Annotated in this window: 44 protein-coding genes and 4 pseudogenes (1 of these 48 only partly in view); 11 read left to right on the top strand and 37 right to left on the bottom strand. The window is 53.9% G+C overall.

What is annotated here, in order from left to right:
• Positions 1 to 82 precede the first annotated feature (82 nt).
• The 6 genes and pseudogenes from IPK01_03645 to IPK01_03620 form a co-directional block, all read right to left on the bottom strand.
• On the bottom strand, positions 83 to 1,978 hold the full coding sequence (locus IPK01_03645; protein ID MBK7932588.1) for a PQQ-binding-like beta-propeller repeat protein: 1,896 nt from the start codon (positions 1,976 to 1,978) through the stop codon (positions 83 to 85).
• A gap of 39 nt (positions 1,979 to 2,017) precedes the next feature.
• Positions 2,018 to 3,127 carry a hypothetical protein gene (locus IPK01_03640; GenBank protein ID MBK7932587.1) on the bottom strand — a complete coding sequence of 370 codons (1,110 nt, stop codon included), beginning with the start codon at positions 3,125 to 3,127 and terminating at the stop codon, positions 2,018 to 2,020.
• Positions 3,128 to 3,364: 237 nt separating this feature from the next.
• Positions 3,365 to 4,081, bottom strand: coding sequence for a hypothetical protein (locus IPK01_03635; protein ID MBK7932586.1), 717 nt, complete (start codon positions 4,079 to 4,081; stop codon positions 3,365 to 3,367).
• A 65-nt stretch (positions 4,082 to 4,146) separates the two neighbouring features.
• Positions 4,147 to 5,160, bottom strand: coding sequence for a hypothetical protein (locus IPK01_03630; GenBank protein MBK7932585.1), 1,014 nt, complete (start codon positions 5,158 to 5,160; stop codon positions 4,147 to 4,149).
• Positions 5,161 to 5,257: 97 nt separating this feature from the next.
• Complete coding sequence (bshA, locus tag IPK01_03625) at positions 5,258 to 6,400, bottom strand: N-acetyl-alpha-D-glucosaminyl L-malate synthase BshA (protein ID MBK7932584.1); 1,143 nt, start codon at positions 6,398 to 6,400, stop codon at positions 5,258 to 5,260.
• 48 nt (positions 6,401 to 6,448) lie between these two features.
• Positions 6,449 to 7,763 (bottom strand): annotated as a pseudogene (locus tag IPK01_03620) (PQQ-dependent sugar dehydrogenase).
• Between the two features lie 39 nt (positions 7,764 to 7,802).
• On the opposite strand from IPK01_03620, the gene IPK01_03615 reads away from it, so the two are divergent.
• The 3 genes from IPK01_03615 (at position 7,803) to IPK01_03605 (ending at position 9,372) form a co-directional block, all read left to right on the top strand.
• Positions 7,803 to 8,672, top strand: coding sequence for a polyphosphate kinase 2 family protein (locus IPK01_03615; protein ID MBK7932583.1), 870 nt, complete (start codon positions 7,803 to 7,805; stop codon positions 8,670 to 8,672).
• Positions 8,673 to 8,785: 113 nt separating this feature from the next.
• Positions 8,786 to 9,148: a zinc ribbon domain-containing protein gene (locus tag IPK01_03610; GenBank protein MBK7932582.1), complete on the top strand. Its 363-nt coding sequence runs from the start codon at positions 8,786 to 8,788 to the stop codon at positions 9,146 to 9,148.
• A 5-nt stretch (positions 9,149 to 9,153) separates the two neighbouring features.
• The gene (locus tag IPK01_03605) at positions 9,154 to 9,372 is read left to right on the top strand and encodes a hypothetical protein (GenBank protein MBK7932581.1); all 219 of its coding nucleotides are present in this window, start codon (positions 9,154 to 9,156) and stop codon (positions 9,370 to 9,372) included.
• 28 nt (positions 9,373 to 9,400) lie between these two features.
• Here IPK01_03605 and IPK01_03600 read toward each other — a convergent pair whose 3' ends face one another.
• From IPK01_03600 to IPK01_03535, 14 genes and pseudogenes are all read right to left on the bottom strand, one after another.
• The gene (locus tag IPK01_03600) at positions 9,401 to 10,399 is read right to left on the bottom strand and encodes a PQQ-dependent sugar dehydrogenase (protein MBK7932580.1); all 999 of its coding nucleotides are present in this window, start codon (positions 10,397 to 10,399) and stop codon (positions 9,401 to 9,403) included.
• Positions 10,400 to 10,590: 191 nt separating this feature from the next.
• Positions 10,591 to 12,541: pseudogene (locus IPK01_03595) on the bottom strand (ABC-F family ATP-binding cassette domain-containing protein).
• Positions 12,542 to 12,551: 10 nt separating this feature from the next.
• Entirely contained in the window at positions 12,552 to 15,644 is a 3,093-nt protein-coding gene (locus tag IPK01_03590) for a VWA domain-containing protein (GenBank protein ID MBK7932579.1), read from the bottom strand.
• A gap of 17 nt (positions 15,645 to 15,661) precedes the next feature.
• Complete coding sequence (locus IPK01_03585; protein ID MBK7932578.1) at positions 15,662 to 17,167, bottom strand: FHA domain-containing protein; 1,506 nt, start codon at positions 17,165 to 17,167, stop codon at positions 15,662 to 15,664.
• On the bottom strand, positions 17,167 to 17,388 hold the full coding sequence (locus IPK01_03580; protein MBK7932577.1) for a hypothetical protein: 222 nt from the start codon (positions 17,386 to 17,388) through the stop codon (positions 17,167 to 17,169). The genes IPK01_03585 and IPK01_03580 overlap by 1 nt, the downstream gene beginning before the upstream one ends.
• Complete coding sequence (lpxA, locus tag IPK01_03575) at positions 17,388 to 18,167, bottom strand: acyl-ACP--UDP-N-acetylglucosamine O-acyltransferase (GenBank protein MBK7932576.1); 780 nt, start codon at positions 18,165 to 18,167, stop codon at positions 17,388 to 17,390. Before lpxA ends, IPK01_03580 begins: the two co-directional genes overlap by 1 nt.
• Positions 18,168 to 18,174: 7 nt before the next feature.
• The gene (locus IPK01_03570; protein MBK7932575.1) at positions 18,175 to 18,477 is read right to left on the bottom strand and encodes a hypothetical protein; all 303 of its coding nucleotides are present in this window, start codon (positions 18,475 to 18,477) and stop codon (positions 18,175 to 18,177) included.
• Positions 18,478 to 18,481: 4 nt separating this feature from the next.
• Positions 18,482 to 18,928, bottom strand: coding sequence for a 3-hydroxyacyl-ACP dehydratase FabZ (fabZ, locus tag IPK01_03565; GenBank protein ID MBK7932574.1), 447 nt, complete (start codon positions 18,926 to 18,928; stop codon positions 18,482 to 18,484).
• Positions 18,929 to 19,023: 95 nt separating this feature from the next.
• A complete protein-coding gene (locus IPK01_03560; protein ID MBK7932573.1) occupies positions 19,024 to 19,620 on the bottom strand; it encodes an OmpH family outer membrane protein in 597 nt (198 codons plus the stop codon).
• A gap of 156 nt (positions 19,621 to 19,776) precedes the next feature.
• The gene (gene bamA, locus IPK01_03555) at positions 19,777 to 22,866 is read right to left on the bottom strand and encodes an outer membrane protein assembly factor BamA (GenBank protein MBK7932572.1); all 3,090 of its coding nucleotides are present in this window, start codon (positions 22,864 to 22,866) and stop codon (positions 19,777 to 19,779) included.
• 410 nt (positions 22,867 to 23,276) lie between these two features.
• Positions 23,277 to 26,843: a VCBS repeat-containing protein gene (locus IPK01_03550; protein MBK7932571.1), complete on the bottom strand. Its 3,567-nt coding sequence runs from the start codon at positions 26,841 to 26,843 to the stop codon at positions 23,277 to 23,279.
• Positions 26,844 to 27,547: 704 nt separating this feature from the next.
• Entirely contained in the window at positions 27,548 to 28,348 is an 801-nt protein-coding gene (gene sdhB / locus IPK01_03545; GenBank protein ID MBK7932570.1) for a succinate dehydrogenase iron-sulfur subunit, read from the bottom strand.
• Entirely contained in the window at positions 28,348 to 30,138 is a 1,791-nt protein-coding gene (sdhA, locus tag IPK01_03540; GenBank protein ID MBK7932569.1) for a succinate dehydrogenase flavoprotein subunit, read from the bottom strand. Before sdhA ends, sdhB begins: the two co-directional genes overlap by 1 nt.
• Before the next feature lie 72 nt (positions 30,139 to 30,210).
• Positions 30,211 to 30,927, bottom strand: coding sequence for a hypothetical protein (locus IPK01_03535; GenBank protein MBK7932568.1), 717 nt, complete (start codon positions 30,925 to 30,927; stop codon positions 30,211 to 30,213).
• A gap of 181 nt (positions 30,928 to 31,108) precedes the next feature.
• On the opposite strand from IPK01_03535, the gene IPK01_03530 reads away from it, so the two are divergent.
• Positions 31,109 to 31,993, top strand: coding sequence for a LysR family transcriptional regulator (locus IPK01_03530; protein MBK7932567.1), 885 nt, complete (start codon positions 31,109 to 31,111; stop codon positions 31,991 to 31,993).
• Here IPK01_03530 and IPK01_03525 read toward each other — a convergent pair.
• The 4 genes from IPK01_03525 to IPK01_03510 form a co-directional block, all read right to left on the bottom strand.
• Positions 31,990 to 33,279 carry an HD domain-containing protein gene (locus tag IPK01_03525; GenBank protein ID MBK7932566.1) on the bottom strand — a complete coding sequence of 430 codons (1,290 nt, stop codon included), beginning with the start codon at positions 33,277 to 33,279 and terminating at the stop codon, positions 31,990 to 31,992. The two genes, IPK01_03530 and IPK01_03525, sit on opposite strands and share 4 nt — an antisense overlap.
• A 24-nt stretch (positions 33,280 to 33,303) precedes the next feature.
• Complete coding sequence (locus IPK01_03520) at positions 33,304 to 33,624, bottom strand: STAS domain-containing protein (GenBank protein MBK7932565.1); 321 nt, start codon at positions 33,622 to 33,624, stop codon at positions 33,304 to 33,306.
• A 118-nt stretch (positions 33,625 to 33,742) separates the two neighbouring features.
• Positions 33,743 to 35,920, bottom strand: coding sequence for an ATP-binding protein (locus tag IPK01_03515; protein MBK7932564.1), 2,178 nt, complete (start codon positions 35,918 to 35,920; stop codon positions 33,743 to 33,745).
• Positions 35,921 to 35,928: 8 nt separating this feature from the next.
• Positions 35,929 to 38,079: a diguanylate cyclase gene (locus IPK01_03510; protein MBK7932563.1), complete on the bottom strand. Its 2,151-nt coding sequence runs from the start codon at positions 38,077 to 38,079 to the stop codon at positions 35,929 to 35,931.
• A gap of 325 nt (positions 38,080 to 38,404) precedes the next feature.
• Between IPK01_03510 and IPK01_03505 the strand changes: the two genes are divergently transcribed.
• Entirely contained in the window at positions 38,405 to 38,899 is a 495-nt protein-coding gene (locus IPK01_03505) for a PA2169 family four-helix-bundle protein (GenBank protein ID MBK7932562.1), read from the top strand.
• A 63-nt stretch (positions 38,900 to 38,962) separates the two neighbouring features.
• Here the strand turns inward: IPK01_03505 and IPK01_03500 are convergent, their stop codons facing one another.
• The 13 genes and pseudogenes from IPK01_03500 to folD form a co-directional block, all read right to left on the bottom strand.
• Complete coding sequence (locus tag IPK01_03500) at positions 38,963 to 39,940, bottom strand: ATP-binding cassette domain-containing protein (GenBank protein MBK7932561.1); 978 nt, start codon at positions 39,938 to 39,940, stop codon at positions 38,963 to 38,965.
• Between the two features lie 18 nt (positions 39,941 to 39,958).
• A pseudogene (locus IPK01_03495) lies at positions 39,959 to 40,210 on the bottom strand (ABC transporter ATP-binding protein).
• A 13-nt stretch (positions 40,211 to 40,223) separates the two neighbouring features.
• Positions 40,224 to 40,874 carry a hypothetical protein gene (locus tag IPK01_03490; GenBank protein ID MBK7932560.1) on the bottom strand — a complete coding sequence of 217 codons (651 nt, stop codon included), beginning with the start codon at positions 40,872 to 40,874 and terminating at the stop codon, positions 40,224 to 40,226.
• 4 nt (positions 40,875 to 40,878) lie between these two features.
• Positions 40,879 to 41,904: an ABC transporter ATP-binding protein gene (locus IPK01_03485; GenBank protein MBK7932559.1), complete on the bottom strand. Its 1,026-nt coding sequence runs from the start codon at positions 41,902 to 41,904 to the stop codon at positions 40,879 to 40,881.
• Between the two features lie 38 nt (positions 41,905 to 41,942).
• On the bottom strand, positions 41,943 to 42,905 hold the full coding sequence (locus tag IPK01_03480; protein ID MBK7932558.1) for a tetratricopeptide repeat protein: 963 nt from the start codon (positions 42,903 to 42,905) through the stop codon (positions 41,943 to 41,945).
• Between the two features lie 41 nt (positions 42,906 to 42,946).
• Positions 42,947 to 43,909: an ABC transporter permease gene (locus tag IPK01_03475; GenBank protein ID MBK7932557.1), complete on the bottom strand. Its 963-nt coding sequence runs from the start codon at positions 43,907 to 43,909 to the stop codon at positions 42,947 to 42,949.
• Positions 43,902 to 44,817 (bottom strand): annotated as a pseudogene (locus IPK01_03470) (ABC transporter permease). Before IPK01_03470 ends, IPK01_03475 begins: the two are co-directional and overlap by 8 nt.
• A 10-nt stretch (positions 44,818 to 44,827) precedes the next feature.
• The gene (locus IPK01_03465; GenBank protein MBK7932556.1) at positions 44,828 to 46,210 is read right to left on the bottom strand and encodes a peptide ABC transporter substrate-binding protein; all 1,383 of its coding nucleotides are present in this window, start codon (positions 46,208 to 46,210) and stop codon (positions 44,828 to 44,830) included.
• Positions 46,207 to 46,863, bottom strand: coding sequence for a hypothetical protein (locus IPK01_03460; GenBank protein ID MBK7932555.1), 657 nt, complete (start codon positions 46,861 to 46,863; stop codon positions 46,207 to 46,209). Before IPK01_03460 ends, IPK01_03465 begins: the two co-directional genes overlap by 4 nt.
• Positions 46,864 to 46,974: 111 nt before the next feature.
• Complete coding sequence (locus IPK01_03455; GenBank protein ID MBK7932554.1) at positions 46,975 to 48,885, bottom strand: peptide ABC transporter substrate-binding protein; 1,911 nt, start codon at positions 48,883 to 48,885, stop codon at positions 46,975 to 46,977.
• Positions 48,886 to 49,494, bottom strand: coding sequence for a dephospho-CoA kinase (locus IPK01_03450; protein ID MBK7932553.1), 609 nt, complete (start codon positions 49,492 to 49,494; stop codon positions 48,886 to 48,888).
• Positions 49,494 to 49,799 (bottom strand): nucleoside triphosphate pyrophosphohydrolase family protein, encoded by a 306-nt coding sequence (locus tag IPK01_03445; protein ID MBK7932552.1) that lies wholly within the window; start codon positions 49,797 to 49,799, stop codon positions 49,494 to 49,496. The genes IPK01_03450 and IPK01_03445 overlap by 1 nt, the downstream gene beginning before the upstream one ends.
• Positions 49,800 to 49,822: 23 nt before the next feature.
• Positions 49,823 to 50,752, bottom strand: a complete 930-nt coding sequence (gene folD, locus IPK01_03440) for a bifunctional methylenetetrahydrofolate dehydrogenase/methenyltetrahydrofolate cyclohydrolase FolD (GenBank protein ID MBK7932551.1) — start codon at positions 50,750 to 50,752, stop codon at positions 49,823 to 49,825.
• Positions 50,753 to 50,799: 47 nt separating this feature from the next.
• On the opposite strand from folD, the gene IPK01_03435 reads away from it, so the two are divergent.
• The 6 genes from IPK01_03435 to IPK01_03410 all read left to right on the top strand — a co-directional run.
• Complete coding sequence (locus IPK01_03435) at positions 50,800 to 53,226, top strand: transglycosylase SLT domain-containing protein (protein ID MBK7932550.1); 2,427 nt, start codon at positions 50,800 to 50,802, stop codon at positions 53,224 to 53,226.
• 32 nt (positions 53,227 to 53,258) lie between these two features.
• Positions 53,259 to 54,161 carry an SCO family protein gene (locus tag IPK01_03430; protein ID MBK7932549.1) on the top strand — a complete coding sequence of 301 codons (903 nt, stop codon included), beginning with the start codon at positions 53,259 to 53,261 and terminating at the stop codon, positions 54,159 to 54,161.
• Positions 54,162 to 54,240: 79 nt separating this feature from the next.
• Complete coding sequence (locus IPK01_03425) at positions 54,241 to 56,379, top strand: S9 family peptidase (GenBank protein ID MBK7932548.1); 2,139 nt, start codon at positions 54,241 to 54,243, stop codon at positions 56,377 to 56,379.
• A gap of 40 nt (positions 56,380 to 56,419) precedes the next feature.
• Positions 56,420 to 56,656, top strand: coding sequence for an addiction module protein (locus IPK01_03420; protein MBK7932547.1), 237 nt, complete (start codon positions 56,420 to 56,422; stop codon positions 56,654 to 56,656).
• The gene (locus IPK01_03415) at positions 56,653 to 56,946 is read left to right on the top strand and encodes a type II toxin-antitoxin system RelE/ParE family toxin (GenBank protein MBK7932546.1); all 294 of its coding nucleotides are present in this window, start codon (positions 56,653 to 56,655) and stop codon (positions 56,944 to 56,946) included. The genes IPK01_03420 and IPK01_03415 overlap by 4 nt, the downstream gene beginning before the upstream one ends.
• Before the next feature lie 42 nt (positions 56,947 to 56,988).
• On the top strand, positions 56,989 to 57,671 hold the 5' portion of the coding sequence (locus tag IPK01_03410; GenBank protein ID MBK7932545.1) for a hypothetical protein. The gene runs 376 nt beyond the window's last position; only the first 683 of its 1,059 coding nucleotides appear in the window; it begins with the start codon at positions 56,989 to 56,991; its stop codon lies beyond the right edge, outside the window.

Genomic DNA, 57,671 nt, shown 5'->3' with positions numbered 1-57,671 from the left:
AACCACAGATTATCACGGATCAGCACAGATAGATCAGCAGAAAAGATCTGCGCCTATCTGTGTTCATCTGTGGCTAATTTTCTTACCGTCCCACAATATCGAACGCCTGTAATCTACTGCCGTTTGCCGAATAGAGCAAACCGCTTGTCTCGTCCGTAACGAACTGCGGATCTGGGTCTGAGACTAGTGCGTATCTCGAATCGCGTCCGTTGTGGATGTTGACGCCGACGAGGCCTTTGCGGTCGTATGGTTTGGCTAGGTCGGTGTAGAAATACATGTGGTTCGAGCGAAGTTCGGCGAGGCGTTTGCGGCGGAGCAGATAGTCGCTCAATCGCTCGATCTGGCGGATCGGATCGATGCGGTCGAAAATGCTCTCTTTGATCTCGGCCCGCGAAGGCGTCACTCGATCGATAGCCCGGCCGATTATCTTACCGCGAAGGTCGGTCGCATTCGGTATCGATATCTGCAGGCCCGAAAACCGGCTGATCAGATCAGGTGCACGGCCGATCGAGCCGTATGCGTAGATGCGTTTCGTAATATAGTTTTGTGCCGAGTTGCTTGCTAGTGTCGAGAGATCGAACGAACCAAACCGAGTTTTCAGCCCCGACCAACGAAACGAATTTGCCGCCGACAAAAGATTCATACCGCCGCGAACCAACCCAAGCGCCGATGTCGCCAGCCCGCCGTAACGAAAATATATCGCCGCCGCCCGGAGAGCGATCCCGGCGACGATCTTAAATACGCCGCGTGCCGGAGGTTTGTGGCGAACGCGCCAGAGGTCCGAACCCTTGCTCTCGCCAAACCGCATCGCCGCGATCTCATCACGGCCGCCGATCACCGCCTGGCCGCTTTCGTTTATCAGCACGAACTGAGCTTTTTCGACCTTGTGCTCCCGTTTCGAACGTGCTTTTCCATCTCGAGCGTCGATGGTGATGAGATCGTCCTTGTCGGCGATCAGGATCGTGTTCGCGTCCGCGAACATAAAATTGGTCAGGCCCTTGTCGGTGCCCTTGTAACGCCAGATCGTCTTGCCGGTTTTTGTATCGATCGCCGAGACGCCGAATGGCCCTTTTTGCTGTGATTCGCCGTCCTTGAGCCTTGTGAACTGGCCGCCGGTGCGGACGTAAAGAACGTTGCCGACGCGTGCCATCTCGGCACAGATGCCGAGGTCGTCGGCCTTCCAATCCACGTTTCCTGTGCGGCGATCGACCGCACGAACGCGGCCGCGGCCTGAGACATAGACATGCGTGTCGTCAAATATCGGATCGGCCTCGGTCAGGGCCAGGCCGTCTTCGTTTATCTTGAATTTCTCGCGTTCCTTCTCTTTGCCGGTGCGGGCGTCGTAGCTTGTGGCGCCTTCGTAAAAGAGAAACAGCCGCCCGTCGAGCAGCAGCGGTGCGCGGTAATTGTCGAGCGTAAAATCGATCTCGCCGAGCTCCTCGCCAAACCGCGATGGCATCATCTCGATCTCGCCATCGAGATCGCGCTTCCATAGCTCGTCTCCGGTCGAGAGCTGCATTACGTGAACGACCGGTTTTCGCTTAAAATCGTCGCCCGCCTTGCCCATCGTGCCTTTGACCATTACGACCGTGATCAGATCAAGCGTTGGATCGACCGCGAGCTGCATTACGTCGCCCTTGACCTTGTCGCTTTGCCAGATCGTCGAGCCCGTCAGCAGATCGACCGCCTCGAGCCGCGACTTGCTGCCGAGGTCGCGTGAGAACAAGATCAGATCGGTGTCAGGCACCGGCGTGACGGCGGTTTCCTCGATCTTGCCCGTATCACGCCGCCAGATCCGTTCGCCGGTTTTCCCGTCGATCGCGTACAAACTTCGCTCCGTCCCGGCGAGCATCACGCCAAAATCGGTCGTCTGGTAAAAGCGAATTTTCGAATCGAGATTTGATTGCCAGACCGTCTGAGCCGGAGAAATGGCCGCAAAAAGGCACAGAAGGCACAAAAGTAAAACAGCAGCTTTCATGCTGCTATTTTAACGCTTTAATTGTGAATCTGAAAGAACTTACTGTATGCGATACGCCTTTGCCTTCCACACAACGACGACCGTGCCGCCGAGGCTTTCAGCGATGCGTTTGATGCTGCCGTCGAGGTCTTTGTACGCGTCGGAGCCGCGAGTGACGCGGATCATCGGCTGGCCGTTGAAGCTGGTGTCGTACCAGACGCCGCCGCGATTGTCGAAGTTCTTGCCGCCGACCGAGCGGATCGGCGTTTGAGTATAGATGTTCGAATTCGATTGCTGCTGCGTCATGCTCGGGCCAACGTTACGGGTTGGGCCGGTACCGGATTTTTTCGGGGCAGACAATATGCCATCGCGCACACCTCGTTCGTCCGCCGTCTTGCTGCGGTCGATGGCGACTGCGTCGTCGTCCTTTAGCTTGACTTCATTCCGTTCTTCGCGAGTAACGGCCGGCTGGCCGCCGGTGATCGACGGAGCGGGTTCGGTCACAGCAGATTTGGATGCGGCGATCTCTTTGTCCGCAGGTGCTCCGTAAGTGTCGCTCGTGTCGGGCTTCTTGGCTTCGGGCTGATCGGTGCGTCCGGTAACGCCTTCGGGTGCGGCTGTCGCGGGTTGAGTCTTTGCAACATCGGAATTTGCCGGTGCAGTTACTGAAGGGGCCGGGACGGCAGAGTTTGACTGGGTCGTGTTAGCTTGATTTGGAGCCGCCGCCGCGGGTTCGCTTGCCGCCGGCCTCGCTTTATTGGCCATCGCAACGTCGCTCTGATTCGCAGCGTTACGGTTCTGGATCGCCAGATAACCAATGATCCCGCTAAATGCGACGACCAATGCACCCATCGCAAGCGCCAGATTTGGCGTGCGGAAAAGCTTGCTGTACCAGGGAATCGCGGCCTCCACGATCGGCGCGACAACGCTTGCCGCTTCGGTTGTTTCCGCCTCGCCGTTCATCGACATCGCAAACGCAAGCTGTTTGCGGCACCGGTCGCAGTCGGCAAAATGCTCCATATTGAGCAATTTGGCCTTCGGCGGCAGGGCGTTTTCGACAAACGCCGCGATCGTGTCGGCATCGAGGTGAGCGGTCGTCACAGACACACCGCTGCCGCCTCGCGCTCGTCGCAAGATCGCATCCATTTCTTTGTCGAATTCAAGTTCCATCAAATTTTTCAGCCACAGAGGAAATTAACAGGGATTTCGGGGATAAACCGGGATTCAGGAAAAATCAAAAATATCCTGTCCATCCCTTTCATCCCTGTTAATTTCAAATATCTCTGTGGCTACAGGCTTTCGTAACCCAACAGTAGAACGCATCAGACCATCATTTCTTGCACCATGGCAAGTATCAGCAACACTGCGAACATCGTTTCGAGATTAATGCCGAGGCTCGCGGCGGTTTCAGACAGGTGGCGTTTGACCTCGGTCTCGGTCCAGCCGTGCCTGTTTTTCAACTCTTTTTCCACGCCTTTGCGGATCTCGGTCTGCACACGTGTCAGCTTTCGGCTCGCTGTAGCTTCGTGGTAGCCGAAGGTCGCGGTGCGAACCAAAATGATTGCCATCGCCATTCGCGGCCTCATTCGCTAGATTTTCGAACTCTCGATCCTCTTCGATCTGGACGAATTTCGAAGTTTTGCGAAACTGATCGACCGCAAGCTGCGATACCACTGCACGCAGCCACCCGGCGAGCGAGCCTCGCCCCGAATAGTACGCCAGCTTGCTCTTCTTATTGCCGTCGGCATCCACACGCAACCCGTAAAGCTCAGCCCAAATGGAGCTTGCCAAGTCCTCGGCGTCCTCATTATTTGACGAGATCTTACGGGCCGCCGATTTTACGGTCGAATCAAAATTCGCGACCAGATCTTCCCAAGCCTTTTCATCGCCCCGCTCGCACGCAACTATCAAACACAGATCATCAGCCCGAATATCATGCACGAACTCCTCAATATCCGTCGGAGCCAGATCCGTCGCGTCGTTCAACAGATATTTGCGAAGCGTCGCCTCGACTCGCGAGGCGATGTCTGCGCCCGTCAACCCGCGCGCGTTCTCCGCACGAGAGATCAGATGCTCTATCGCTTCACCAACCGTATTTTTGTGCTTCTCGGCGATCGGACTCATTCAAAAGTTGACAGAATTTTAGCACTCTTTTGATGAAAGTTTTAGCTATTGGCGTTGTTTGGTGCTTATTTGAGGTGCTTCCGCAAAAACGAGACTATCTTATATCCGTCGTAATAGACCCACGGTTTAACGCCGAGGGTGTAGTGGCCGCAGGGAATCGTTACTGCGCTGTGTTTGATCTTGTGCGCGCGCAGAGCTTTGATGGTGTCGCGTGAGAGGTCAACGGGGAAGCTGAGGTCGTAGAGGGTGTAGATGTATCGCTGGGGACGGGGCGGCAGACTCGCGAGGCGGTCCATGTAAGCCATGGGCGAGATGGGCAGCCAGTATTCGCGGAGTTCGTCGAGCGTGACGTTGCCGTCCATGCTCTCTTTGACGTGATAGGTCGAAAGGCCGTGCCAGACGACATCCGCCGGATAGCCCGAGACGTGATTAAAGACCGCCGTGTCGATCTGCATATCGTGCGTAAACGCAAAAAAACCGACGCACGAACCGATGCTCGTCCCCACGATCCCGATCTTCTCGTAACCTTGCTCTTTTAACCATTTCACCGCCGAACGCGTATCGACCACAGCCTGCTGCAGCGATTGCAGCGTCCGTCCGACGTTCGGGGCCACCAGATATTCGGCACGCTCAAGCTCAGGCGGCATACGCTCTTCGTGATACGGCAGCGTCAAACGCAACGCTGACATTCCGACCATATTGAACATCTTGCACAGGTCAAAATATGTCCCGGCCTTCGCGTTCCAATGCGGCAGCACTAAAACGGCGGACTTCTTGTTCGTTTCGTGCGGGAAATATTTGGCGTAAACCGTATTGTTCTCCGGTGAAACCGTCGTGATGCCGCTGGTCCAGGTTAGAATGTCGCCGTCCAGTTTGAAATCTGAAATTTCCGGCGAGAAAAAGAAATCTTCGCTATGCTCAAGCGTATTCCGCGAAAAATCGCTAAACAATTTCCTCGGATCGTCGCCGTTCGCTTTGTCCGTTATATACTCAGTGCCCCAGTCGAACGGATGCGCGACGCGATTGTCATCGAGCATAGCGAAATGCCGTTCCTTGTTGTGCATGTAGCGTTTGAGCATAGCTTAGGAAAATTTAACCACAGATAAATACAGATAAGCACAGATCAGAAGTTGATCTTATTCGCGTTTATCTGTATTTATCTGTGGTTTCGTGTCTTCATGCGGCGGCGGCTTTCGCCTTTTTTACGATCTTTTCGTAAAAAGCGATGTACTGCGGGATGATCTTTTCGGTCGAATAGCGTGATATCGCGAGTTCGCGGCCCCGTTCGCCGAATGCCCGACGCATATCTTCGTCATTGAGCAGTTTGAGCGTATCTACACTCATCTTCTCGACATCGCCGACATCACTCAAAAAACCGGTCTCGCCGTCATTGACGACCTCGGGAATACCGCCGATACGTGTTGCGATCACCGGAACTTCGCACGCTTGTGCTTCGAGAGCGGCAAGGCCGAATGATTCGAGTTCCGACGGCAGCAGGAACACATCCGCGACGCCGAGATAGTCGGCGATGTTCGCCTGTTTGCCGACGTAAACTACGTTGCCGTTCATCCCGAATTGCTCTCCGCGATATCGCACCGCGGACAGCTCCGGGCCGTCGCCGACGAGTATGAGCTTCGCATTCTGGCCCTCAGCCCTTACTTTCGCCAGTATCTCAACACAATCATTTGGGCGCTTGACGTGGCGGAAATTCGATACGTGGACCAGAAGACGCTCGCCGTTTGGTGCAAGTTCCGCTCGAAGCGGAGCTTCGGGCGTCCGGAAATAGTGCTTTCCGCAAATGAAATTCGGGATGACCTCGATCTCGTCAAAATCAAAGGTTTCGATCGTCGCCTGTTTTAAGAATTTGGAAACGGCCGTCACTCCGTCCGATTGCTGCAGGCCGTATCGCGTGATCGGCAAATAGCTGCGGTCGGCTCCGACAAGCGTGATGTCCGTGCCGTGAAGCGTTGTAATCACGGGCACATAACGCTTTTGCTTGATCGATTCGCGCGCCAATATCGCCGAGATCGAATGCGGTATCGCGTAATGAACGTGGAGCAGATCGAGCTTTTCGGCACGGGCGACGGTCGCCATCTTGGTCGCCAGTGCGAGGTCGTACGGCTGATGCTCGAAAAGCGGATACGACATCATCTCGACCTCGTGAAAATGTATTCGCTCGTTCAGCTCCGTAAGCCGAGTCGGCAAAAACGACGAGATAAAATGAACATTATGCCCGCGTTCCGCGAGGTCGCGGCCGAGTTCCGAGCCGACTATTCCGCTGCCGCCGTATGTTGGATAAACTGTGATGCCGATATTCATGCGAATCCCTTAGCGAAAACTTCATTGTAACATATATCGTTACAAAAGCTAGGAGAAACTCCGCAAGAGAGTACCTGCGAGCACTATCAAGACCGACAGGCAAGCCTTTGGCTGCGCAGTTTCCGGAGTTTCGTCGGTCAGCTTGGCCGTGGGCTCATCGGCCGGCGGTTCGGTCTCGGCGATCGTTGTCGTAGTACCTTTCTTGCGGATCAGGTAGACGACGCCGGTGAAATCGTCGGTCAGCAGGAACGAATTGGCGTCGAGCTTCATGATGTCGCACGGGCGGCCCCAGACGGTCGAGCCCTGGAGAAATCCGCTGAGGAAATCCTGCAGCTTTTCGCCCTTTCGCATGATGACGACCTTGTATCCGTGGCCGATCTTCTTATTTGTCGAGCCGTGAAGCGAGACGAGGAACGCATTTTTGATCGTTTCGTCCGCATCAGCATCGTCAAAATAATCAAAGCCAAGTGCCGATGAACGAGCCGGGAAATAAGCATACGGAGCTGTCACATTCGCGCACTGTCCGGGCCGTTTGAATTTCGGGTCGGCGAATATCTTGCCTTCGGACGAGTGGCAATAGGGCCAGCCGTAATCGGCACCTTCCTTGAGTGCGTAGAATGTTTCGTCAGGTTTTTGCAGCCCGAGATGGTCCGAGCCCTGATTGGTCGCAAACACAAATTTGCCGATCGCCCGCAGGCCGACGGCATTACGCAGGCCTTTTGCAAACTCCTTTTGATCGGTGCCGTCGGGGTTCATCGAGATGATGCTGGCTCGCACCTTTTCCTTTTCGACGCAAGCGTTGCAGCTCGAACCGACCGAGACGTACAGCTTGTTGTCCGGCGAAAACGAGATCGTCCGCGTCAGGTGCCAGCCGCCGTATTTGTAACTGAGGCCGTAGTCGGGAAATGTGGCGAGCACCTGCGGCTTGGTGTCGGTCGGTTTGGTTTCGCCGCGTAAATTTGCGGCGTGTCAGTTGATGAGTCTCGGCTAGATAGAACCATTCCTGGCCGTCCGAGTCTTTGTAAAATTGGACGCTGTTCGGATTTCGCAGATTCTGCATGTAGGGAACGGCACGCGTGAATTTGCCGGTCTTGCCGTTCCAGCCGTCGAGAATGTAAACCGTCCCGCGGCTGCCGTCGGCGAGGTTGTACATATCGGTCACGAAAATGCGGCCGTCCGGTGCCTTCGCGAAAAAGCGGACGCGTTTGAGGCCTTCGAGAGCCGGGATCATCTCCCAGCCTTCGGCAAGTTTGAGCGTGAACGTCTTGCCGTTCTTGAGCGAGATCCGCGTCGGCTCGAGTTTTGGCTGAGCAAAAACCGCGGATGTGAGCAAAGCAGCGAATAAAAAGGTTAGTATTTTCATTGGATTCGTGATATTCGTGTTATTCGTGGCAAAAACAATATGAAAACCGAAAAATTCCTTGCTGTCGAAGGCAAAAAAGTAAAACTCAAGGATCACCCGACCGATTTCACCGACGGATTCACCGACAAGAAAGAGGCCGCACTCGATCTTGAGAAAAATGTCGCAGCCCTTGCCGAACTGCAGGACAAGCTATATGCACAGAATGTTCACTCACTTCTCATAATTTTTCAAGCTATGGACGCCGCCGGCAAAGATAGCGCGATAAAACATGTGATGAGCGGTGTAAATCCTCAGGGCTGTCAGGTGACCGCATTTAAGGCACCGTCCGCCGAAGAGCTCGATCACGATTATCTATGGCGATGCCAAAAAGCACTACCCGAACGCGGCCGCATCGGCATTTTTAACCGTTCGCACTACGAAGAAGTACTCGTCGTCCGCGTTCATCCCGGCATTTTGCAGGGACAGCAACTGCCCGACGCGATCAAAAGCGACAAGAACATTTGGAAAAAGCGGTTCGAACACATTCGCGATTGGGAAAATCACCTTGCTGAAAACGGGACGCACGTGATCAAGTTTTTCCTGAACGTCTCAAAGGACGAGCAGAAAAAACGCTTTCTCGAACGCATCGATCAGCCCGAAAAGAATTGGAAATTCTCCGCCGGCGACGCCAAAGAACGCGCCGTCTGGGACGATTACATGAAAGCCTACGAGGACGCCATCTCAGCCACCTCGACGAAAAAGTCGCCCTGGTACATCATTCCGGCCGACAAAAAATGGTTCACGCGGCTGGCCGTTTCTGAGATCATCGTCAAAAGGCTGGAGTCGATGGGCCTGGCATACCCAACAGTAACTGAGGCTCGAATGGCAGAGCTGGTCGAGTCAAAGGCGATCTTGGAAGCTGAGAAATAGGCCGCATCTCCGCGTCTTCGCTCAGCGAACGCTGCGTTAGAAATTCAATTAACGCAGAGAACACGGAACCAAACCGCGAGAAAATTCGTTTTCTTGATCTAGAACGTAACTTTATGTTTTGCCCCGATTGCGGAATTGAAGAGAGACAGGCGAACCAGTTTTGTCGTGCATGCGGCACCGACCTGCGGCGTGTGCGTGTAGCGGTCTCATCGCCCGACAGCATAACGGCATCGGCGGTGTCGGCACGGGACGAGATCGGCCGTGCAATTGCGGACAAGATACGCGAAACGCAGGGAGCCTACGAACTAAAAAAAGTCGCCGAAGATGTTCTGCCCGAGATCGAAAAATTCCTCGAGTCGCCCGAAGAGAAACGGATGCGTCGGATGCGCGTAGGAATGCTGTTGTCATGCATCGGGCTCGGGGCCGCTATCGGCATTACGCTGGTTAAGTTGGGCTATGAAAGACAGACGGCGTGATGTTTATGGCCGCACTCGGCCTTGTCACATTCTTTCATCGGCCTCGGCTTTATCTTGAACGGCGTCTTCCTGACCGTCCCAAAAAGGGCCTCGCCGACCGCTCATCCGACGCCGACAGCCAACGCCGACTCGACGGCATAACCGGACACTACAAACGACCTAAAACTGCCCGAACCCGCGAGCTTGTTTTCATCTGTGACCGAGAATACGACAAAGCACCTTAAAGAGAAACAGCCCGTCGTCCGCGACTGATCAGTTTACCGGTACGATCCGCAGAATACGGTCGTCGTCTTTGGCAGGCGTTGCTCGGCCGTCGCGGTTTGAGGTGGAGAAATAGATGTAGCCGTCGGGGCCCTCGGACATTTCGCGGATTCGGCCGACGTTGCCTTCGATGAGGTTTTCCTGAGCGGCGACCTTGCGTCCGTCGAGCGTGACGCGGATGATCTTGGCTCCGCGAAGGCAGCTAAAAAAGAAATCGCCCTTCATCGTCGGGAACGCCGATCCGTTGTAGAACATTGCGCTCGCGGGTGCACACGCGGGCGAATATTCGAGCAGCGGCGAGATCATTCCGTCTCGTTTTTCGGTGTGATGTATCTCGGACCAACCGAGGTTTTGGCCGCGTTCGACAATGTTGACCTCGTCACCGCCCGAGCCTTTGCCCTCAAAAAAGCTCGGCCCGTGCTCGGTCTGAAACATCAATCCAGATCCCGGCTGCCAAGCCAACCCCTGAGCATTACGATGTCCGTACGACCAGATCTCGGTCCTCGCCCCCGCGGTGCCGACGAACGGATTGTCCTTCGGTATCGTACCGTCGTCATTGAGCCGCAGCGTTTTGCCGGCAAGCGAATCCAGTTTCTGAGCGAGATTCCAATCGGTCGAATCGCCGGTCGTGACATACAATTTCCCGTCCGGCCCAAACCGGCAACGCATTCCCGCATGATTCGGGGCTCCGGGAATGTTCTCGATGATGACAGTCGGCTCATTGAATTTGCCGTCCGCGTATCTGTAACGCATCACCTTAACGCGTTTGCCGTCTTTGTTGTAGGAATAGGCGAGATAGACAAAGCTGTTCTTCGCAAAATCAGGATGCAGCGAGATATCCATCAAACCGCTCTCGCTCGAGGGTTCGACATCGGGAACAGTGAAAACGGGTTCGGTCTTCAGTTTGCCATTCTCAATGATACGCACACGCCCCGGCCGCTCGGTAAACAACAGATCCTTATTCGGCAGCCACGCAAATCCCCACGGCACTTCGAGGCCCGTCGCGACTGTTTCCAGCTTGAACCGGACGTCTTTGGTCTTCGTCTCAAAGGTCTGCCCGTCGGCAAAACCGGTCGGAGCGGCACAGCTTGCCGCGGAAAGGATTGAACGACGACGAAGAATTCAGTAAGAACTAGCTTCATGATCTGATATTACCAGTTTCGATATCGTGAACAAGAAAATTATCGCGATGCCGAAGCCTTGTTTGCCTCTTCGGCCCGTTCGGCAAGTTCGGCCCAGCGTTCCATATCAATTTCTAGTTGCTCGTTCAGCTTTTGTTGTTCGACAAATAGCTCGTGAACCTTTCCGGCGTCGCTGGCGGCGAGGGCGAGTTCTTTGTCGATCTCGGGCAGGCGTTTTTCGGTTTCTTCGATGCGTTTTTCGAGAGCTTCGAATTCGCGTGTTTCGTTGAACGTGAGTTTTTTGGGCTTTCCCGTTCCGGTGGAGTCGTCTTTTGTGTGAGCCGGAACCCGGTCGCTATCGCTCGCGGTTCTGACAGGAACCGCAGTCGCTTGCTCCTTGAGCCTGGCATCATCGCGTTCTTTTGCTTCGAGATATGCGGAATAGTCGCCGGCGTATTCACGGACGTGGCCGCCGGGTTCGAAGCGGAAAACGTTTTCGATCGTGCGATCAAGAAAGTATCGGTCATGGCTGACGACGATAAGGGCACCGGCGAAATCGTCGAGGTATTCTTCGAGAGCGACGAGCGTCGGGATGTCGAGGTCGTTGGTCGGCTCATCGAGCAGCAGTACATTTGGCGATCCCATTAGAATTCGGAGCAGGTATAAACGCCGTCGTTCGCCGCCCGACAGATTTCCGATGACGGCGTATTGAGCGGCCGGCTCGAACAGAAACCGTTCAAGCATCTTGCCCGCCGTGATCTGCACGCCTTCGTTTGTCGTGACGTATTCGGCGACATTGCGGATGTAATCGATCACGCGTTCGTCATCATTGAGTGCTCGGCTTTCCTGATCGTAATATCCAATGTGAACCGTTTGCCCGATGTCGATCTCGCCGCTCGTCGGTGCGACGCGGCCGGTGATCATATCGAGCAAAGTCGTTTTTCCGCTGCCATTCGCACCGATTATGCCGATTCGGTCATCGCGTTTTAGAAGATACGTAAATCCGTCGATGAGCTTTGTATCGCCGTACGATTTGGAAAGGTTGTTGATCTCAACGACCTTTGAACCAAGCCGTTTCGAACCGATCGCGATATCGACCTCGCCTTTCGCTTGCTCTTTCGGGAATCGCCATCAGCGTGTGGGCGGCCTCGATGCGGTGTTTTGATTTGCGCGTTCGAGCCTTGGCACCGCGTCGGAGCCAGGCGAGTTCCTTTTTGATAAGCTGCTCTCGTTTATGCCCTTCGACGGCGAGAAGCTCGTCCTGCTCGGCCTTCTTTTCCAGATAGTAAGCGTAGTTACCGCTGAAATTCTGAACAGTTGCTCGATCTACCTCGAAGATGCGATCCGTCACGCGATCGAGAAAATAGCGGTCGTGCGTGACGAGCAAAAGAGCACCTGTATATCGCCGCAGATAATCCTCAAGCCACTCGATCGTGTCGGCGTCGAGGTGATTGGTCGGCTCGTCGAGGATGAGGATGTCCGGGTTGAAGATCAGTTCGTGAGCGAGGGCGACACGCTTTCGCTGGCCGCCCGAGAGCGTGCCCATCTTTGCCGAAGTGTCCGTGATCTCGAGCCGAGTCAGCACGGCACGGGCATTTGCCTCAATGTCCCAACCGCCGTTCATTTCGAGTTCGTGCTGGAGAGCTGACATTCGCTGCAGCGTCGCGGCGTCTGATTTTCCGGCGGCGACGTCGTGGCAAACGTCCTCATAATCGCGGATCGTCTGCATCACACCGCTGCTCGACGCAAATATCGTCTCGAGCACGGTCAGGTTCTCGTCATAAGGCGGATTCTGCGAAAGATAAGCGAGCGTCTGCCCTTTCGCCCGCACAACACGCCCCGTATCAGGCTCCTCAACGCCCGCAATGATCCGCAAAAGCGTCGTCTTGCCCGAGCCGTTGGCACCGATAATGCCGATCTTGTCACGGTCCTCGAGACCGAGTGTTACATTCTCAAACAGCGGCTTAAAACCGTAGTTCTTAGAGATATTTTCGAGCGAGACGATGTTAATATATTGGTTCTTAGCTCGTCAATCTCCGGTAGATATTAGGCATCCGCTCGGGCAGACTCAGCACGTCATCGATGATCGTGTAGCCGACGTTGCCGTAGAGGTCTTTTAGTTCGGCTTCGGATTCGCGGTCGATGGTGATGCAGAATGGGGTGATGCCGGTGGTCTTGGCCTCGGTCAGGGCTTCGCGAACGTCCTCGCGGGCGTAGCGGGCGTCGCCGTAATCGTGATCGTACGGGCGGCCGTCGGTGAGGATGATGAGCAGCTTGGTTCGAGCCTCCTGCCGCAGCAATTTATGCGAAGCGTGGCGGATCGCGGCACCGAGGCGCGTGTTGTTTTGAAACGTGATGCCGCCGATGCGTTTTTCGATCACTTCGGAATATTTCTCGGCGAAATCCTTAACGACATAAAATTTCACGTTACGGCGGCCTTCGCTCGTGAAACCATAGATCGAATAGACATCGCCGACGGCCTCGAGGGCTTCGCTCATGAGGACAAGGCCTTCTTTTTCGATCTCGATAATGCGGCGGCCGGGATGTGTGTAAGGCTGAAGCGGATTTCGTGTGATCGTGCGTGCGGTCGACGACGATTGATCGAGTAAGATCAAAACGGCAACGTCACGCTGACGCCGCAGTTTTTTTGTATAGATATTCTCGGACTGCAAACCGTCCGCCCGGCGGTCGACGACGAAATCGACGAGGGCGTTGAGGTCGTAATCTTCGCCGTCGATCTCGCGGTTGACCCGCGTCAGGTTTTCGGGTTTCATCAATTGAAACTGATGCCTGATCGACGAGATCACGCCGCGATAGCGCGAACGGGTAAGCTCAACAAAGTTCCGGTCGCCCTGTTTAACCTTTTTCTCGATGACACGGCTCCAGCCGACGCGATAGTCGTTTAGATCACGGTCCCATTCGTCATAGGCAAATGCAACATCGTCCACTTCAAGTGCTTGCTCGGGAATATCGCTCTGCGACCACGCCTCCGAACCCTGCAGATCGTCGGGCTCGCCTTCGTCGTCGAGGCTGTTCCAGGCGTTGAAAAGGTCGCGGATGTCCTCGGTATTTTTCTGCCGCTCGCGCTTAACCTGATCTTCGGTCACGGCCTCGGCCGCGTCTTTGTCGTCGTAGGCAAACTCGCTCTTGTCCTCGGTGTTGTCCGACTCGGCTTCCTGCGAGTCTTCGGGCGTGATGTTTTGGAACAGCGTGTAAACGCGCGAGGTGGCCATCAGCGAATCGGCGACGGTTGCGTCATTCATCTGAAGATGCTTTTCCATCACCGATTCGATCTCGCTGACTATTTGGCCGTAGAATCGTTTAGCATCATCGGTCGCGCCGCCGCAGAGCGTGATCTGGAACAACAGCTCGAACGGCACCTGATGCATCGGCAGGTCGAAAATATACGGACGGTTCGCGTTAAGATGCGATTGCATCAGATCGAGGTCTTTGCGCAATCCCCGATATGTGTGCCGGAGCCGGGTGTCGATGCGTGCATTCTCCATCGTCGCAAAGATCTTCCGAGCAAGACGCGGTTCGGGAAAGGCAGTCAGGACTGTGCGATAGTCCGAATTCTTTGGCAGCTTTGGCGAACGCTTTTTCTCTGTGACGCCATCCGGCAAAGCCTTTTCGCCCTTTTGAACATCCTCGATATAACCCGCAAGTGAGAAAGCATCAAGCTGATCGGCCGTCGCGCTATATAGATCGATGAGGTCGGCGTAGGCCGCTTTGAGCCCCAATGTGTCCTGCTCGAATGTGCCGAATTCGATCTGCCCGGCACCGTGGGCGGCGAGGACCTTGTAGAGGCGAAAATCCATCTCGTCGTCGTCAAATTCGGCAACAGCGGACGGCAGATAGATGGTTTTTCCATCACCGATCCGCGATTCCTGTCCGCCTGCAGAAATTGGAGCGACCTCGATCTCTTTGCCGGTGAGGGCTTCGATGTACATCCGCAAAACGGTTTGGATCCGCTCGAGCGGCAATCCCAAACGCGTTTCCTGCAAACGCTCGTTCGAGTCTCGGGTTTCGAGTGCAAAATAGCTGCGGCGGGCCTTGGTCGAATCGTGTTCGCGTTCACGAATACCGTTCTCGACCCATTCCTCGAACTGAGCGATCGAAACGGTCTTGAGCGCCGTCGCACTCGAACGAAACGCTGCCAGAGCACTCTCGGCATCCGTCTCAGCTATCTTCGCCGTAAGCTGCAGAACGCGCTGAATATCTTCGGGCTTCGCCTTTTTCTTTTTCGTGAACGAGCCGAAAAATTTTGGCGTGGTCCGAAGGAACGAGATGAGCACAGCATTTCCGTGCTTTGCGATCGAGCGTGCAAGCAGATGCCAATCGTCGAACGCCTTTGGTGTTGACGCCAATACTTCGCTGCCGGCGCTAACGAAATGCAGCGTCACGCTGCCGCCGAATTCGAGGAATTCGCTCGCTCGATCCATTAGCAGGACGGCTTCATCGGCCGATATCTTTTCTAGTGCGGACGGCAGGTTTGCCCACAAATCAGCTGTCATTCCGCCGGTTCGTTCGGCAAATTGAGCGGCGAGAGCGAGGATCGCGGCGGAAACTTTATCCTTTTCGTTCTCAAACTTCGCCAAAGCGTGGGCAACCTCGGGCGTATTCCGCAGAAACTCGGAGCTGTGTTTGGCGCTACGCTGCGCGATCTCGACCGCGAGCAGGAGAATTTCTGACAGCAGTTTGTCGTCGCCTATCTCGCCGGCGAGATCGGGAATTAACTGGAATGTTTCAAGCGAGATAGAACTCGACAGGACGAGTTGACGGGTGCAGACCTGAAAAACCGCCGATCGAGCAGGCTCGGGAACTTTCTTGAGCCCGGAAACGCCGTCCGTAAAGAACTTGGCACCGATATCGGCATTGCCCATCGCAAGCCGTCGGCCCATTTCGCCCCAATGACGCAGGTCGTCAGCCGACAATATTTTCGCAGCTTTCGGGACGGCTTCGACAAACTCGCGGCTGACCCGCAAAGATACACCGGCGAGTGCGGCACTTATCTCAAGGGCAGCTCGCTTTTTTTCGACGCTTAATTGGCCCAGCCTGCGGGCTAGTCCGGTGATCGTGGGTTTTTGCGACGCCTCTGTCTCGTTCTCCGCCATCTATACAGACCATTCTACTACTTTGGCGGCAGTCCGTCCGAATAGATGAACACGTGCCAGCAGGCATTTTCGCCATACTCGATGAGAGCATCGAGTTTGTTCTCATTTTCCATCTGGGCGAGCTTGGCCATTACGTAATTTTGCTCTTCGGCGGTCATGTGCTTGCGGGCGAGGTCAAATGCGCAGCCCGAGGTGTGCGGCGGCAGGGCATTTTCGTCACGGACCTTGAACGAATTAGCATTGGTCGCATTGAGGCCGATCTGGTAATCCATCGATCGCGTGAGCGACGTGACGCGCAGCGGCCGGTTGTATTTGGCGTAATAATGCTCGGCGAGTTCGAGCAGAATGGGCTTTGCTCTCGCATTGAACATACGCAGCAGACGAACGCGAATTTGCTTTCGATGGCTCGGATCGTTCAGATCGTATTTCTGCCCGGCAAGGTTGCCGGCGAGTGTAGACAAGAGTGTGTGCTTCGGATTGCCGGGCGTTAGTTCGGTGCGCACGTTGGGAAATGCGAACGACATGAACACACCGTCACCCGCACTGCCGCCGACGCTGAGATAATAGCTCTTGGCCGCCATTGGCATTTCGATCAATTCCTTTTTTAGTCTCTTTTCGGCGAGGTCGCCGAAATCCAACGGCTGGCGATAGCCGTTCGCTTTCATTTCCGCGAGCTTTCTTTTTTGTTTGATCACACCGTCGCCGAATAGTTCTTTCGGGACATTGAGACCGGCGGGGCGAATGCCCGTCTCGCCGTTTCGCGGTTCGAGTGATTTTGCCTGGCGATCAGCAAGAAAAGCGGCCGTGACATTCAGATCAGCCTCGTCGGTGTTGGCAGATTCGACCTTTACATCGCCAACGGTCGCTGCATCTACTTCCTTTTCTTCTACTTCCCACGAGGCGATAAGGTCGTCGAGGTCCTCTTCGTTCTCGCCGCCGAGCGGATCGATGACACGCATCGGAATGACCTTTGCCGACATCAGCGGCGGCGGCTGTTTTCCATTACTTGCGACCGTCGCTGAATTGTCATATCGCGAAGCAATGAGTATCGCGACGAGAGCCATAAAAATTATGGCGAATGTCATGATCCCCGCGGCTATGACAAGTGTCGGAGGTTTTGTATTCGGAGCGGGAACTGCGGTGTATGGAGTTTGAGTTTCCTGTTTCGGTTGATGCACTGTTTCCGGCACTCGCACACTCTCTACCGGTCGTGTTTCTGTCTTTTCGCCGACGAACTCGACCCTGATCTTTGTCGAACTTCCGATCTTCAGCTCGTCGCCATTACGAAGGATTCGAGGCGGGCCGCTGATCTGATCGCCGTTCAGGAATGTGCCGTTGGTCGAGCCTTCGTCAACAACGAGGATGTCGTCGCCGTCGCGAAAGAATGTCGTATTTTTGCGTGAAAGGCCGCTGTCGGCGAGAACAAGTTGGGAAATATCGGTTCGGCCGATGGTCAATTCTTCATCGAGCGAAACGGTTTGTTCGCCGTCGGGAGTCTCGATGTGCAGTTTGACCTGATCCATTAGTGGTGATGGTCTTCGTCAGTGACCTCTTTGATCTTCGACAGATCTATCAATTTGGAAAAATCGTCAAAGTGAAACATCGACTCGTCATGACAGTGTTCGCAAAAGAAGGTCACGTCTTCGCCGAGGTACATATCTTTCAGATGATAGGCAATAAAACAGCCGTAACACCGCTGAATTCTCTTACCAAATACGACGGCGAGGTCTTTCGTCTCGTTCATTATTTAACAACACCGCGTTTTGAGCTTTCGATAAAAGCGGTCAACATGTCCACTTCTTTACAACCGGCGATCTCAGCCTTGATCCGTTCGACGGCCTGGCTGGTGTTGAGTTTCGCCGACAGCAGGAGGCGAAAGGCGTGGTTGAGTTTTTCGATCGTGTCCTTCGAATAGCCGCGGCGTTTAACGCCTAAACGATTCAGGCCATAGCATTTGGCGTGATTTCCCTGAATGATCGCAAAGGGCATCGCGTCCTTAACGACGACCGAATAACCGCCGATGAACGCCTCATATCCAACGCGGCAGAATTGATGTACGCCCGAATAGGCACCGACGCTTGCCTTATCGGCGATCTCGACATGACCGGCGAGCGTAGCTGCGTTTGCCATGATGATCTCGCTGCCGAGTTGGCAGTCGTGAGCGACGTGTGCCTGTGCCATCAGCAGATTGCCGTCGCCGATGCGTGTAACGCCGCCGCCGCCGCCGGTGCCGCGGTGGATGGTGACAAATTCGCGGATATGATTGCGTTTGCCGATCTCGGTCGAGGTCGGCTCGCCGTTGTATTTGAGGTCCTGCGGAGCGAGGCCGATCGACACGAAAGGGAAGACGTGCGTTTCGTCGCCGATCGAAGTGTGGCCATCGACGACCACATTCGAATCCAACGTCACGCCGTTGCCGAGAGTGACTTCGTCGCCGATCGTACAAAACGGCCCGACGTGGCAGCCATCGCCTATGACCGCTCCGGGCGCAACGATGGCGGTTTCGTGAATAAATGATGACATAGACGCTCTAGTCATTATCGGTGCTGCTGTCGGCGGGATCTTCGACAGCTTCGCTTTCAACGGCCATGCCGGGTTTGGAATTTCGAACTATCAGCCAGGTAAAGATTATCGCAGCCGGGATCGACGCAAAGATACCTATCACCCCGCCGCCGATCGTCGCCACTAAAATGCCGATGATCCCCGTCCGAAGCTGTTTATAAAAATATCCTAACAACAACGGGATCAGACCGAGGACAAAACCAATCCCGGCATTGATGATCGCGGCATATACAATGGCTTGGGGCGTCGACAATTGGATAGGATCAACCATATGTTTATTCCTCCGGACGGTCTGCTATTACTGACATGATTATCGCCTCGGCGGTGATGTTGCCGTCGACCATCGCGACTCCACGCATCTTCTGCATGCGGCTGCCGATCCGCAGGGCGGTGACTTCGAGCGTGAGTGTATCTCCGGGCACGACGGGGCGGCGAAACTTAGCTTCCTGAATGCCGCTGAAGAACGGTATCTTGCTGTCGCGGTTCTCGAATTCACGAAGAGCGAGGATCGCACCGACCTGTGCCAATGCTTCGATCTGCAAAACTCCGGGCATTACCGGAGCCTGCGGGAAATGACCGGCGAAGAAATGCTCGTTGACCGTCACTTGCTTAATGCCGACGATTCGGATCCGCGGCTCAAGCTCGATGATCTTATCGACCAGCAAAAACGGATAACGATGCGGCAATATCTGCTGGATCGCGACTGAATCGTATATTGGCATAATTTCGTCGGCTACAAAACATATTAGCCAAAAGCCGGTAAAATGCAATTTCACCGGCCAATGGCTAGGTAGTTAAGAACTATTTCCGGCTGCTCTTATCTAGGAGTCGTCGCCGTAGCTGCGGTCGCCGGGCGAGCGTTGTAAAAGGTAATAAATTCTTTCGTCACATCGACCTTGCCCGGTATGAAAGCAAGCAGTATCTGCTGCTGGTCAAGCTTTGATGCATCGAGGATCAGATCATAGCCCTTTGACGTGGCAAATTCCTGCATTGCCTTGCCGATGTCCGTAAGGATCGGGCCCATTACTTGCGGTTGACGTTTTTCAAAACGCACCTTGCCGTCTTCCTGCTTACGCTTGATCTGCAGTTCGAGCATCTGATATTCATCAGCCTTAGCCTGTGCAGTGCTTTGATTGACGGGCACAGTACCGGCAGCGATCTGGTCTTGCAAGGTCTTGAGCTCTTTACCAAGCGTTTGATACTTGGTGATCATTGTCTGCAGTTCGGCGTCGAGCGGCTTGAATTCGTTCTCAAGAGCCGTCATGGCATTGGTGTATTTAACGATGCCTTCTTTGCCGTCAAACGCTGCGGTATTGATGACCACAACTTTCATCGACGCGGTCTGTGCCGAAACGGAAACACTCGATATGGCCGCCAGAATTGCGAATACGGCAATTAAACTAAATCTTTTCATTACGTGAATTACTCCTTAAACTTCTATAAAGGCCGAATACGCCGATATTATTATAATTGTTTGAAACTCTAAGTATTAAAACGGTTGCTTATCGTTTCGAAAAACAAACGGCAATAATATATTTTCAATATTTCAAAGTCAAAACTGACCGCTGCTTTAGAATGTGCGTCCGACCGTAAACCTAAACCCGTTTCTCTTGCCCGGCAAGAAAATGCCGGGAAGTTCGGACGTATAGCCCAATTTTGCATTTGGATTGTAATAATAGATCAATCGGAAAGGCACATTGACGATCGGTACCTGAACGCGAAGCTCTATACCGACACTCGCCTTAAAATCCTTAATGCTCGAAAATGCGCTGTCATTGACCTTGAGCAGTGAGTTCTGCTGAACCTCGCCTCGCAAATACAGCTGCTGGATCTGCGGCGAGAGGGTTGTCGGGCAGCCAAAACGGTTGCCGCTGCAAAACTCGCTGATGTAATCGGTCTTGGTCATCACACGCCCGCGATAATACAAGATACTGCCGAAGCTGCTCTCGAGCACAGGTGTATTTATCAATGCAAGTGCGGTCAAACGTCCGGCACCGAGAAATGTGTCGTCCTGCAAAAACTCACTGTTTATCGTCTGAGTGCCGGTCTTACGAAGGTTAAAGACCGAACCTACATCCGCAAAGAGAGCCATCGTCGCCGGCCCGAACAGCGGAATTCGGTATTCGAGGTTTCCGAGTATTTGTGTGTCGCCGCCGATGAACCGGTAGTTTCGTGAAAACAGTGCGGGGTTTGCACCAGCCGCACCGGTGAGCTGGCCGATCGTAGCGATCTCATCGCGGTCACGGTTGGTCAGGCCATGATTGACATTTGCCGTTCCCGCCGCGTTTGTTGCAACAACAACGGCTCGACTCGTGACGTACGTATCAAACGGAGCAACCGGTCCGATCGAACGCGAGTTGTATCCGCGGATATCATTTTCACTGCCAAGGTAATATCTTTCGTAAGCCGGAACTCCGCCGACGAATGAGATCGAATTGGCATTTTGGATCTTGTCCGTGATCGCCCACGATCCGATCGTTCCCGCCATGATCCTGAAAGCAAGAACATCCGGGTTTTTCGATTTCTTTTTACGGATCGGGATGAATTTTGAATACGACAGGTTCGGTTGGTACGTACGTACGTCTCCGCCAAGTCCGGCAAAGCCAAGTGAGACTGACAGTGAACTGCCGCTAAGCGTATCGATGCCGTTCTTTGCCGGCTGACGCGTGTCATATACAAATGACGCGGTGATCTTGCTCGTCAGGATGTTCGGCTGACGATAAATGACCGGAATGCGTGTCGAGGGATCAGCAAGGGCATTCACGGCCGGATCGGTGATGTTTGTCAATGATGCCTGATATGTAAGGCCGACACGCGAAAACTGGGTAAAACGCCGCTTTTTGAAGAACAACTCGGACAACGGTGCCGTCGCAAACACATTTGCACCGTAAGTGCTCTGTGTGAACAGATTGCTCGAGTCGGTCGTTATCGCCGCATTGGGGTCATAGAGCGAATTAAGAAGGTCGGTATTTTGCGTCAGGAACGTTCCTTCGCCGAAGAACTTATAACGGCTCGCAAAGATCGAAACACCGACCGAGATCGGACGATTGCGGAAATAAGGCTCCTGATATGAAAGCTGCAAGGTCTGCTGCCGGTTTCCGACGCCGACGTTGAACGACAGGATCTCACCGCGGCCGGCAAGGTTGTTGGTCGAATACTCAAGCCCGAAGAATGAGCCGCCGACGCCCGAGATGCCGCCGTTGAACGAGATCTGCTGTCGGCCCTTTTCCTTTACCTTGACGATCAGATCGACGTTGCCCTGTTCTTCGTCGGTTCGGATCTCGACATCCTGGTCCTTATCGACCGGATCGAAATACTGAGTCTGGTTGATGCGGGCGACCGATATCTCGAGATAATTCTGATTGTAGATGTCGCCTTCGTTGATCAGGAATTCACGACGCAAAACTCGGTCACGGGTAAACGTGTTTCCGGTAAATTCGAGCCTGCGAAGCGAGAACTGCTTTCCTTCGTCGATCCTGATGATGATATCGACAATGCCCTCAGACGCGTTCGTCGGGTTGTCCTTGAAATCAGGTTCGAACTCGGCATTGTACTGTACGAATCCTTGTCCGCCGTAGACCTTTTTGAGGTCCTCATAGACGGCATCCTGCAGTCGTTTACCGTCAGCGATCTCGCCTTTTTTCAGTCCGACGTATCCCAGGATCTGCTGTTCAGAAAAGATCGAGTTCCCCTCTACCTTCAATTCACCGACACGGAAAATACGGCCCTCGGTAACTGGTACGATGATCTTGAGTGTGTCGTCCTTAGATGTGACAAGCGGGATCGGGAAGTTCTTGAGGATGGGAAATCCGGTACGTTTGTAACCGAGGCCGACTACCTGCGGCTCACCGATACGGGCCTGAAAATAGCCCTTCGAGAACATATACGAACGTACATTTTTCTGCAGGTCGTATTGCAGTTTCTTGAGATCCAGGATATCCATACCCTGGAATCGCACTATGATACCGGTCTCTTTTACCAACTCGAGGGCTTTTCGCAGTTCGCCGTCCTTAAATTTCTCGTTACCCTCGAAATCGATCTCAACGATGCGCGAACGGTAACCTTGCTCTATGTTGAATGTGAGGGCGATCGACGTAGCCGAGACCTCGTCTTCCTGAACGGTTACCTTCGCATTCGGAAAACCTTTCGACGCGAGCATCTCGCGTAAAACGCGTGTCGCGTTACGGGCCTTGACCGGATCGTAAACCGATTCTTTCGAAATGCCGACCCGTTTTTCGCGAAATTCCTTGAGAACGTCCGATTCCTGCAGAGCCTTCATTCCCTTGAACTGCAGATCACGGATGATCGCGAGTTCGCGGACCTCGAAAATAACGTTGACGCCTCCGCGGACGCCTTCTTCGGTCAAAACGCGGGTTGCGGTCTTATCAAAAAAGTTGAGCGAGAGCAGTTCCTTGAGGTCGCGTTCGAGTGCCGCCGGATCGTATGTATCGCCCGGACGTGTCTTGATATAATAGAGCAGATCTTCGTCGCGAAGACGGCGATTACCCTGGATATCCACACTTTCGACTACTTGCTGAGACTTCTTGAAGCTTTCGCCTTTCGCCGTGTTTTTCGCAGTGCTGTCTGTATTGGCTGCGGCCGGAATGGCCATGGCGATCAATGCCAGACAGACAAAGCCTATTGCGCGAAGATTATGCATAAAACCGATTATCCTTGTTATGAGTGCAAATTAAAGAGCTTCGAAAAGCTCTGATATGCCTGAACGTCTTGTTCGAATAGCCAAAAGATCTGGAACAAAACCGGCATTTCAATGTCGGATTTTACGCTATCTATGATTCGCGCCTAACTCCACAGGTTGCCCTCTCACTACCAACTAAACAAACTACGGATTATACAGCGAAAACGCGCAAAAATAAAAGCCGAAACGCCAAAGTCCCGCGCCCAACCGCCCATAAAACGGCGCGCTCGCGTCAATACCTGGAATCCTCCGTACGTAAGCGGCCGGCCCAAACGAACCGGCAAATTAGCCGCAGATCACGTGGACAACACAGATAGAAAATATTTCTGATCTGTGCTATCCGCGTGACCTGCGGCGAATCTTCTTCCGCTTTACCTCACGAACGCACTCGGCAGCGGCACATCGCCTGTTGCCCCGAACTGCTGGATCAGCGTTCCGGCGGTCGAGCGTTGGATGAACCACGTTGAGTTCGAAGGCCTAAAGACGCCCGCGTCCGTCTTGCCGTCGCCGTCGTAATCTCCCGCCACGGGCACGTCGCCCGTCGTGCCGAACGGGAACGCGAAGTACGATAGATCCTCGCTCCGCAGCACATTCCAGAATCCTGTCGAAGGCCGCCAAAATGCGATATCAGCTTTGCCGTCACCCGTGAAATCGCCGGGAACGGCCTTGTCGGTGGACGAACCGAACTGCAATGCGACCACCGCCGCATCCGACGAACGCCTCACCCACCACTCGGCCCCGTTCACACCGACGGGCCTGAAAATGGCAACGTCAGCCTTTCCGTCGCCGTCATAGTCGGCAACCGCCGTCTTATCGCCGGCCGACCCGAACCCGAAAATATCCGTCCCGCCCGTCGACTTATTAATGAACCAAGTCGATGAACTCTCACGAAACACAGCCGGATCCGCCTTCCCATCCCCATCAAAATCCGCCGGCACAGGCACATCCCCCGTCGCCCCAAACGGAAACGCATAAAACGAAAAGTCTTCCGACCGCAAAACAAACCACTGCCCCGTCTCAGGCCGCCAAAACGCCACATCCGTCTTCCCGTCGCCAGTAAAATCAACCGGAGCCAGTCTGTCCGTCGCCGCCCCAAACTGCAACGCCGAATTCCCGCCGGTCGAAGACCTCAACCACCACCACTCGCCCGGCCCGGGACGGTAAATGCCGAGATCTGTCTTGCGATCCCCGTCGAAATCCATGAACGTGCTGACGCAGACGGCCGTAACACTCGCTCCGAAACCGCCGATCGCCACCTTCCCGCCGCTCTCCGACGGTCCCGGACGCAAGATCGCGACGTCCGACATCCCATCACCTTCAAAATCAAACGCCGTTCGATTCGCAAGAGATGTGTCCCCGACGTGTCGCCAAACAACGATATCGTTGCGTGTCCCACTCAAGTGTGAACCGGCAGTCACGATGTTGCCGTCGGCCTGCAGAGTGAGTGCATGTGACTGCTGATGCGAACCGCCAATATCGTTGGTCGCTATCCCGTCAACAGAAAATGTCGAGTCTATGGTTCCGTTATTGTTATAGCGAACAACAAGAGAGTCGCTTTGTGTTGCTGTACTCACCGACGTTCCCGCGGCGACGATCTTGCCGTTAGACTGAACGGCAAGGCTCGCCAGATCGCTCGAGACACTGTTCTGAATCTGAAGAGAAACAACACCATCTTCGTCAAACGAGCCATCAAGTGAACCGTTCGAGGTGTAACGAAGTAGAACGCCTTTTTTGGACGAACAACCGAAGTTGTCGCACTTTGTACCAGATGCAACGATCTTCCCGTCGGACTGTAATTTTATGTCTGAGATCGCTTCGGTGAAGCCGCTTAGTGGTGTGATCACCTTGCCGCCAATCCCGAAACCACAGTCTAGGGCGCCATTGGCGGTGAAACGTAGAACCGCAACGTCGGCATTTGAGTTCACGCCAAAGTTTGTAGCTCCGCCGATAAGAATGCGGCCATCGAGCTGCAATGCAATGGCGAAAGGCACGTCGTTCCCGGTGCCAACATCGGTTCTGGCCACGCCATTCACACCGAAACTGGTATCGTGAGAGCCGTCCGCATTCAGGCGGTACACCGCGAACTCGGCCGTCTGGTTCGAAAGGTTTGGTGCCGTAGCCGCCACGAGTATCTTCCCGTCAGGCTGCAGCACAATATCTTGGGCCGGTCCACCGCCGTCCGTTGAACTGATGGCAGCGTAGCCGTTGTTAGCCCCTCCAAAAGACGTATCGGGCGAACCGTTTGAATTCAATCTAGCGACAAATAAACCGACAATTTCGAAGCCTTCGTAAGTTCCGGCGACTAGGATCTTTCCATCAGGTTGGAGAATGACGGAATTCACTTCCGTAACGTCCGTGTTGGGAACCCTAACACCCGCTATCCCGGGAGCGGTTGGTGAGGAGCCGAATGTCGGATCCAAAGCGCCTTCAGGAGTGTAGCGAATGATGAGGCCAAAGGTGGTCAAAGAGCTGGCTATCCTATTTGCTCCGACAACGATCTTGCCGTCGGATTGGACCGTAACGCTTCGCACACTAGCGTCCCCGCCCGCCTCGTTAAACGGATTTGTGATGATATATCCGAATGTGCCGAAATCGGCCGACGGAATGCCGTCACTGCCGAATCGAGCGATCACGATGTCTTCATCTGACGTGCCGCCTCTTCCTGCGTGGCCGGCAAGTACTATATTGCCATTCGGTTCAACCAGAACACCGCGCGCGACCGACTGGCCACCGCCTTGATAGATCGTCATGAAAATCTTGCCGTCGCCGCTAAAGGTCGTATCCAGAATGCCATCGTTGTTGTAACGCAGGACGGCTATCTCCAAACCGCTGTAACCCGCGGCAATGATCTTTCCGTCCGGCTGGACGGCCACGCCCCATCCCTGCTCATTGCCATTGCCGCTGGTTGGCGTTACGACCCGGCCGTCACCGCTGAAGGCAAGATCGGGCGATCCGTCGCCGTTATAGCGAGCAACAGCAAAACCTCTTGGACCGCCTTCCACACCGTGTCCAACCGCGGTGATTCTGCCGCTTGCTTCGACCGCTATCGCGTTGATCGACTCGTTACTATTGTTTCCACCAAACGTTGTCCGAACCTTACCGCCAATGCCAAATGAGGTGTCCAGTGCACCGTCAGGGTTCAACCGAACAACCGCCCAATCGCGACCAGTAAACGTAAAATCACTCTGCCCCCCGACTACGATCTTGCCGTCAAGCTGAAGTGCTATTGAAGTGGCGAGATCATCAGTGGCAAATCCAGTATTGCCAATCTCAACTGAAACCTTGCCATCGCTATCGAATGTAGTATCGAAAGAACCGTTTTCATTCAGCCTTACAATCGAAAAATCAGTACTGGAGAGGTTCGGCGCGATGTTTCCCGCCGTTACGATCTTTCCATCAGGCTGAATCGCACCTGCGAACGGCGTCCCGGCTGTGCTGTTGGTCAGAATGCCATCACCATCGAACGAAGTGTCGAGAGAGCCATTAGGATTTAGGCGCACTACAGTGAATATCGCACTTGTAGAGGAGGTGACAATCACGATTTTGCCATCGTTCTGAATTGCCACCGCTCGCGCCCCGTCGCTGGCGGTTCCGATATACAATGTTACGACGCCGTCGCCGTCAAAGGAACCGTCGAGCGAACCGTCCGGGTTGTAGCGGACGATCGCCAACCCGTTTATGTTGTTCCGTCCAGCCGCAACTATTTTGCCGTCGCTCTGTCGCGCTATCGCGTGAGCCCTGTCGCCCCCGGGGCTAAGGTTCGTGGTTGTAAACCCGACTGGTCCAAACGCAGGATCGAGATCGCCCGGTAAAGCGAAATGAACTGTCCAGTCGATGTTCGGATCGTAAAACCCCTGTGCTTGGAAGTGTGGATTACTTGAAACAAAGAGCGTTAAGGCGAACAGGACTATTACCTTAAGCGTGGAAGGAAAACGCATAATGGTTATTACCTCGTAAATCACATCGCTTTTAGGTCCAGCTGCGACAAAGTTTGCGGTGCTCTGAATACCCTATCATCTTCCCACAATTCCCTCAATCAACCACTAAGTAACAAAGGAGAAAACGGGCAAACCCCAACCGTCTCCGACCCCGGCGCGCGTTGTATCATGACGCAAAGGGATCGATCGCGGTGATCGGCGATGTCGAAATGATCGTTTTGGTTGTTATCATCCGCGGGCGGCGGGCCGGTTGGGATGTCTGGGCTGATCTTATGCGGATGAGGTGAGGTTTGAGAGCCGGATCTTGTCGATCTCATCGGCTCAGTCAAATGCGTCGTTTTGATCGTTCTCGTCGGAAGGCAGAGAAAGGCACTTGTCGCTCGAAATGGGCTCTGCCAAGTCCAGCGACAGTCTTGATTCGTCCAAAAACGGATTGTCGCTGGGGGTCTTTTTTATTGTCGCTGACCCTGTTTTTTACTGTCGCAAGCCCCCTAAAACACTGTCGCTGGCCCCCTTAAAAACTGTGGCAGAACGCGTTTTTTCGACATTTTCATCAATTTTGTTGATCAAATTGTGGTACGTACCACAATTTGAACTTGAGGTGAAAAATACACATTTGGTTCACCCCCCAAAACGCGCATTTTGGGCAGGAGCGTTTGGAAATATGATAATTTTTGGACGAGTAGATCTTGGCCTGGCGGTTCTTACTTTTTCAACCAGCCGAACAGGGCATTCACTGTTACGTCGCGGTTGGTTTCGTAGATCGCCTTGGTCAGAGGCACGGACATCGGGCAGGCCTGAATGCAGTTCTGTGCGTTGCCGCAATTTGCGATGCCGTCGTCGCCGAGCAAGCCGTTGAGGCGGTCGTCGATATTTGCCTTTCCCGTCGGATGCATATTGAACAAACGGGCCTGAGCGATCGCCTGCGGGCCAATATAGTTGTCGTCGCCATACTGAGGACATGCCTCGAGACAGCAGCCGCAGGTCATACAGCGCGACAGAGCGTAACGCTCCTGCGCGAGTTCGTTGGTGACATGCGGCCCCGGGCCGAGGTCGTATGTGCCGTCGAGTTCGATCCAGGCATCGACCTTTTTGAGATGCTCGAACATTTTCGAGCGATCGACCTTGAGGTCGCGGACGTTAGGGAATTTGGACATCGGAGCAAGCGTCACGGTATGGCCGCATGTCGCGAGCAGCAGATCGTCGATCAACGCCGAGCACGATTGACGCACGCGGCCGTTGATGACCATCGTGCAAATGCCGCAGACCTGTTCGAGACATGACATATCCCAAACCGGCGGCGTGGTCTGTTTGCCCTCGATCGTGACCGGATTTTTACGTATCTCCATCAGCGCCGAGATGACGTTCAGATTCCGCCGGTATTGCAGCTCAAACGTCTCCCAGGTGGCCGGTGCACTTTCTTTCTCACGCCGCTGGATCTTGAATTTGATCGTCGCGGGCGGCGTTTCGAGGCGTTTCTTTTCGATGTGTGCGTGTGTGGTCATTATCCTTTCTTTTTGGCGGACGAATAATCTCTCTTTCTAGGCTCGACCAGCGAAATATCGATCGCTTCGTAACTGAGCACCGGAGCCTCGGCCGAGTATTCGGCGATCGTCGTTTTCATGAAATTTTCATCATCACGTTCCGGAAAATCGGGCTTGTAATGCGCTCCGCGAGATTCGTTCCTATTTAAAGCTCCGAGCGTTATGACACGGGCGAGTTCGAACATATTCGAAAGCTGACGTGCGTGGGGCACAGCCTGTGTCGCCCAAAGGTTCGAATCGTTGATCGAAATGTTCTTGTATCGCTCCTGCAATTCCCGGATCTTGTCGTCAGTAGCCTGCAGCCGGTCGTTGTAACGGACGACCGTTACATTGTCGGTCATTACTTTGCCGAGTTCCTCGTGCAGTTTGTACTGGTTTTCGCCGCCTTCGCTGTGAATGATCGAATCGTTGATCTCCTGCTGGCGGGCGAGTTCGGCAGCGTGAACGCCGTTCGATTCGGACGAACCCCGATCGACATTCTTAGCGTATTCCATCGCTGACGGTGCCGCGACAAAACCACCGTAAACACACGACAGCAGTGAATTTGCACCCAAGCGATTGGCTCCGTGGATCGAGTAATCGCACTCGCCGGCGGCAAATAATCCGGGGATATTTGTCCGCTGTTCAAAATCGACCCAAAGCCCGCCCATCGAATAATGAACGCCCGGGAAGATACGCATCGGCACAAACCGCGGATCGTCGCCGACGAACATCTCGTAGATCTCGAGGATCGCACCGAGCTTTTCAGTAAGCACTTCGGCCGGAATATGCGTCAGATCGAGATAGACCTGATTTTCGCCGCCGACACCGCTGCCTTCGAGGCAGACCTGAAAGATCTCTCGCGTCGCGATATCTCGCGGAACGAGATTGCCGTATGCCGGATACTTTTCTTCGAGGAAATAACGGCGCTCCGACTCAGGAATTTCCTTCGGCTTGCGAGCGTCCATCGGATCACGCGGCACCCAAACGCGTCCCCCTTCGCCGCGGGCCGACTCTGACATAAGCCGAAGTTTGTCTTCGCCGGGAATTGAGGTCGGGTGAACCTGAATGAATTCACCATTGGCGTATCGTGCCCCCTGCACATAACACGCCGCCGCTGCACTGCCGGTACACGTCTGCGAATTGGTCGATTTACCAAACACCATGCCCGGGCCGCCGGTCGCCATGATCACGGCGTCTGCCGCAAACGATCTGAGCTCAAGCGTTTGCAGGTTCATTGCGATCAGGCCGCGGCAGACCTGGTGGTCATCGAGAACGAGCGAGAGCATTTCCCAGCCTTCCCATTTTGTGACCTTCTTTTCGACTTCCCAGCGGCGAACTTGTTCGTCGAGCGCGTAAAGCAGCTGCTGGCCGGTCGATGCACCCGAGAAAGCCGTGCGGTGATGCAAAGTCCCGCCAAAGCGGCGAAAATCCATCAACCCTTCTTTCGTTCGCGAAAACGGCACACCCATTCGGTCGAACAAATAAATGATCTCTGGTGCCATGTCGGTCATCCGTTTGACCGGCGGCTGGTTGGCGAGAAAATCGCCGCCATAGACCGTGTCGTCGAGGTGCTTTGCCGGCGAATCGCCTTCGCCTTTGGTATTGACGGCTCCGTTGATACCGCCCTGGGCACAGACCGAGTGTGAACGTTTTACCGGCACCACCGAGATCAGATCGACATCGTGACCGGCCTCCGCGATCTTCATCGCTGCGGCAAGGCCTGCCAGGCCGCCGCCGACGATCGCAATCTTCATTGAACTTGTTGCCATATTTAACTCTTTTCGAGTTTCAACCAAACTTGGTTTCAAAAGTGCCGGTCCTGTTGTGTCGCGGACGTAAGACTAGAATTTTACAGGACCGCCCGGAGCAGGTTTCTTCGTTTCTTCGCAAAATGCCTTTGGAAACAAACCACATGGCCTGACGAATGAGACCGCTGCGTTAATGCCTACAAATGAGAGCATCAACGCCAGCCCTGCACACGCAATGAGTGTCGCTTTCTGAGCTTTTTCACCGATTACCAGGCCCCAATCGACCGCGAATAAGAAGAATCCGTAGGCAAGATGCCAGGCGGTTGCCAGAACGCCCAAAATATAGATGATCAGCACCCAAGTGATCTGGAATTCTCGTGAAACGATCGCAAACGCCTGCTCGGCGTTGCCCGCGACCGGAATCGGGTTAAGCCCCGGAACCAGTCCAAACCTCAAATTCAGAACATGGAACAGTATAAATACGAACAGAAAGATGCCCGTGGCTCGCTGTAAAACGTAAAACCAATTGCGGCCGTAACCGTAGCTCAGAGCATTCGGTTTTGATTCTGACGAGATGATCACGCCATAGACCGAATGAAAGAGCAGCGGCACAAAAATTCCGAATATCTCTATGAGCAGCAGATACGGAATATCGTGGATCTCTCTTACCGCCTTGTTAAAGCTAGCTTCGCCGTTCATCGCCTTTGAGTTCGTGAACATGTGGACGAAGAAAAATACCCCAAGCGGCACGATGCCCGTTATCTGGTGAAGCTTTCTTAAAAGAAAGGTGTTAGAAAATTTGATCGCCATCTACGAGAATGTTGGTCCTTAGATCTAAACTTGCCCAAGTGAATGAATGAATTTTAATTCCAAATCTCAGATTCGGCAATGTTCTGCATCTGCTATTTATACTATGCCGAATATTAGATAAGATAAAATGAAAAATGTAATCGCGATTAAATAGAAATGCTAATGAGAGATAAAAGCTAAAATGCACATAGAAACACTCAAAGTATTTTGCGACCTCGTCGATCTCGAGAGCTTTTCGCTTGCCGCCGAACGAAATTTCATTACCCAATCGGCCGTCAGTCAGCAAATACGAACACTCGAGGACAAATTCAAACGCCGCCTGCTCGAACGCGTCCGCGGCCGCCGCGAGGTCAAACTCACGCCCGCCGGCGATGTCTTTTACAAAGAATCGAAGAAAGTGCTCGCTGCCTACGATGAAATGCAAGAGTCGCTGCGCGGTATCGTCGGTAAGATCGGCGGTACCGTAAAGGTGGCGACCGTATACAGTGTCGGCCTCCACGAATTGCCCGTAAAGGTTCGTGAATTTATGACGAAGTTTCCGGCCGCCAAGATCGATCTCGAATATTCGCGTACGACGAGGGTCGTTCGCGATGTGCTGAGCGGCACGGTCGAACTAGGCGTGCTCGCCTTTCCCGAACCACGCCGGGGGCTAACGATCGTTCCGATGCCGGACAATCGCTTGGTTCTGATCGCGCCGCCCGATCACAAATTCGCGACACGAAAGAAGGTAAAAGTCACTGATCTGAATGGCGAGGATTTTGTGCTGTTCGAACGCGACGTGCCAACAAGAAAGGCGATGGACAAGATATTTAAGGAAAATGCTGTCGAGGTCAAAAAGGTAGCTGAGTTCGACAATATCGAAACCATCAAACGAGCCGTTGAGGTCGGATTTGGACTCGCCATCGTCCCCGAGACCGCCGTAACCGAGGCAAAACGTGCGGGCACACTTGCCGTCGTCGAACTAGCCGAAAAATATTGGGTCCGCTCGGTTGGCGTTATTCACCGCTCCGATCGAAATCTGTCGCTCGCGGCTAAGAAGTTTGTGCAATTATTAGAAACTAACTAGAGCAAAGGCCGATCTTCGGTTCCTGCATCAGCATTTATATAGGTCAGAGTCGAGGTCGGAGCCATTTCATTCAGTGTGCGGCGAATAGCCGGGACGATGCCCTCGGCCTCCATATATTCGCGGCCGAGCAGGCGGCGGAAACGTTTTTCCTTGGTGTCGCCAGTCAGCTCTTTTAACATTCCTCGCAAAAACGCTGTAACCAATTCCGGAGCGAATTGCTTGCCCGCATTTCGCTGCAGATCTTCTACGACGTCGGCGGCCGGGCGTCTAGCCTTGTACGGTCGGTCGGTCGTCATCGCGTCGAACGAATCAGCTAAGTTTACTATTTTCGCGATATACGGTATTTCCCGATCGTACAAACCGTCGGGATAGCCGCGTCCGTCGAGGCGTTCGTGGTGATATTTTGCCGCAAGCGGAACGTTTGCGTACGGATGATGGATCGGCATGAGAATGTCGTAGCCGACACCTGGATGCTTGTTGAGCTCGGCCGATTCTTTGGCGTTAATACGGTACGGTGCGTTGATTATCTTGCGCTCGACCGTCAACTTGCCGACGTCGTGAAGATAACCTGCGACTGCCGCACCCTCGATCTCGGGCGTTCCCCATTCGAGTTCGGTCGCGATGATCTCAGAATATTTGCCGACACGGACCGAATGGCCCTCGGTGTACTTGTCTTTACAATCGATGGCGGTCGCGAACGCCTTGACCGTATCGTTATAGGTCGTTCGCATATCGTCGACAAGTTTCCGGTTTTCTTCCGAGTGGCGTTCGATCTCTGCCATGAGATTGCGCTGTGCGATAGCGACGCCGATGTGCCGGCCCATTGCGCAGATGATCTCTTTTTCGTAGCTCGAATACGGCTCGTCCGTCGCCTTTTCACCCAAAAACACGGCACCTACGATCTCATCACGAACGATCAGCGGCAGCAGCAGCTCGATGCGTTTTCGGGTAAAACTCTCGTCGTACACCTGAAAGAACGGGAGAACCTTCGCCTGCGAGGTCTCGATCGGATTGAGGCCGTTGGTCAAAAATTGACGCTCGTCCTCCATACATAGGGACAAACTGAGCGGGAAATCGTCACCAAGCCCGCGAACTGCCAGCATATTCAGCTCATGCCCGAACCGCGAATACCGAGCGACACCGCCGCGCATTATCCCCAGTGCACCGGAGATCAGGTGCAGCGACGTGCGGATCGTTTCCTGAAAATTGTTCTTATTCGCAACTTCCTGGCCCAATTCTGAAAGTGCGCCAAACGCGTGTATCAACTTGTGTCGTTGTTCGATCATTGTATTCGTTCGTTATCCACCGCCTTAAACGAGCGTAACGTGTTTGGTCAGCCCGAGGGTTTCGAAAAGCTCGACCGAATCTTCGTTAAGTTCAGAAAAAACGACCTTGGCACCGGTATTTGCTGCAGAATCGATCACTCCCAGCAGTATCGAGATGCCGATGCTGTTGATAATCTCGGTCTGCGAAAAATCGACGACGAGCTGTTTACAACCTTCTTCGAGTTTCGTTTTACATTCGCGCTCGATCTTTTCGCCGGCGAGTTTGTTTAAGTAATCACCCGCAAGCACAACAGCCGTATCCGGAGCGTTTAACTGCGCGGTCTCGTACAGATTTTCTACGATCACGTAATTGTTTTCCTTTGTTTAACTTAGAGCTAATTGCCGAAGAATCTACTTGAACCGTATTTTTAGCACAATCTTAAGCGGAATACAACAATTAATATGGGAGGAGACCGGAAGTTGATCAGCGGCTTACGAATTTCACCATTGTTATTCGCGTGCCGTCGTCGGTTTGTTCGACCTTAACTTCGTCCATCAGTCCTTGTATGAGCTTCAGGCCCCAGCCTCGGCGGCCGGTTTCTGAAGTGACGGTTTTAGCGGCCCGGTCGGCGATCCGTAGGCCGCGGTTTGAAATGGTGATGGTGATCTTTTTGTCCGTCACAGCGAATTTTTGATAGATCTTCCGGTCCGGGCTGTGCGAATGCTCGGCGGCATTGATACATGCCTCGACAAGTGCGGTTTTGATCTGATTGATCGTTTTTGCGGGAAAATCGTGCCGCTTGGCGATCTCCTCGATCGTGTGGGCGGCGATCATCTCGGTGTCCTCGCCCATTGGGATGACGATCTCGTACTCGTCCGAGTTCGTGTCGCTCGACGGTATCGTTTTACCGTCGAATTGACATATCAGCAGATCCACTTGGCGGCGGCTTGAGCCGATGGCGTTGCGATCGGCGATCAAGCGAAGAGCGTCGTCGGAAAAGCCTTCGGGGGCCACGAGCCAGATCTTATACGCCGAAAAATCACAGCTTGCGGCGACCATTTCCAGTCGGTCACACCAAAATTCGGCGAGGTCTGCTGCAGCTTCGAGTTTTGAATCGATCTCGGCAGCGATCCAAATGATCTCGTCCTTATCGCCGCCCGATTCGAATCCGAGTGCGATCGCCGAGCGTTCGGTATCGATCAGATCACCGAGTTGCGGGTAAAATGCGACAGAGTGAGCCGTATAGACGATCTGCGGCAATGTCGTTTTCTCTTCGGAGGCTGTCATCGAAGACTGCATCTCAGCGTCCGACATGCCCTTCAGCTCCGACTTGAAATTACCGTATTCGATCAGCGAACTCGCAACTTCGCGGCCGTCAAAGCGGCTCATCACTTCTCGCAGGCCGATCGCCGACAATTGGCGGTAAAACTTTGCCATCAGGCCGGGCGCGCGCCTTATATTGTTGGTCAGCCCTTCGCCGACGATCTGCGCCCTTGCGGTCGACTCTTTATTTAGGCGATGTCGCGCAGCAATATGATCAGCGGCAACTATACTGTCAGGTGATGCTCCGACTGAATTTGCGGTTGTAGAAATGATCTCGAGATCATTTAGTTTCGCGATGACGCGTCGGAATCCGTCAAATTCGAGATCCGTATGTGCCTGCCAAAATTCAAGTGATGCCTTATTTGTGTCGCTATTGAGCAGATCCGCGATCATTCCGAGCAACTGGGATTGCGACGCGGCATCGGGAGCAACCGAGTCGAATATCGCATCAAAATATCTGCTGATGCGTCCGCCGAAGATCTCGTCTGTATATACGGTCTCAACTTGCTGAAAACTATCAAATCCGACACTTTTATCTGCGGCACTCGCGAACAGGAAGTTCATGAATCGCGGATCACCCTGCAGTTGAACGGCGATCAGGTCGCGAGTCTGCTCATTGAGCGAAACGCCGTATTCGGCGGCCAGCGATTCAGCGAGAATTCCGGAATCGGCAAATGAAAGGCGGCCGACCCGCATTGTTTCAAAGGGCGTTCTGCCATAAAGAAAACGCCGGTGGCCGCAGAAAACAAACGGCAATTCGCATCGACGAAAAAGATCGGTGAGTGCTTCGAATAATATCTGTCCACCCGATAAATTGGCCGTTTCGTGCAGATCATCGACAATTATGAACACACTGGCACCGCTCGCTGCGGCACGGATCGGCGAACTCAAAAACGAACGCAACCGTGATATTTCATCGTCATTTCCGTATTCGCCTGCTGTCTCGATCACACGGTCGATCCACAACGCGTCAGCCGGAACTGCTAGCTCGGCGATCTCATTGATATCGGGCGAAGCGTCCAGAATGAACGCATTACGACGCCGAAACGCCACGGTTTGGACGAGAAACTCGCGAAGAAAGCGACGTGCCGCCTGCAAAGCCGAGCCGTCGCTCGCCTTAACGGCAAAATATACAGGAATTACGTCTTCCTGTTCGGCGAACAAACGGTCAAAAACCTGCCTAAGCAATTCCGAAGAACCGGAATTCGGCGTCGCAAGCAATGCAAGCCCGCCGTTCCCCCGTGAGAGTTTCAGGAGCCTTTCGGTCTCACGCTCGCGGCCGACAAAACGCGAAGGAGGGACACCGCCAAAAATGTGCTGTTCAGAAAAGTGCTTCATCAATAGATCTAATGGTGGCCCTCACGGCCCGGCATATCGGCAAACAGCCGGACGCTGTTTCGGCCCTTGTGCTTTGCGTCGTAAAGAGCGTCGTCAGCCGCCTGGATCAGGCCTTTAACAGAGCAAAGTTCGCTCGAACAGCTAGCAACACCAATGCTGACCGTCACCGCACGATTCGGAAACTGGGTCTGTTCAATATTGCTGCGGATACGTTCAGCGATCATTGCAGCTTCGTCATCGGTCGTTTGCGGCAGCAAGATGGCAAATTCTTCGCCGCCGAACCTCGCCGCGACGTCAGCTCCGCGAAGCGTATCGCGTACGACATTGGCTACGAGTTTCAACGCCTCGTCGCCCGCCGGATGGCCAAAATTGTCATTGTACGACTTAAAATGATCGACATCGAGCATCAGAAAACTCATTGGATAGCCGTGACGGTTCGACCGCTTCACTTCTTCGAGCAGGCGTTCCTCGATGTACCGGCGATTGAGCAATCCGGTCAGAGCGTCGGTGACGGCGAGCTGTTCAAATTCTCCGGCACGCTCCTTCAAACCGGCTCGGTCGATCGCAACGGCGATCTGCGGTATGATCGCACGGATCAATTCCAGATCCGTCTTGTCAAAATTTGCTCCGCTCGCCTTGTCGGTAAAATTTATTACCGCGATGTTTCGTTCGCCGAGAGTGATAGGCGAACTGATAAATGACGAGGTCTTATAGCGCCGATCATCAGGGGCGGGCAACAGGCCTGTGGTCGAGACGTCGGCAACCACCGCAGGCTTACCTTTTTCAAAAACGATCTGTGACACGCGTCTTCCCGGATCAGGATCAGCCGAAACATCGGCATGAGCTCCGACGGCGGCCTTGATCTCGAGCAAACCTGACCTTTCGTCGAGCACCAGCAGTGATGCACGTTCCGACTGGAGCAGCTCGGCCGATGTCAGCGTCAGATGCATCCAAAAATCGTCCGTATCGACCGTTTTGAGGCTGTCGCTGAATTTGCGAACGGCACGGGCGAGTGAATCACGCCGCGATACCTCGCCCCGCAACCGCAGGATCTCCAATTGAGGTGCGACGGAATGGCACAGCCGTGCGATCTGATGTTTGGTCTTTTCATCCTTGATCGGATCAAGGATGGCGAGTGCCGACGGGATGTCGCTCCCGATCGGAACCGGAAATAGACACAACGTCCGCGATCGCATCGGGTCCTTTGTGCGTTCGACGAGTTCGACCGGCATCTCCGCGGCGACTGCCTCAGGCAGACGCGGATCGTCGAGGGCGATGCCGAGCTTCACTTTTCTGCCTTCGAGTGCGCCGTAGCCGGTTAGATCTTCGAACCGCGTGGTACGGCGTTCGAGCCAGACAAGGGAACGAAAGCCGTAGTGGCTAGCGAGAAATTGCAGGATCGCGTCGCAAGCGGGCAAATATTCTTTGCTGAGTAGCGAGCCAAAAAATGAACGCCACGCAGCAACGTCGCTTGAGCGTTCAACAATGGGCTCTGCCTGCGGTTCCGCAGCCGGTTCTGATATTTGGCCAAGGTAACGCTCGGCGTCCGGGAACTGAGGCTTTTCCGCTCTGTCTTCGTTAAGCTTTTCGGCCAGAACTGCGATCTGGTCCTGAGTTCGTTCAAATGAAATGACCGGTTTCTTGATCGGCGTTTCTACGGCGATCTCGTGCTCAGCCTCGGCCGTTTCGATCGTAACGGCGAGATCGACCAGCTGATCCATCGTCTTATCGATCTGTGCCGTTGACCCCGAAAGCAGGACATTTTCGAACAGTTTGGCTGGCGAGTGTCCTTGCCAATCACCCTTCATTGCTCGTTCAGTCGCACGGCGGTAATTCTCAGACTTGATGAAAGTTCTTCCGACGATCGCCGCCACAGGCCGTTCATCGCTCGTCATCGCCACCGCCCGGCAGTCGAGCCCCGCATGGCAGACGAACCCAACGCTTCTGCCCAATTCAGTCGATTTTTCAAGAGCCCTGCCGCAAAAATCGACGCAGCGGCCCGCGATCTCTCCGTCCGGATTGAGCGTTCGGCAGATCGAATTGTTGTTCGACGCCGAGGTCTCGATCCCGCTGGAGTCGACAATGGCAATGGCCAAGCCGCTCTCGTCCGCGAGGCGGTCCAGCACCAATCGGCTCGGAATTTCCTGATGAACACTCATCGTTTATTAGAAATAATACGTCGTGATCGCCGGCAAATACGCCTGACTCATCACCGCAAATTCACGTTCTGTAGCAAGCTTAAACGGCTAATGGAGGCCGCATTTCACGAAAAAATGGGAATTTGCCATCGACGGCATCGTTTTGATCCTTCATCCGGTGCGGCGGTGACAAAGCCGTCCAATTTCCCCCAAATGTTCGATACCGAACATTCATTTTCGGCAATACTTAATAATATTTGGTTGTGACAAAGTCGCATTTCAAAAATGTAATAGATTTTTTAGGGAGGGAATAGATATGATCAACGATTACGAAGCAACTAAGCCAATGACGACAGATGCAATTCCGTTATACGACGCGACAGCGTCGAATGATGACGTCATCTCAAAGCTCAACGGTCTGATCGAGACCTGCAAGGACGGTCAAGAAGGCTTTAAGGTGGCCGCCGAAGGCATCGAGCGGTCTGAGCTGAAAACGGTATTCTACGAATTTTCGCAGCAGCGTGCCGATTTTGTCGGCGTTCTGCAGGAACTGGTTCGGTCGCTTGGCGGCGATCCTGAAAAGTCGGGCAGTTTGAGTGCCGCCGTTCACCGCGGATGGATGGACATCAAATCGCTGGTGACAGGCAAAGACGAAAAAGCGATCCTCAATGAATGCGAACGAGGCGAAGACTACGCCAAAGAAGCATACGCCGACGCTTTGAACACCGCTTTGCCGACGAACATCGCCGATGTCGTCGCCCAGCAGTCGCATGCTGTACTGGCCGCCCACAACCGCATAAAGGCCCTGAGAAACGCTGAAGCAAGATCGGCAACACCATAGATGGATCATTTGAAAAAATGTTCAGCAACGAAAGGAGGCTCCGAAACGGGCCTCTTTTTCTGTTTATGAGCCGATAGCTCCGAGTCCTTGGGCGGCGTTTTCGGCTATGTTTGGGTTTTCGGCGTTGATTCGCATGCAGGCTGCGAAGTGGAGCGGTTTGATCTCAACGAGTTTTGGCGACGCGGCCGAGCACTCAGGGATCGCAAACTGGCAGCGTGTGTGAAAATGACAGCCTCGGGGCGGATCGATCGGCGAGGGGACATCGCCTTTCAGGATGATACGTTCTCGTTTGGCTTCGATCTCAGGATCAGGGACGGGAACTGCTGAGATCAGTGCCTGAGTGTACGGCATCAACGGGTTGCGGTAGATCTCTTTGCCGCCGGCAAGCTCAACGATGCGGCCGAGATACATCACCGCGACACGATCCGACAAGTGGCGGACGGCACGCAGGTCGTGCGAGATAAAGAGGTATGTCAGGTCCTTTTCACCCTGGAGCCGTTCCATCAGGTTCATTATCTGGGCCTGGATCGAGACATCGAGAGCCGAGATCGGTTCGTCAGCGACAATGAACTCCGGATCGACGGCGAGAGCTCGAGCTATACCGATACGCTGACGCTGGCCGCCTGAGAATTCGTGCGGATAACGTTTCGCAAATCGTCGCGAGAGGCCGACGGTCTCCATCAATTCCTGAACTCGGGCATCGACCGAGCCGCCGCCGATGCCAAACGTACGGATCGGTTCGCCGATGATATTGCCGACCGTCATTCGCGGATTGAGCGAGGCATAAGGATCCTGAAAGATCATCTGCAGTTCTTTCCGTTTATCACGCATCTTTCGTTGTGAAAGATAATGAGCGACGGACTGCACCAAAAAGATGACTATTATCAAAAATATACTCAGTACCGCCACACCAACTAGTACCAGCGTCATCGGATAGAAAAATGACGTCGGCAAATAAGCTGAAAAGATAAAACCTGCGAATAAGAGTATTAGCGAAATTGCTCCAAAATAGACGAAAACATTTGAGATCTTTTGGAACATTTCCAAATACCGCAGATCATCTACGAGATTTTTACCGTTATAGAAAACCTGTCCGCCAGTAGGTTCGGTCAGCCTCAGGATCGCTTTGCCCAGCGTCGATTTGCCGCAGCCCGATTCGCCGACAAGGCCCAGAGTCTCACCTTTTTTGATGTCGAGCGACACGCCGTCCACGGCTTTGACCGTTTTTGCGGCACTGAACAGGCCGCCGCCGGAGCGGTAATAGACTTCGAGATCCCGGATCGATATCAGGTTGTTTTCGTTCGTTTCCATTCCTTTTCGGCAACTATTGTATCGGCGCTTCGATCGTGACCTTAGACTCGGTATCGTAATTGACAGTCATATTTTTGAGCACGCCGTTGTCGTACGTGGCATAGATCTTCATCGGCAAGCCCGACTGTTTGCCGACCCACATCTTGCAGTTAAAACCGAAATCACCTTTCGGCGTTTTATTCTTAAAGCTGTAAACGTACGCCGGTTTGCCGTCGACCGTTTCTTCGCCATCGAATTTAGGCTCGGACAGGCTCTTTAATCCCTCCTCGGTAAACGAATCGCGAAGCGTCGGGATCGAGCCGGCAGTTCCCGGCGATTTCGTCCACTTGCCGCCGGACTTCATGTACATTTGATCGCCGATCATGATCATTTCGATCCCGGCGCCGGTTCCGCCGAGATATGTAACGTGAAAACGGTCCGGAGCGACGTAATCGACTTGCGACTTGATCTCGGTCTGGCCCATTCCCTCCATTTTTGCGGAAAAAGACTGAAGAGCGATGAACTTGTTCGCCGCACTACTGATATCAGCCTTTGGATCGGCTCCCGCGGTCGATGAGCTGCTCGACGAACCGCCGCCTCCGGTTCCGCCCGTCAATTCTTTGAATTTTGAACAGCCGAGGCCTGCGATCAGCAGGATCAAGAGCGGAAGAATGATCTTTTTCATAATTTTAGTTGGCGGCCCTATCGGCAGCATCGGTCTTTGATTCCCGATAAACGTCTCCGGCAAAATGGCAAAGTGAGTGATGATCCGCATTTATCTCGACGAACGGCGGAAATTCGCGACGGCAAATATCCTCGGCCCGATCGCATCGCTCGGCAAACGGACAGCCGGGCGGAAGATGAGCGACATCAGGCGGCAGGCCCGGAATTTGATACAGTTCTTTGCCTTGCTCGTGTGCCGGATCTGGCACGCTGCGAAGCAGGCCTTTTGTATATGGATTCGCAGGCGTCGCGAACAGCTCACGCGTTGGTGCTTGTTCGAAAACCTTGCCTGCATACATCACGATGATCTTGTCGGTCATTCCGGCGACGACGCCGAGGTCGTGCGTGATCAGGATCACGCTCGTACCCATTCGCGTTCTTAGATCTTTGATCAATTCGAGTATCTGGGCCTGAATCGTCACGTCGAGAGCAGTTGTCGGTTCGTCGGCGATTAGCAATTCGGGGTCGCAGCTCAATGCGATCGCGATCATCACACGCTGACGCATACCGCCTGAGAACTCGTGCGGATAGCTATCGATACGCTGTTCGGCGTCTGAGATGCCGACCGTCTTGAGCATCTTGATGGCGTGTTCGCGAGCCTGTTGCTTTGTATGCCCGAGATGAAGCTGCGTCACCTCCATCAATTGTTTCGAGATCTTAAGGAACGGGTTGAGCGACGTCATCGGGTCCTGAAAGATCATCGCTATCCGCCGCCCGCGGATCTTTCGCACTTCATCGATCGGCAGATCCAGAACATCGATGCCGTCAAATACGACCTTGCCGCCCGCGATCTCGCCCGGAGGTTCGGGTATCAGCCGCATCACCGACAGGTTCGTCACCGATTTACCGGATCCCGATTCGCCTACAATGCCAAGCGTCTCGCCCTTTTGCAATTCAAACGAAATGCCGTCGACGGCCTTGACCACGCCGTCTTCGGTGTGGAAATAGGTCCTCAAGCCATCGACAGACAATATTGTGCCGCTGTTGTTCATCAATTAGAATTTCCGCATCCGGGCTCGGCACCCGCGCATTATGAACCGAAATTATATTCGATCGCACCGCTCGTTTTAACCGGCTTTCCGTCAACAATAGTTGGGCGAAACTTACACTTCATCGCCGCCTTCTCTGCGATCTCAGCCAGGTCTTTTGACACGCCGCAGATCGATCTTGCTTCTTCGACCAAACCGTCTTCGCCGATCATGACCTTGACGATCACCTTTCCACGCCCGATAAGCCAAACATATTTTGGGTATGCCGGTTCGTAAAGGAAAAGTGCGTCCTTATTCAAGGTCGAAATGTCGTTTCGCTTGATACCGAGTATCTGGAATTGCTCCTTGGTAAACGAGTCATACTTGGCTGAATCCGGGGTCGTGTCCCGCCCGTATGCACATTTGACCGCATCACCGACCTTGTCGACTTCTTTGCTCGTCGGGCCAAAATTGAGCGACGCGATCCTAAACGCTGACAGAAAGGACACACGAGCACTGTCGAAATCACCGGCAATACTATTGCGGGTCGCGATATCCATCGTAGGCAAAAGTGTCTCTTTGCTTTCCGGTCCAAAATTGGATCTGGCAAACTCAAGGGCCTTCGACAAGTAAATAGACTCACATTTCTTATCTTCCTTTTGAAAACAAACTATCGACATCCTTGAGATCAGGTTGAGGATCTTTGCCTTGTTTGCAGCGATGTCGGTTTCGAAGATGCGTTTCGCGTTCTCCAGACGATCCAACGCTTCGCGGTATTTTTTCTTTTCCTGATATATTATCCCGACATTTTCGATTGCAACACCGGTCTGGAAATGCTCTTTTCCGTAGACCGAACTGCTGAGCTCGGCAACTTGCACGGCGATCCCGAGTGCGGCGTCCAGATCTTTGGACTTGTAGGCAGCAGCGAGCTCTGCGTTAAGCCTGCTCAGGTCCGCCTTTGCCGTCGCCTGCCCGTACGAAGAGCAAACGAACAAGAGTATCAAGATGGGAATTATTGATCTCATGATCTGAAATCTGATGCTATCATGCCGTTGCTGCCCATCAATTAAAATTTCCTCGTCTGCGGGTCGAGTGCATCGCGGATGCCGTCGCCCAAAAAGTTCAGCGAAAACAGCGTCAGAGCCATCGTCACACCTGGGAAGATCAGCTGCCAAGGGAAGATCGCGAGGTTCCTAATGCCCGCGTCGGCGAGGCTGCCCCACGAGGCGTATGGTGCCTGTACGCCGAGGCCCAGGAATGACAGGAACGCCTCTGTCAGCATCACGCTCGGAACCGTCAGTGTCGCATACACGATCACCGGGCCGAGCGCGTTTGGCACCAGATGGCGAAATATTATGCCGAATGTCGAAACGCCGGTCGCACGTGCGGCGAGTACAAATTCCTGATTCTTGAGCGACAATATCTGCCCGCGGACAACACGTGCCATCGTCAGCCAGGACACCAGCCCAAGTGCGAAAAACAGCAGAAATATCTGGCTCAACGCCTGATTGCCGGCCCCGCCGATATTGGTCGAGAGCCACTTGATCCATTCGGGCGTGCTCGGCCCGCCAAAGACCGACAGCAGGACGATAACGATCAAAATATACGGAATAGCGTAGATGATGTCGACGATGCGCATCATTAGATTGTCGATGCGGCCGCCGAGAAATCCGGCGATCGCACCATAGCTGACGCCGACAAATAGCGATACGATCGTCGAGATTATACCGACCATCAGTGAAATGCGTCCGCCCTGCAGCACGCGAGCGAGCATGTCGCGTCCGGCATCGTCGGTTCCCATCGGATGCTGCAGCGAAGGCGGCAGCGAACGTGCCAGACTCGAATCGCCCGGGATCATGTCGTAGGTATAGCCGGTCGTCCAGACAACGATCGACGGCCCTGCAAGTACGGCGATGACCATCAGCGTGATAAAGATCAGCCCCGCCAACGCGAGACGGTTTCGCCTGAGGCGCTTCCACGCGTCACGCCACAGCGACGTACCTTTGACTATTTCGGCGTTCTCACTCATATCGGATCCGCGGATCGAGATATCCGTAAGCGATGTCGACCGCTAGGTTAAAGATCATGATCAGTATGGACAAAAATGCAACGATGCCGAGGATCAGAGGCTCGTCGCGGTTCAATACGGATTTAATAAAAATATCGCCAAGGCCGGGCAAGGCGAAAACCTTCTCAACAACAACAGTTCCGGCGAGCAAAGCCGCAAGTGCCGGCCCGGTAAACGAAACGACCGGAATGATACCGCCGCGAAATGCGTGACGAAGCAGAACGGTCTTTTCATCGAGCCCTTTGGCACGGGCCGTTCGAATGTAATCGGAACGCAGTACCTCGAGCATCCCGGCGCGTCAGACGAGCGATATATGCCGCGTAGATCGCGGCGAGCGTTATTACCGGCAGCACGATACTCGACACGCCGCCCCATCTGGCAGGCGGGAACCAATAGAGGCCAAATGCAAATATCAGCACAAGTATCGGCCCGAGAACGAAGTTCGGCACCGACAGCCCTAGCATCGCCAGCGACATCGAACCGTAATCGAATGCGGAGTTTTGCTTCAACGCCGCGATCGTCCCTGCCGACAGGCCGACGATCAAGGCAAGTAAATATGCCAATATCCCGATCGTCGCCGAATATGGAAGGTGGCGGCGGATGATCTCGTTGACCGATTGCCCTTGATACTTGACCGAATCGCCAAAATCGCCGCGGACGATGTTCGACATCATCATTCCGTACTGCGTGTACCACGGTTGGTCGAGCCCGTATTTCTTGCGGATATTCGCCTCGACCGCCGCCGGCAGCTTCTTTTCGCCCGAATAGAAATTGCCCGGCGACACGCGGATCAAGCCCCACGTCAGCGTCACGACAAGCAACGCCATCGGGACAATGATCAGCAGTCTGCGCAATATAAAACTTAGCATCGTAGTTGCTCTATTTTGAAGCCGCCTTCTGTGTACTCACCAGATCGGCAAGCTGCTTGTCAGCCTGCTCGTCCGGCGTCGTCATGATGTTTTCGACGTCCATCGCCCACTTCGCTTGATCGCGTTCGATATAGACGAATTTCCACGGTATCAGCGTGCCCGGATTAGGATACATACCTTTGACGTAAGGTTTTTTCAACCAATTGGTCGCATTGATCGTCAGCGGCACCATCGGAAGCTGTTCCATCAGATAAAATTCGGCACGTGCGAGCATCTCGTAACGCTTTGCCGGATCAAGTTCTGCATTGGCGTCGTCGAGCATTTTGTCATACTTCGCGTCATAAAAACCCGCTCCGCCCTCATTTTCCTCTCCGTACTGCAAGCTCAAGAACGTATACGGATCCATGTAATCGCCGGACCAAAGGAACTGCGAGAAACCCTCGTATTGGAGCGATTTGAAATACGGCAAAAAGGTCTTGAACTCCATCGTCTTGAGCTGGATGGTAATGCCCAAATTCTGCTTCCATTGTGCCTGGATAAATTCGGCGATCGAGCGGTTGTTCTCGTTCGTGTTGAACGTTATTGCAACAGTGTCGGTCGGGAAGTTCGGACACGAATACGTGTCGCCGCTTTTTGTTACCGGAAATCCTGCATCGGTCAGGAGCTTTCGTGCAGCTTCGGCATCAAAAGCGTTTCGATTTGCCCAGGCTTCGGGCGTTATGTTCTTTTCTTTGCGGATCTCTTCGCCGACCTTATCGACAGCTTTGTCGTAATCCGGGAAAATGCCGGACGGAACCTTGCCGTAGAGCGGTTTCGTGATCTTGCGAAAATCGGACAAGGCCTGGCGGTTAAGGCCGAGCATGAAGGCTCGCCGCACCTTGATGTCATTGAACGGCGGCTTGGTCATGTTCATCGCGTAATACGCCGTTGCCGCCTCGGGGAAGTTGAGATATTCGTCCTTGTAGGGCCGCACCTCATTGATCCAGGATGTCGGCACGGTGTGATTTAGAAAAGCATCGATCGAGCCGGCCTTATATAGATTCATTATCGTCGAAAGTTCTTCGACCGGATAAAATTCGATGCCGTCCAGGTGGACGTTCGCGGCGTCCCAATAGTTCGGGTCGCGTTCTACGACCAGCTTATCGTAGGGTCTGTATTCTTTGATGCGGTAAGCCCCGCAGGTGACGATATTTGCCGGCCGCGTCCATTCTTTGCCGTGTGCTTCGATCGCATGCTGAGGCACCAGACGGAAGAACTGATGAGCGAGCAATCCGAGGAAGTAAGGTGCGCTTTGCTTTAGGGTTATCCGTAATGTGTAGTCATCGATCGCCTCGATCCCGATGTCCCCGGCCGAGACCTTTACAAATTCCGCACCATCCGCGAGGGCCTTCAGCTTAGGATCTGCGTCGAGTTCCTTCGCCCGTTTTTTTCGTCACCTTCGAGCGTGATGCGGTCGGGCGAATGCATGAACTTATGAAAGTCGGTCTCGGGGCCGAACGGCGTTTGCGGCTTTGCCGGTTTCGGGTCGAGATCGGCGACAGTCAAAAATTTTTCGCCTTTCTTAACAAAGACCTTTTCACCGTTGAACTCGGACGAGTATTTGATCGCGTAGCCGAGCCCGGCAGTTCGCGAGATCGTCTCGGGAGCAAAACCGCGGCGAAGGCTGTAAACAAAATCGCGTGCCGTGATCGGTGTTCCGTCGCTCCATTTCGCATTATCGCGGAGGTGAAAGATGAATTCGTCCACATTCGGGCTGATCTCCCAGCTCTTTGCGATCGAGGGAACGGGCTGCTGATCTTTCGGGCCGTATTCGACAAGGCCCTCGTACAAGGCCAAGAAGATACGTGCCTCGGGCTGGCCGTCGGGAAGCTGCGGGTCCAGTGTTTCGGGTTCCGAACCGGAGACGTAGCGAAGGACATTCTCAGACGGCGGCGTGGTCTTGCCAAAATATTTACCTCTCGCCGCAGTCGAGCAGCCGGCAAATAATGACGTGATCAATAATAAAACGAGAAATGAATATGACCGTTCGGATCGTCTTTCTGCCATAGCTGGTAAAACCGAAACCGTTGCAAACGAAAGGCTTATGATGCTAACGCCGCCCAGGGAGAGCGTGTGAAAAATTTAATGCGAAACGCCGCAGAATGCAAACCCGAGAATCTATTCGGCCCTCGATGACCGCGGCTGCCAATCGCTGTCGATGCTGATGTCCTTAAGCGAAGCGGCATCTAGGCCGTTGATCTCAAAACCCCTGACGTACGGCTTTACAAGCGAATACGATGTCGGAAAATATAGCGGTATCGCATTCAATTCGTAAACGGCATCCTGCTCGGTAAAGATCTCTGCCGCAGGTGACGGCTCGAGTTGTGCCGCCGGATCTGCCGGCGGAATTGTCTCGCCGGACGGGCCGCCCTCACTCGTCAATTGCATTTCCGTCGTCGGTGTCGGCGAAGGAGATTCTTGGGTCGCCGGTTCCTTGTCGGCCGCGGGCGTCATTTCCATCGTTCGAATACCGAATATCGCCGCCAGACTGACCGATTCATCGAGCGTAGGCAGCACTACTCCGCGTCTTATGAGATCGTACGCACCCGCTACACGGACCGCTTCCATCTCGGCCGAATCTTTTACGAGGATATCGGTGTCTAGGTTTATATTTTGCTTCCACATCTTTGCAACCGAACGGGCAACACGCTGCTGGATATCATTGCGGTTGACGACGAGGCGTATCTTTGGAAAGTTCTCGCCGTTCGGGTATCCTGCCAATTCGAGCAGCTGCTTGGCCCTGTCGACATCGAGAGCAAGCTTCGAGTGCTTTCTTTCACCGAGCGGTAGAAATGACATCGCCGGCTGCGTTGCACCGTCGAGTTCGGCTTCGGTGACACGTTCGCGATCGATGGCGATGGCAAGAGCTTCGCGAACGCGGCGGTCGTTGAACGGAGCGTTCGCCGAATTTACCTCGTAAAAGTTCAACGCACTGTGCGTCGTCTGCCTAAAATCCTCATAAGGCGCCAGCAGCTTGAGCGCAAGTGGCTCAAATGCGGCGTTGGTCAGAGCATCTATCTCGCCCCTTTTGTATGCATCGAGAGCCGAGTCCGCCGAGTCCTTGGGGACGAATCGGACACGGTCCAGGCTCACATTTGCTTTGTTCCAGTAACTATCAGAACGCTCGAGAACGATGCCGTCCTTACCGGCCGAGGTCAATTTGAACGCACCGTTCGTAACGGTGTTGACTCCGATCGGGTCGAGCTCAAACGACTTGCCGTCACCATAAACCGGACGAAAGATCGGATTGGCGACGAGCTTGGCAAGATCCTTGTCGGGGCGTTCGAGAGTGACTGTGAGCGTGTGATCGCCCAGAGCCTCGACGCCGAATTTCACAGGTTTGAGTTCGGCCTTTGGAGCTGACGGCTTTGGCGGTGTAATGATCTGCGGAACTGGGGACGGCGACACTGGAACCTGGTTCTGCAATTTCAGGGCATTATTGGAATTCAAGGTGTCCGTCTGCGGATTTGCCGTGCCGGCTGAGGGTGTATGGCCGAAATCGACCGATTCTATTGGCACTAACCCTTCGGCCTTCGGGTCATGCATTCCGACTATGTTGCGAAACAATTCGGGATGGGCCGTCTTGTCGCCAAGATCGACGAGGCGTTTCCACGACGCGACAAAGTCAGCGGCGGTCACCCGTTTGCCGTTCGACCAGCGCGCGTCTTTTCGGAGATGGAAGGTCCAAACGCGATGATCTTTGGAGCTCGACCATTTTTCTGCAACGGCCGGAACTTCTTTCAGTGTCTTTGGGTCGATCTCGGTCAATCCCTCAAATATCGAGCGAACTATGTCGGTCTCAGGTGCTGCCGAAGCCTGTGCCGGATCGAGGCTTTTTGGCATTTTGCCGTTGCTCCAGCGGAATTCCTGAGCTTTGGGCGTAGTGACCGCAAAGAAAGTCTCCTTTTTTGGCGGTTCGATCTGCGTGCAGGCAGATGAAAAGACAGCAATGGTGAAAATGGCGCAGACAAAAAAAGACCCGTAGGATCCTGTGAGTTTCTTAATTGTGCCAATCAGTCGGGTATTCATCTAATCAGCCATAAACAACTTCAATTTTTTCACGACCTCTGCAACTTGCGAACGCGTGTCCTCAAAGCTGCGTGACGTATCGATCAGATGATCGGCAAATTGTTTTTTTTCATCCTGCGGCATCTGAGCGGCGATGCGGAGTGTTGCGTCCGATTCGCTCAGTCCGTCGCGGTGCTTCAACCTTTCCAATTGTATCGCGCTTTCGCACCAGACGACAATTAATTTGTTAAAGCGTTTGTAACCTCCAGACTCGATCATGAGTGCGGCGTCGATGACTGCGATGCCTTGCGAATCGGTCATTTCGACGTCGCGGATCCAGCGGTCCTGCGCTTCGATAACCAGCGGATGCACAATGGAATTGAGCTTTTCGCGTTTTTCCTTGTCAGCAAAAACGATCGCTCCGAGCTTTTTACGATCGAGAGCACCGGTATCCGTCAATATGCCCTCGCCAAATTCCCGAACGATCGATGCGAGGCCGGGCGTGCCTTTCGCGACAACCTCGCGTGCCGTTAGATCAGCGTCCAGTACGTGACACCCTAGTTCACGCAAAACGCTGCAAACATGCGATTTGCCGACCGCGATCGAACCTGTGAGGCCAACTTTCAGCATTATGCCGCCCGGTTATGCCGCTTGGCGAGCTTTGCCACGTTGTGATCGGCGATCTCCGCGAGCGTCAGGCCGAGTTCGTCAGCACAGGCCGAAATGTACCAAAGCACATCGCCGAGCTCGTCTTTTAACTTGCCGCGGATCTCGTCATTGATGACGCCGCCGTGGTCGCGTTGGATCTTTTTGACGATATTGGCGACCTCGCCCGCTTCGCCGGCAAGGCCGAGCGTCGGATACTCAAGGTTTTCCATTCGCCGCGGATAAAGAGCCGTCTGGCTTGCTTCTGACTGGTATTCTTCAAAATTCATAGTGTTGTTATGCCTTTTCGCGGCTAGTCTGATCTTCTTGCTTTCGCGGCCTCGACCGTGTTTCTCATCAGCATCGCGACCGTCAGCAGTCCGACGCCTCCGGGAACCGGTGTGAAATTTGCCGCCGTTTCCATTGCATCTTTCGGGTTCACGTCGCCTACCAGCGTAAAGCCCCGCGTCTCGATCGCTTTGAAACGTTTTTCGATATCCTCAGGCAGAAAGTAGTCGTTGACAAGGCTCGCGTCGGTCAGATTGTTGATGCCGACATCGATGACGGTCGCTCCTACGCGGATGTGTTCGCGGCGGATGAAGCCTGCTCGCCCGATGGCGGCGACGAGAATATCGGCCTGCCGTGTGATCGACGGCAGATCGCTAGTTCGCGAATGACAGATCGTGACCGTCGCATTCTCTTTGAGCAGAAGAGACGCCATCGGCTTGCCGACGATATTGCTGCGGCCGACAACGACAGCATGCTTGCCTGCGATCTCTATCCCTGAGCGTTTCAAGATCTCGATCACGCCCGCCGGCGTGCACGGTGCGAGGGCCGGATAGCCAAGCGTCAGTTTGCCGACGTTTACCGGATGAAAACCATCCACATCCTTTTCGGGATCGATGCGTTCAAGTATCTTTCGTTCGTCGATCTGTTTAGGCAGCGGCAGTTGGACAAGGATGCCGTCGACGTCGGTGCGCGCATTGAGTTCGTCGATGACAGCTATCACTTTGTCATGCGGCGTGTCGACATCGAGATGGCAATGTTCTGAGATGATCCCGAGTTCTTCAGCCGTCTTCACTTTACTGCCGACGTAGACCGCCGACGCCGGATCTTCGCCAACGCGGACGACGACGAGACACGGCGAGTAGCCGTGAGTTTCCCGAATATCGCTGACCTCGGCAGCAACTTCGGCCTTGATCGCATCCGCAAACGTCTTTCCGCTCAATATTTTCGCGTTCATAATAGACCTTTATCTGATTTTACCGTAATCCGAATTGATTTGCTAAAATGGGGCTGATGTACCGAGTCAGCCTCTTGATCGTTTTCGTTTTTGCCGCGCTTTCGGGCATTTTCGCCTTCGACCCTGCTGAGACACACAACAAAATAAGACAAGCTGTCGGTGCTCGGCAATATTCCGCAGCGGCAGCCGAGCTTCGTGCGTTGCGAACGGCTAACGCGAGAGTATTCGAAGCGAACAATTACGACTATCTGCTCGCCCGAATGGCTGAATCAGATGGCGATATTGCGACCGCGGTCGCCAATTATCAGGCGGTCGCAAACCGTGATTCGATACTCAAAGCCTACGCACTCTTTCATCTCGCCAAGATCTTTCGCCAAAGCGGCAATCTGCTGCTCGAACGGCTTTACTTAACAAAAATGTCTATCGAGTCGCCAAATAGTCTGCTGATCTCTGCAGCTCGCGGGCGTCTTGCGAAAAGCAGTTTCGAAGCGTCAAATTTTGCCGAGACGATCCGGATATTGTCGGCGAACACGATCGGAACGCCCGCCGACAGGTCGAGCGCTGCAATAGCACGGATCCTTCGCGAGGACGATGCCCTGCTCGCTGAGGCCTATCTGCGAAGTGGACATACCGATCCGGCCCGATCGATATTCACGCGTCTGCTCGATGAGACACCAGATCCGTCGCAGCCTGATGACGTCGCATTGTCCGCCGCCAGGTCTCTCGACCTGATCGAGACCGGAGTGGAAAATAGCGGAAAAAAGGTCGCGGATCTCACCGAGGCCGAACATCTGCGGCGGGCTAATATCTATCAATTCAATCGCGATTTTGCAAACGCCAAACTTCATTACGAGGCGATCATTGGCCGATTTTCGACTGGCACGAATACGCCGGGCTGTATCTATCAGATCGGCCGAGGATATGCCCAGCAGACCGAATACGTCGAGGCACTTAAGTGGTACGAACGACTGCAGGAACAATATCCCGACAGCCCGGTCGTCAAGGACGCCCTGCTGCTGGCCGCCGCCGCTTACGGCCGTGTCGGCAAATCGAAAGAGGCGATAAAGCGGTATCAAAAGTTCATCGAAAAGTATCCGGCTGATGAAAAACTCGACCGTGCCTACCTGAATATAGTCGATATTCTCCGCGATCAAGGCGACGATATCGAGGCACTGACGCGGCTCGCCAAGACCCGCGAGTTATTTAAGGGGAAAACTGCCGACGCAGTCGCCCTTTTTGTTGAATCCCGGATCTATATTTCACGAAACGAACTGCCGAACGCACTGCAGGCACTCGACCGTCTCGCGGTGCTTCCGGACCTCGGCGGCTCAACGGTTCCCGGCGGGACGAGCCATGCCGAAGTCGCGTTTCTCAAGGGCTATGTCCTCGAGCTGTCAAAACGCTATGCCGAGGCGATCGATGTGTATCTTTCCATCGCCGACGGGCGAAACGAATATTACGGCTGGCGTGCGACCGAGCGATTGAAAAAGCTCGATAATGACGAGGCTGCCAGATCATTTGTGTCGCAAAAACTCGGATCGTTGAGCAATGGCCTGTCTGCAAAAGATGCTGACGAGCGGCGGAGACATGCCCAAACGATCCTGCGCCTCACGGACGCTCCGGAATTAAGGCAAAAGGCTCTCGACGTCTTGAAGGGCGCGATAAAAGCGCTGCCCAATTATAAGATCGTCCAGGACATCAAACCGATCGTTATTGGCCGCAAAGACGTTTTGAGCGAGGCGAGGGCCGATCAGGCTCGAACGGGCCTTGATGAACTATTATTCCTTGGCCTCTACGACGAGGCGGTAACGCAATTTGACGCATCATTGGCAGCCGGATCGACGGAAAAGAACGGCAGCCCAGTCGCGGCGGCCGACCTTTATCGACGCGGCGACCGTGCCGACAAGGCGATCGCATTTGCCGAGCCGCTTTGGAAGAAGATACCTGCCGATTATCCCATCGAGCTCATTCCGCGTGACCAGCTCGAGATGCTTTATCCGGCACCGTATGCCGATCCGCTGTTGAAATACGCGTCACCTCGTGGTGTCGATCCGCGACTGCTGCTGGCGATAATGCGCCAGGAATCGCGGTTTCAGCCGAATGTTAAATCGTACGCCGCGGCACGCGGGTTGATGCAGTTCATCTCGACGACATCAAGCAAGGTCGCCGCCGAACTCGGCCGTGATAATTTCAAACAGGACGAGCTCTATTATCCGCCGAACGCGATACTGTTCGGTTCACAGTACCTCGCCGACCTGTTCAAGATATTTCCATCGCAGCCCGATGCCGTCGCTGCCAGCTACAACGGCGGCGAAGACAATATGAAACGCTGGCTCGCCCGTTCGCGTTCAAATCTGCCCGACCTTTATGTGCCCGAGATCGTCTATGCGCAATCGAAGGATTATGTTTACAAGGTGATGTCGAGCTATCGCATCTATCAGGCCGCCTATGACGAAAACCTGCGGCCGAGATGACATTTTAGTTCGCCTGTTCCATCATTGAATTTATGCGATATCTTACATTTTTATTTATTTCCGTTTTCCTTTTTGTTGCGTGCAAATCAGGCACGACCGCGACCAATGGTTCGGCCTCGGTCGAGCGATATCCGCTGAAAGGCAAGGTCATTTCAGTAGATAAGGCTGCAAAAACAGCCAATATTCAGCACGAGGAGATTCCCGGATTTATGCCGGCGATGACGATGGATTTTTTGATCAAAGAGGATTGGGTATGGGAAGATCTGCGTCCCGGATCTGAGATCAGGGCCGAACTCGTGGTCGATAAACATGCCAAGGATCCGTATTGGCTCGAGAAGATCGGCATTTCCGCACTTCCGATCCCGGGGCAGGAAGCTCCGCCGGTGAATGAGGATTTCGCCCAGATCGGGAAGCCCGTGCCTGATTTTTCGCTTACAAATCAAGACGGCAAACGCATCTCGATCAAAGATTTTAAAGGCAAACCGCTTGCAATTACCTTCATCTACGCCAAATGCCCGTTGCCGGAATATTGCATCAAGATGTCAACGAATTTCAGCGACGTCGCCAACCAGTTGATGGCTGATCCTCAGCGTAAAGACAAATTCCGTCTTCTCAGCATCTCGTTCGATCCTGCCAACGACACGCCCGAAAAGCTGCGTTCATACGGCCTCGGCTATCTCGGCAAAGATGCAAAGCCCGATTTCTCGGTCTGGCAGCTCGCCGTCGGCAAGGACGAAGAAGTGCGAAAGATCGCCGATTTCTTCGGCCTGCGATATGAGATCGACCCGAACGACAAGACCCAATTCAATCACTCGCTCCGCACGGCGGTCATCGGCTCTGACGGCAACGTCAGAAAGATCCTTGCCGGAAACAAATGGACACCTGGCGAACTGCTCAAGGAGCTTGAATCGGCCGACGCACCGCCGCAGCCGTAAGCCGACGGGTTTGCAACGGATGAACAAACTGCTAATCTCGCCGTATAACTCGTAACAAATTTCGAACATTGGAGAGTATATGCGAAAACTGCTGGTTCGTCTGTCCGTCGTAGTCCTTGTCTTTGCCGTCACTGCCTCCGCCCAAAAGCGAAACATCACTGAAAAGGACCTGTTCGATTTTGCGTGGGTCGGTGACCCTCAGGTCTCGCCTGACGGTTCGACCGTCGCCTTTGTAAAGGTGACGGTGAATGCCGCAAAGACAAATTACGACACGTCGATCTGGTCGGTCTCGACAAGTGGAAACGAAGAGCCTCGACGCATCACCGGCGGAAACCGCGATACTACGCCGCGTTGGTCGCCGGATGGCAAGTCGCTGGTGTTTGTCCGATCGCCCGAAACGCCAGCAGCCGGAGCGGCACCGCAGCTGTTTATGCTGTCGATGGCCGGCGGTGATTCGTGGGCATTTACGAGTCTGCCGCGTGGAGCCGGCAGCCCCGTTTGGTCGCCGGACGGCAAATGGATTGCCTTCGGCAACAGCGCGACGACTGAAGACCTGGCCCGCGGCAACAGGCCTCCTTCGCCGGACAGCCGCGAGAGCGATGTCCGTGTCATCACACGTGCCGTTTATCGTGCGGATGGAGGCGGGTATCTCGACCCGACCCGACCCAATCATCTGTGGGTGATCGCCGCCCCAAAAAGCCCCGAAGAAAAGCCGCAGCCAAAACAATTGACCAGCGGAGCCTTTAACGAAGGCGGCTTTGTCTGGTCACGCGACAGCGCCCGGATCTATTACACAACTAACCGCACTTTCGAGCCGTACTACGATGAGAGACCCAACACACAGATCTACTCTGTGCCGGTCATGGGCGGCACACAGACGCTGCTGACCAAGATCGACATGGGCGTCGGCGGCCTCGTCCTCAGTCCCGACGGCAGCAAATTCGCGTTCACTGCCTCGGCATCGCAAAAGCCGGTGCTTTCCTACACGCAGCCCGACCTATGGGTGTTAGACGTTGCCGCGAATTCACAGCCAAAGAATCTGACAACCGCGTTCGATTACGACATTGGCGGAGCGGTCGGTGGCGATAACGCATCGCCGCGGGCTGGCGGCGGAGGAGGCCCGATCTGGACCGCCGACGGAAAGGCGTTGATCGAACGCTACGCCAAAGAAGGCCGTGCGAATCTTGGCATCTTCGACGCCGCAACCGGCAAAATGAGCGACGTCACCAAAGGCGATCAGGCCATCCTGAGCTATCGGCCAACGCCTGACGCCGGCAAGATCGTCTACACGCGATCCACGCCAACAGTCGTCACCGATCTCTACATCCTCGACCGCACCAGCGGTTCGTCGAAACAGCTCACCAAAGTCAACGAGGCCCTGTTCGCGAAACTCAACCTTACCGAGCCGGACGATGTCTGGTACACGAGCTTTGACGGCAAGAAGATACAGACCTGGGTGCAGAAACCGCCCAATTTTGACCCGAGCAAAAAATATCCCGTGATCCTCAACATCCACGGCGGGCCGCACGCGGCTTACGGTTACGTATTCGATCACGAATTCCAATGGATGGCCGCCAAAGGCTATATCGTCATCTATCCAAACCCCCGCGGCTCAACGAGTTATGGGCAGGATTTCGGCAATATCATCCAGCACAATTATCCCGGCGACGATCACAAGGATCTCATGCTCGCCGTCGATGAGGTGATAAAACGCGGCTACGTCGATGAGACAAAGCTCGGCATCACCGGCGGCTCGGGCGGCGGCGTGCTGACCAATTGGGCAGTGACGCAAACCAACCGTTTTGCCGCTGCCGTCTCACAGCGTGACATCTCGGACTGGGCAAATTGGTGGTACACGGCCGATTTTGCGCAGTTTCAGCCAAGCTGGTTCAAGGGAGCACCGTTTGAGGATGTCGAGGGCTTTCGTCAGCGATCTGCGATCACGCACGTCGCCAAGATCCAAACACCGATGATGTTCATCCTAGGCGAGGCCGACTGGCGCACACCGACCGGAGCTGGCGGCGAAGAGCTCTTCCGCGCCCTAAAATACCGGCGCATTCCGACCGTCATGGTCCGCTTCCCAAACGAAGGCCACGAACTCTCACGCTCCGGCCAACCCTGGCACCGCATCGAACGGCTACAGCACATCGTCGGCTGGTTCGACAAATGGCTGATGGGAACGCCCAAGCCTGAATACGAGGTAGCACCGGTAAAATAGATATTGAAATCAAATATGAATCGACGTATTCTTAAGAATTATGGGCGTGTTGATCGAAGATATAACTGAGACCGCATTGTCGCTTCCCATCGCAGATCGAGCTGTTCTTGCCGACCGATTAATGGAGAGTCTCGATGAACGAGAAGACGCAGTTGCCGTTCGAGAGGCATGGATAACCGAGATCCGTCGTCGGGTTGCCGAAGTTAAATCTGGTAAGGCAGTACTCATCGATGGTGAAGTTGGACTTGCTCAGGTGCGGGCCTCAATTCGAAAATGAGATTTCGTTGGCAAGACGATGCACTGGACGAGTATCAGAAGGCCTCGCATTTTTACGGCCTTAGGGAAATTGGCCTTGACAGGCGATTTATCGAATGTATCGAATCTGCGATTGAGAGAGTTTGCGATTCTCCAACAAGATGGCCATTTCTTGAAGATGACTTTCGTCGAAAGGTCGTTGACGTTTTTCCCTATTCAGTAATTTATCTTGAGGACAACGCGGGCGTCGTGATCGTTGCTATTATGCACGATAGTCGTGAACATGGCTATTGGCGCAAGCGACTCGAATAGATAATCCAACCCAATGCAACCGGTGGACAACTAACAAACCATATGAAGGCAACCTCAATTCTCACATCCGTTATCCTTGTCCTTGTTATTTCATCCGTTGGATTTTCTCAACAGCCGACTCCTGAGATCCACATAGCCCCAAACGCTCCAAAGGATAAGCCTATCGATGTAGTACGCGGGGAAACTCAGAAATTTGACGAGGCTATCAAACCTCATATCGAGACAGCGAAAAGAACATATCCTCAGGCGAAGGAGCGTTTTCTCAAAGGACTCCCGCCCAAGCATTCGTTCTTTATTACAACGAGATTGCGCGACCCAAAAGGCCGCTTTGAACAGGTTTTCGTGGCGGTCAAGGACATAGCCAATGGCAAAGTGAAGGGTGTGATCGCGAGCGACATTCAATTGGTAGAGGGGTTTAAGTTCGGAGATCCATATACTTTTCAAGAAGGTGAACTGATCGACTGGACGATCTCTAAACCCGATGGTTCCGAAGATGGAAATTTTGTTGGCAAGTTTTTGGACGCATATCAGGCCGGACATGTCATTGATGCTCCAATATGGCGTGATCAGCCCGCAACACCGGAAAGAATGAGCCAGCGGATCGAGGAAGCCGCGATTCGATATCAAGCCAATGCCCCAATTCCACGCGTGATACTGTACGACATTGGTTATCCGCGCGATGAGAAAGAATATTCGGCCCTCGACGGAAATGCGGTAATTCTTAT

Source organism: Acidobacteriota bacterium (genome assembly GCA_016713675.1).
Lineage (GTDB): Bacteria > Acidobacteriota > Blastocatellia > Pyrinomonadales > Pyrinomonadaceae > OLB17.
Note: the sequence above shows the minus strand (reverse complement) of the source record. Positions and strands in the feature narration are given on the sequence as shown.

Excerpts from the sequence above, each read along its gene's own strand:
- IPK01_03435 (MBK7932550.1), top strand. The coding sequence starts at position 50,800 with ATGGGGCTGATGTACCGAGTCAGCCTCTTGATCGTTTTCGTTTTTGCC.
- IPK01_03490 (MBK7932560.1), bottom strand. The coding sequence starts at position 40,874 with ATGAAAAAGATCATTCTTCCGCTCTTGATCCTGCTGATCGCAGGCCTC.
- IPK01_03420 (MBK7932547.1), top strand. The coding sequence starts at position 56,420 with ATGGGCGTGTTGATCGAAGATATAACTGAGACCGCATTGTCGCTTCCC.
- IPK01_03560 (MBK7932573.1), bottom strand. The coding sequence starts at position 19,620 with ATGAAAAGATTTAGTTTAATTGCCGTATTCGCAATTCTGGCGGCCATA.
- IPK01_03505 (MBK7932562.1), top strand. The coding sequence starts at position 38,405 with ATGACGACAGATGCAATTCCGTTATACGACGCGACAGCGTCGAATGAT.
- IPK01_03645 (MBK7932588.1), bottom strand. The coding sequence starts at position 1,978 with ATGAAAGCTGCTGTTTTACTTTTGTGCCTTCTGTGCCTTTTTGCGGCC.
- bamA (MBK7932572.1), bottom strand. The coding sequence starts at position 22,866 with ATGCATAATCTTCGCGCAATAGGCTTTGTCTGTCTGGCATTGATCGCC.
- IPK01_03530 (MBK7932567.1), top strand. The coding sequence starts at position 31,109 with ATGCACATAGAAACACTCAAAGTATTTTGCGACCTCGTCGATCTCGAG.
- sdhB (MBK7932570.1), bottom strand. The coding sequence starts at position 28,348 with ATGACCACACACGCACACATCGAAAAGAAACGCCTCGAAACGCCGCCC.
- fabZ (MBK7932574.1), bottom strand. The coding sequence starts at position 18,928 with ATGCCAATATACGATTCAGTCGCGATCCAGCAGATATTGCCGCATCGT.
- IPK01_03635 (MBK7932586.1), bottom strand. The coding sequence starts at position 4,081 with ATGAGTCCGATCGCCGAGAAGCACAAAAATACGGTTGGTGAAGCGATA.
- IPK01_03605 (MBK7932581.1), top strand. The coding sequence starts at position 9,154 with ATGGCCGCACTCGGCCTTGTCACATTCTTTCATCGGCCTCGGCTTTAT.
- IPK01_03485 (MBK7932559.1), bottom strand. The coding sequence starts at position 41,904 with ATGAACAACAGCGGCACAATATTGTCTGTCGATGGCTTGAGGACCTAT.
- IPK01_03455 (MBK7932554.1), bottom strand. The coding sequence starts at position 48,885 with ATGAATACCCGACTGATTGGCACAATTAAGAAACTCACAGGATCCTAC.
- sdhA (MBK7932569.1), bottom strand. The coding sequence starts at position 30,138 with ATGGCAACAAGTTCAATGAAGATTGCGATCGTCGGCGGCGGCCTGGCA.
- bshA (MBK7932584.1), bottom strand. The coding sequence starts at position 6,400 with ATGAATATCGGCATCACAGTTTATCCAACATACGGCGGCAGCGGAATA.
- IPK01_03585 (MBK7932578.1), bottom strand. The coding sequence starts at position 17,167 with ATGGATCAGGTCAAACTGCACATCGAGACTCCCGACGGCGAACAAACC.
- lpxA (MBK7932576.1), bottom strand. The coding sequence starts at position 18,167 with ATGTCATCATTTATTCACGAAACCGCCATCGTTGCGCCCGGAGCGGTC.
- IPK01_03570 (MBK7932575.1), bottom strand. The coding sequence starts at position 18,477 with ATGGTTGATCCTATCCAATTGTCGACGCCCCAAGCCATTGTATATGCC.
- IPK01_03525 (MBK7932566.1), bottom strand. The coding sequence starts at position 33,279 with ATGATCGAACAACGACACAAGTTGATACACGCGTTTGGCGCACTTTCA.
- IPK01_03515 (MBK7932564.1), bottom strand. The coding sequence starts at position 35,920 with ATGAAGCACTTTTCTGAACAGCACATTTTTGGCGGTGTCCCTCCTTCG.
- IPK01_03610 (MBK7932582.1), top strand. The coding sequence starts at position 8,786 with ATGTTTTGCCCCGATTGCGGAATTGAAGAGAGACAGGCGAACCAGTTT.
- IPK01_03510 (MBK7932563.1), bottom strand. The coding sequence starts at position 38,079 with ATGAGTGTTCATCAGGAAATTCCGAGCCGATTGGTGCTGGACCGCCTC.
- IPK01_03615 (MBK7932583.1), top strand. The coding sequence starts at position 7,803 with ATGAAAACCGAAAAATTCCTTGCTGTCGAAGGCAAAAAAGTAAAACTC.
- IPK01_03450 (MBK7932553.1), bottom strand. The coding sequence starts at position 49,494 with ATGCTGAAAGTTGGCCTCACAGGTTCGATCGCGGTCGGCAAATCGCAT.
- IPK01_03480 (MBK7932558.1), bottom strand. The coding sequence starts at position 42,905 with ATGAGATCAATAATTCCCATCTTGATACTCTTGTTCGTTTGCTCTTCG.
- IPK01_03535 (MBK7932568.1), bottom strand. The coding sequence starts at position 30,927 with ATGGCGATCAAATTTTCTAACACCTTTCTTTTAAGAAAGCTTCACCAG.
- folD (MBK7932551.1), bottom strand. The coding sequence starts at position 50,752 with ATGAACGCGAAAATATTGAGCGGAAAGACGTTTGCGGATGCGATCAAG.
- IPK01_03475 (MBK7932557.1), bottom strand. The coding sequence starts at position 43,909 with ATGAGTGAGAACGCCGAAATAGTCAAAGGTACGTCGCTGTGGCGTGAC.
- IPK01_03580 (MBK7932577.1), bottom strand. The coding sequence starts at position 17,388 with ATGAACGAGACGAAAGACCTCGCCGTCGTATTTGGTAAGAGAATTCAG.
- IPK01_03430 (MBK7932549.1), top strand. The coding sequence starts at position 53,259 with ATGCGATATCTTACATTTTTATTTATTTCCGTTTTCCTTTTTGTTGCG.
- IPK01_03640 (MBK7932587.1), bottom strand. The coding sequence starts at position 3,127 with ATGGAACTTGAATTCGACAAAGAAATGGATGCGATCTTGCGACGAGCG.
- IPK01_03590 (MBK7932579.1), bottom strand. The coding sequence starts at position 15,644 with ATGGCGGAGAACGAGACAGAGGCGTCGCAAAAACCCACGATCACCGGA.
- IPK01_03460 (MBK7932555.1), bottom strand. The coding sequence starts at position 46,863 with ATGGCAGAAAGACGATCCGAACGGTCATATTCATTTCTCGTTTTATTA.
- IPK01_03630 (MBK7932585.1), bottom strand. The coding sequence starts at position 5,160 with ATGCTCAAACGCTACATGCACAACAAGGAACGGCATTTCGCTATGCTC.
- IPK01_03415 (MBK7932546.1), top strand. The coding sequence starts at position 56,653 with ATGAGATTTCGTTGGCAAGACGATGCACTGGACGAGTATCAGAAGGCC.
- IPK01_03445 (MBK7932552.1), bottom strand. The coding sequence starts at position 49,799 with ATGAATTTTGAAGAATACCAGTCAGAAGCAAGCCAGACGGCTCTTTAT.
- IPK01_03500 (MBK7932561.1), bottom strand. The coding sequence starts at position 39,940 with ATGTTCCAAAAGATCTCAAATGTTTTCGTCTATTTTGGAGCAATTTCG.
- IPK01_03550 (MBK7932571.1), bottom strand. The coding sequence starts at position 26,843 with ATGCGTTTTCCTTCCACGCTTAAGGTAATAGTCCTGTTCGCCTTAACG.
- IPK01_03425 (MBK7932548.1), top strand. The coding sequence starts at position 54,241 with ATGCGAAAACTGCTGGTTCGTCTGTCCGTCGTAGTCCTTGTCTTTGCC.